This window comes from Adhaeribacter arboris (assembly GCF_003023845.1).
GTDB classification, from domain to species: Bacteria; Bacteroidota; Bacteroidia; order Cytophagales; family Hymenobacteraceae; genus Adhaeribacter; species Adhaeribacter arboris.
The window spans coordinates 1-57671 of record NZ_PYFT01000001.1; the positions used below are offsets into that span (position 1 = coordinate 1).

The window sequence follows — 57671 nt, forward strand, 5'->3', positions numbered from 1 at the left end:
ATGATCAAAGACTGTACGACAGTATGGAAGAACTGTCTGCAAGTAATTAAAGACAGCATAGGAGAGCAAAGCTACAAAACGTGGTTTGTGCCTATCGTGCCTTTATTACTGAAAGATAATGTGCTGACCATACAAGTGCCGAGCCAGTTTTTTTACGAATGGCTGGAAGAACACTATGTAGGTTTGTTAAAAAAAGTTATTTATCAGGAACTAGGGAACGAGGGCCGGCTCGAGTATTCTATTATTGTGGACCGGGGCAACGATTTTAATAAGCCGCAAACGGTTAATATTCCTACCAAAAAGATTCCAACGGCTATCACCAATTCGTATCAGCCCGAACAGCATTTCCTGAAAAACCCTTTTGATTCTAAAACCATTGACCGCAATTTTTTTAACTCGCAGCTCAATGGCTCTTATAATTTCGAAAACTACATTGAAGGTGATTGTAACCGATTGGCCCGCTCGGCCGGGTACGCGGTAGCCACCAAACCGGGCACTACTTCCTTTAATCCTTTAATGGTATACGGCGGTGTGGGTTTAGGCAAAACCCATTTGGTCCACGCCATTGGCAATCATATTAAAAGTACCTGGCCCGAAAAATTTGTATTGTACGTTTCCTCGGAAAAATTCGTTAATCAGTTTATCGAATCATTAAAAACGAATACGGTGCAGGATTTTGCCAATTTTTACCTGCTCGTAGATATTTTAATAATTGACGACGTGCAATTTTTGAGCGGCAAAGAAAAAACGCAGGAAATGTTTTTTCATATTTTTAACCACCTGCACCAATCCGGCAAACAAATCGTTATGACTTCGGATTGCGCGCCGCCCAAATTAAAAGGTTTAGAAGAGCGCTTACTTTCGCGCTTTAAATGGGGATTAACCGCAGATTTGCAAAGCCCGGATTTTGAAACCCGGATGGCCATTATCCAAAAGAAAATGCAGGCCGATGGGATTGATATTCCGAATAACGTGATCGAGTACTTGGCTTATTCCGTGGATACCAACGTGCGGGAACTGGAAGGCGTACTTATTTCCTTAATTGCCCAGTCCTCCCTTAATCGTAAAGAAATAGACTTAGAACTGGCCAAAAATGCTTTAAAACACATTATCGAAGACGTTGAAACTGAAGTAAACCTGGATTTTATTCAGAAAACGGTGGCAGAGTATTTTGATGTGACCTTGGATTCGCTGAAAGCTAAAACCCGGAAAAAAGAAATTGTAACTGCCCGCCAAGTAGCTATGTATTTCGCGAAAGAATTTACGAGCCATTCGCTAAAATCCATTGGTTACCACTTTGGCGGCCGCGACCACAGTACCGTTATTCACTCGGTGCAAACGGTTTCGGATTTAATTGATACCGATAAAAAATTTAAAGCTTCTATTCAGGAATTACAAAAGAAATTTAAAGTAAAAACCGGCTAATTGCCGGCTATAACAATAATATGCTTTCTAAAAAAGCGAAGTACGCCCTAAAAGCCCTATTATACCTCACTAAAAACGCCGACAAAGGCCTTATATTAATTTCGGATATTTCCGAACGGGAACGTATTCCCCGGAAATTCCTGGAAGCCATTCTGGTTGATTTAAAAACTCAAGGCTTGTTGCAAAGTACCCGCGGTAAAAACGGGGGCTACGCTTTGGTAAAAGATCCCACTCAAATCTCCGTAGGTAATGTTATTCGCATGATTGACGGGCCCTTAGCGCCTATTCCGTGCGTGAGTCATTTGTATTACCGCAAATGCGACGAGTGCGTGGACGAAGTAACCTGCGAAATCCGGATTGTAATGAAAAAGGTGCGCGATGCCACCGCCAATATTCTGGATACTACCTACTTAACCGACCTCGAAAAAATAAATTCTTTGCTGGCTTAAAAAAAATATTTGCCACTATCAAAACTTCTTTCTTTATTTGTCTATAATTTCTGTAGACAATATGTGTTTGCTTTTGTAGAACTCCGGCTAAAAAGTAGAAAAATATAACCGGCAAGCGGGAAACAATGGTGTAAATGCACTTTAAAAGTTCGGGTTGCGGCGAAAATACTTAAAAATTTACCTGAACTAATAAAAAATAATTAAATCTGCAACTACTAAATCTAGAAAACCAGTAACTAAAAACAAGAAAACAATTAGCTATCCTTTTAATAAAAATGAAGAAATTACTTTTACTCACTTATTCTTTGCTCCTCACGTGTCTGACTGTTTATGGTCAGGAAAATAACATTATTGAAATTTCCGGTCAGGTTACAGATCAGGAAGCAAAAGGCCCTTTACCAGGAGTAAGTGTGTACGTAAAAGGCACCGTTACGGGCACCGTAACAAACAACTCCGGTGATTTCTCCTTACGAACCAGGTTGCGTTTTCCGTTTACCTTAGTTTTCTCTTCGGTTGGTTTTCAGCAGCAAGAGTATGAAGTAAAGGGTGTTGGCTCCAAACTAAATGTAGCCATGGTTACGCAAACCGTACTCGGGAAAGAAGTGGTAATTACGGCTTCGCGCGTAGAGGAAAGCATTCTTAAATCGCCGGTCGCCATTGAGAAATTAGATATTCGGGCCATTAAAGATACGCCGGCTCCCAGCTTTTATGATGCCCTGGAAAATGTGAAAGGCGTGCAAATGACTACTTCCAGCCTTACCTTTAAAGTGCCAAATACCCGCGGTTTTAATATTCCGAATAATTTCCGGTTTATGCAATTGGTGGATGGGGTAGACATGCAGGCCGCAACCCTGGGGGTGCCCCTAGGTAATGCCATTGGACCAACGGAATTAGATATTGCCAGCGTAGAAATTACCCCTGGTGCGGCCTCGGCCTTGTACGGCATGAATGCCATAAATGGTATGGCTAACCTGATTACCAAAAGTCCTTTTTTACACCAAGGTTTAAGTGTTTACCAAAAAACGGGCGTGAACCACGTAGATGGCATTGATCATGACCCGAGTGTGTTAACCGAAACGGCTATTCGCTACGCCAAAGCTTTTAATAATAAGTGGGCCTTTAAAATTAACGGGAGCTACATGCGGGGTACCGATTGGCGTTCCAATACGGCGACCGACCAAAATCCCAATAATTTGAATACCGCCAATCCAAGCTTTCCGGAATTAGCCGGCGCTAATAATCCGGCTTACGATGCCTGGAATAAATACGGCGACGAAAATAACAATGCAGTAACCTTAAGCGGCATTCAATACCAAGGTAAAAACCAAACTTTTCTGGTAAGAAGAACCGGTTACTGGGAGCGCGATATTGTTAGTCCGATTGTAGATAATTTAAAATTTGATGCGGCCCTTCATTACCGCTTAAACGACAATGCGGAACTTTCTTACGGCTACCGGATTGGCAAAATGGACGGAGTTTTCCAGCGCGGTAATAAAATTCAGTTAGACAATGTGCGGGTTCAAAATCACCGCTTGGAGTTAAAAGGCACTAATTACTTCGTGCGGGCCTACGCCTCCATTGAAAATACCGGCGATTCGTATAACGTAAAACCAATGGTGGATAACCTGGATATTACCGGCGGCGGTACGAACCAGGTTTGGGGCGGTAAATATAAAACGGCTTTGCAAGGAGAATTAAATAAAGGAACGGATCTGGCCACTGCCATGCAAATTGCCCGGCAAGCCGCCGACCAGGGCCGAGCGGAGCCGGGAACACCAGCCTTCGAGAATTTAAAAAATACTATCAGAGGTATTAATAATTGGGATCACGGAGCGGTTATTCCGGGAGCGCCAGCAACTGGTGGGGCTTGGTTAAAGCAAATGAGCCGCCTTTATCACACCGAAGGACAATACGACTTTGGCGATAAAATTAAATTCGTGAATGTACTGGTTGGGGTAGATGCCCGCGTGTATGAAATTATTCCGGATGGCAACAACTTCGTGGATTTCTCGCGACCCATTGACGAAAGAACGCTTCCGGGTGGTAACAATGTGTACTACAAAAAAATCGGGGGCTTCGGTCAGGTTACAAAAACTTTATTCGATAATAAATTGAAACTATTCGGCTCATTGCGCCTGGATTACAACCCGGAATTCGATCCTAAGTTAAACCCTCGGGTAGCAGCGGTATATACGCTTTCGGAGCAGCATAACTTCCGGGCTTCGTTCCAGAATGGATTCCGGTTTCCTTCGTTGTTTGAGGCCTTATCTTACGTAAATAATGGAAATGTGCGTCGAGTAGGAGGATTATCGTACATTAACGAAGGTTTAGGTTACCTGGATAATTCGTATACCTTGGCCTCGGTAAACACTTTTAATGCGGCTGTAAATAAAGATGTTACTGCCGGACTAGCCATTAACGATGCCGCCTTAAAAAACCGGGCCTTACTGGAAGCGACAAATTTATCCGCTACTCGTCCGGAACGCATTAATTCTTTTGAAGTGGGTTATAAGAGCGTTTTGCTGGAAAATAAATTAATAGTAGATATAGACGCGTACACCAACGAATACAGCGGCTTTTTGGGCCAGGTAGAGGTTGCAGTACCCGCTTCGGATAAAGTAGGTACGGATGCATCGGTAACGGATATGTTAGCCGTTAACCGCAGCAAACAAACCCGTTACCGGGTATATACCAACGCTAAAAATAAGTATAACAACTACGGTTCTTCGTTGGGGATTACTTATAATTTTTACCAGAAATTTACCCTGGCTGGTAATGTAAACTACAATAATATCAAAACCAACGAAGAAAAAGATGTTTTTGTAACCGGTTTTAATACGCCCAAATTTATTACTAACTTATCCATCGGGAACCGGGAGGTAGTGAAGAATGTAGGTTTTAATATTGTTTGGAAATGGCAGGATTCTTTCTTGTGGGAAAGTCCTTTAGCTAACGGGGTTGTACCAGCATACCATACTTTCGACGCGCAGGTTACTTATCGGGTGCCAAAAATCAATACTACTATTAAAGCCGGCGGCGCCAACGTCTTTAACCAACGCTATATTCAGTACGCGGCCGGACCAACTATTGGCGGTTTATATTACGTAGCTTTAACTATTGACGGATTATTGAATAAATAATTATGTTTACCAATCAAGTTTTCCTATAACAAAAAGAAGGCTTAGTGGTTATATAAACCGTAAAACACGATGAACAAAATGAAAACGCTTTCAAAGATTTATGGCCTCTGTTGTATGCGGGGTTGTTGTAGCTAGCGGCCGGACCGAAGTAGAATGGCGGTGCTGGCAAATTCAGTTAAGAATCAATGTTCTACTTTAAAAATTTATCGCATGAAAGCTGTTACTTCTGTCTATACGAATTCTTTTGCTACTTCCTTTCACTCATTAGTTAAAAACGAAAACAACGTATTAGTTGCCCCAAATTCTTTACCGGTAGTACCGCTGGTTAATCGTAAACCAAAGATTACCATTCTTCATAAGAGCCTTGTACTCGAACTGCAGAAATTAATTAAATCGTTTCAGGCCCAAGTGCGAAATTCAGTGGCACTTTTAAAATGGTTGCACGCGAAAACCGGAAATAAAGCTTTAGCGGTTAATTCTACCGGTCAGGATTTATTAACCTGGCAAAGTTCATTTGGCGAAAGTTTAACGTTCCAATTTTCTACTAGTTCCGAAGCTTTTACTTTATTCTCGGATACTCTTTTACGCAAAAGTTATTTTCTGCACCATCACGCGCAGGTAGATCCGGAAAAACAATTGATAAAAGTGCGGGTGGCCGTAAACCGGTTGCCCGAGCTAGAACAAGAGTTAAGTATTGTTTTTGAAAACATCAAACCCATCAATTACCTCGAAACGCAGTTACTGCAAAAACAACAATTGCATTTGGAGAAGCGGCAGGCCGGCTAAATAAGAAATTAATTAAGTCCTTCTGTTTATTTAACCCAGGCTTTTCCAGGCGAAGCGAAGAGTGATTTTTTAGCGAATATTTTAAATTAAACTACTAAAATTTATAACTTTCCATAAAAATCTTTATTAATCTAAAATAAAAAAACTATGGCGTTACGATTAGGGGACATTGCCCCCGATTTTACAGCAGAAACGTCGGAAGGCGTTATTCACTTCCACGAATGGATTGGTGATGGTTGGGCCGTTTTGTTTTCGCATCCGCGTGATTATACTCCTGTTTGCACCACTGAACTAGGTGCGGTAGCTCGCATTAAAAACGAGTTTGATAAGCGTAATACTAAGGTAATTGCAATTAGTGTTGATCCGATTGATTCGCACGCGGGGTGGATTAAAGATATCAACGAAACGCAAGATACTACGGTCAATTTCCCGTTAATTGCGGATCCTAATAAGGAAGTAGCCAATTTGTATGACATGATTCACCCGAATGCCAGCGATACGGCTACGGTTCGTTCCGTTTTCGTTATTGGGCCGGATAAAAAAATAAAACTAACGTTAACCTATCCGGCATCTACCGGCCGTAATTTTGCCGAAATTTTACGGGTAATTGATTCGCTGCAGCTTACTGCTAATTACAGTGTATCTACCCCCGCTAATTGGGAAAACGGTCAGGACTGCATAATTGTACCAGCAATTGCTACCGAAGACATACCCGCCAAATTTCCGAAAGGTCATAAAATAATTAAACCTTATCTGCGTACTACGCCGCAGCCAAACTTGTAATTTTTAACTTACGGTAGATAAAGTAGCGGTTCATTAAGTGACTCGCCGCTGCTTTATTGCCGTATGTGTCTAATCTTTAGTTATAGATTATTCCCGTTTTACCGTTGAAATTACCTAATCCCGCCGTTGAGGAACATTAAGAAAATAAATTAACGTTTGTATCACCTACCTACTAGGAAAGTGTTCTGGAAAGCATCTAATATGGTAAAAAATTATAGCCGGGTATTTATAAAGCGATAGAACTTATTAGTAAAACGCGATCATCCCGCCTGAAAATTAGCCTGCCCTCTACCGGCACTAATAACTGCCTCTCCTATAAAACCTTAGATGCTATTTTATAAAATTTATTTAGAATTTAGTTAAAACCGTGAAAGGCTCCCGGATTATTGTTCAAACAAATTCTGAATATATAGGTAACCTTTTGAGATTAAAAAACATACAAGAATTAAAAAATTAAGTTTCAGGTAGGTTTCATTCATTTATTCGTACCACATCCACTAATATTTAGCGGTTAAATGAATCGAATAAGTAGTTTTGCATTAGCCTAATTAACCTATACGCCTCGATTGAAAGTTTTCTGGCTTTAAATTTCCGGTATCTACCATTGATGAAATTAGTTAAGTTGTAATTAGTAAAATTATGCTACCATCCCATTCGGCTAACGAAAGTAAACCAGAAGTAAATTCAGCTACTATACCGGTTGATTTAGAGGTTGCCAGCAAACCTGGAAAACTAAAGCGTAAATTAATGAGCGGGGCAGTCCTATTATTTCTGCTGGCGGCCATTTTAATCCTAATTGGCCAAATACCTATCCGGAATTCCGGTACTGCCTACGATTGGCTCGCCCAAAACCTTACATCCGAATTCTTTTTATACATGCTAGGTGGCTTTATTGCTCAAATGGTAGATGGGGCGCTAGGCATGGCTTACGGTTTAACTTCCACTACTTTCCTGCTTACAGTGGGTATTTCTCCGGCGGCAGCCAGCGCCAGTGTGCATGCCTCCGAAGTTTTTACCAGCGGCGCCTCTGGTTTAATGCACTTAAGGTTGAAAAATGTGAACCGCAAGTTATTCGTCTCGCTGTTGATTCCAGGAGTAATTGGGGCCGCCATGGGGGCTTATATTTTATCGGAGCTGGAAAATTACAATTATATTATTAAACCGTTAGTGGCCGGGTATACTTTGGTATTAGGAGCCTTAATTATTGTAAAAGCTTTTAAGCCCAACCGTTCCAAATTAAAAGAAAAATTAATTGCACCTCTGGCCGTATTCGGCGGATTTATGGATTCAGTTGGGGGCGGGGGCTGGGGACCAATTGTTTCCTCGACGTTAATTGCCGGCGGACATCCGCCGCGGTTTACCATTGGTTCCGTTAACTTAGCCGAGTTTTTTATTGCCCTTTCCAGTTCGCTCACTTTTTTCACCATGATTGGGATTCATCATTGGCAGATTATCGCCGGCTTAGTATTAGGAGGGGTAATAGCTGCTCCTATTGCCGCGAATCTTTCTAAAAATTTGCCGGTGAAAAGTTTAATGATTTTAGTAGGAATACTGGTGATTCTGGTAAGCAGCCGCATATTGTATTTGGCCTTAGCGGGCTAGGTTTTATTCTTCTGCATAAGGAGTATTATTGCCAATCGCTTCATGTAGCTATCATAACACAGGATACTAAACCCGGCGGGTTTTGAAAACCCGCCGGGTTAGAGCAATTTTTTAAATCAACCTGATGGAAGGTAACTCATACTATTGGGTATTACTAGTCGGGATTAAATTGCGTTTAAGTAGTTGAATATGTACTACATTTTCAATTTGCTCTAAAATAATGCAAACCCGGTAGGTTTTTAAAACCTACCGGGTTTAATCCCTGGTACTAATCACAATTACTGCTTCAAAATTTTAAGGTTGGTCGTAAACTTTTCTCCTTTTAATTCGCAAATGTACATACCCGCCGGGAACTGCTTTAAATCGTAGGGTACGGTATGTGTACCGGCTCCAAACTTTTTGTCTTTCATAACCGTCGTTCGCCGGCCCAGGACATCGTACAATATCAGACTTATGTGCTCCGCAGTTGGTAGCGTAAATTCGAGTAAAACTTTACTATCGGTGGGGTTGGGATAACTCTTGAAGGTAAAGCCATCCGGTAGATTGCCCGGCAGACCCGTAACTCTTTTTACCACGGTAGTAGCGGCTTCGGCGGTGGTTTTAGGTTGCTCGATGTTGCCGGCGTAATCTTTCGCGATGCTGTAGAAGGCGTAAGAAGAATCTATTTTACCGGCAAATTTACCTGCGGCGGCGGTTACATCGTATTGCCACAACCGGAAGGGGCCATTATTGACGGCGTAATACACATCGTAACTCCGCACCCCGGCGCCCGCATCGGTGCCGCTCCAGTTAACGGTAAAAGTAGTATCCTGCGTCTCCGGCGGCAAAGCCGTGATGTTACTGGCCGGGTTTTGCTTGTCAATGGTGTTCAGGAACTCGTTGGTAACGATAGGCGCGTTAGTATCGAAATAAATGGTAGCCTTATTTTTAATCTCCGTGCCGTGCGCTAATTCCTTTTTCGGTAAAACTGAATACGAAATAAAGCCTTCTCCTTCTGGGGATGTTTTGTTAGGTGGTAGGAAACCATCCAACGGGTCATCAATCAATTCTCGGGTTACCGGGTCGAGCGAAAGAAAACGCCATTTTAAAATACCCGTTGCGGTATCTAACTTGGCATCTACTCTTACTAGTAAATCTGGTTTGCCAGGTCGTTGCAACAAAGTGCTGGTAGAATAAGCTTGTAATCCGGCCGGAATGGATTTAACAGTTGTATCTCCAAATCCGAAAGATTGCAGTTGAAAGGTGGATAAGTCGAACTTGGAAATATCTAAGGTGTCCAGAACAACTACTTCTTGGGCAGGTGCGGTAGCTGTATCTTTGTTCTCGAAGTATATCTTGTAGCTAAATGGCGTTTGCCCTTTTACAAAATTTTCTAAAGTATTCCCTGAAGGACCAACTTTTTCATTAGGATCGAAAGAGGCTCTACTTGTAAGATTAATAATATAATAAGCAACTTCCTCACCACATCCCGTAGCTAAACCATAACCCGCTATAAGTGCTCCCACTCCAGTTATTGCCATAGCTACGGGAGCGCCAAGTTCAACCTCAGCGCAAACAAGAAGTGTTGCTCCAAGCCCCAAAACAGAACCATATAACCCTGTTGTAGAGAAATAAAAATCTGTTGCAGATACAAAGTTGAGCTGAATACTTTGCATACTCATATAGAACCCATAAAGGTTTGATAATACATCCAATACAGCAACGCCAACAGCCACAGGACAAGCTACAGCAGCTACTTCAACAGCTACTCCAGCAGCAACTAAACCAACTCCGATTCCGGCTACAAGACAAGGATTAATCTTAGACTTTTCGCCGGTTGTCCTTCCTGTAGTTAGAACAGAATCAGCCAAGTTTTCTATGAGGGGGGTATTAGCCCAAGCAGATAAAGGAAAACTTGATTCATCAGCCGCTGTCAATAGTATTTCAAATTCACCTTGACCATTAGCAGATATTAGTGGAATGATCAATGGTAAAAGTAGTGAATCCCTAATAGGTATATATAAAGAAATTGTATCTTCATTAAAATTAGGAAGCCCATTTATACCTGATATTTTCGCAGGTTTAGATTTTAATTCAACTTTTACATTCTTCGGGTACAGTAAAGTTATAGGGGTCATAATTGCATCAACATTCCCAGTATTGCCGTACTTTACTGTGAAAGTTTCAGGTCGTCCCGCTCTGAACACATTTCTACCTACAATTTCTACCCATATTTTAGGAGGCCGTCCTTGTTCTACAGCAAAAGCATTATCAAGACGAACAACATCTGATTCGTTGGTGATAAGTAAATCATATTTGCCAATCTCTTGTTCTGATAAATTAAATATTGCATTCAATTTTTTTCCATCTGGACTATTGATAATGTACCTTCCCTTTATCTCTGCGCCATCTTTTACTAGTTTTATAATTGTTTTATTAGTAAAACCACCGCCTAAGATAGTAACAGTGACACTTCCCGTATTCCCGCCTACATTTGGATACATACTTTGCAAAGACAAAACATTTACTTTTTTAACTAGTGTATCGCTATTGCAAAAGTTAGAAGCTATTAATTTAACCTCGTAATTGCCGCCTTCGCTATAAGTATGCACCGGATTAGAAACCGAATCAGCGGTACCATCGCCAAAATCCCAGTAGTATTTGGTAGCATTACGCGAGCTATCTATGAAGCTTACCTGTGTGCCCAAGGGTATGAAATCGAAGTTGGCTTTAGTGGGTTCACCGTTGCAAACTTTGATTTTCTTGGTTATTACGCCGCTACGGGCGCCTTCGCTATTAACCGCCCAAATGTGCATAACGTATTCGCGGTTGCCTTCCAAATCGCTTAATTTGGCGGGGAAATTTAAATCTACCATAGGCGCTGGAGTAGGCGCTTGGTAGGTATAAGTAGCCGAAGTTTGGCCGTTACTGGTAAAATAGTATTTGAGTGCGGTAATATTTACCGTGCCGCTGCTGGCGTTATTATAAAATACGTGCTGCTGCGTCTGCGACCAGTGGCCCAGGTTATCTTTCGTCCGCACCGCTAAGGTATGAAAGCCTTTGCTTGCCTCCGTTAAGGCTACCCCAAAACGAATATAGCCATCGGCATCGGGTGTAGCCGTTGCCGGCGTGGCTTTCCCAATCCCCGGATCGGTGTCCAGATAATATTCCGTAGCGGTGATAGCGGTAGCTTTATTGGCCACTACGTAAAAACTATGCGCTAGCGTGTGCGACCAATGTTGCTGGTTATCTTTCGTCCGAACATATAAGGTGTGATATCCTTCCGTTACTGCGGCCAACGAAACCACAAACGGCACTGAACCATCGGGACCAGAGGCGGCGGTTACCGGCGTGGCTTTACCGTGTCCCGGATCGGTATCAATAAAATACTCGGAAGCGCCCACGGTAGCCGTGGTGCCGGTAACGACGTAAAAGCTATGCGCTTGCGTATGCGACCAATGTCCTTGCGCATCTCTGGCCCGCACGTAAAGTATGTGGCTGCCTTCCGCAACATCTGTCAGCGCTAAGTTAAAATCTTTAACTCCAAGGTCGTTGGGGTTTAAGGTTAAGCTTCTTGTAGCTTTGCCAATTCCCGGATCGGTATCCACGAAATATTCTACCCGCGCCACTTGGCAAAAGGCTGATGTTACTCCCCAGAGAGTAAACCAGATTACCGCTAAATACCGCATGGCTTTATTGGTTAGCTTTGGCCTTGATTTTTACCGGTAAGCCGTTTTGCTTCGAGCCGAAGCTTTCGGCGGTTAATTCGTAAATAGACGGGATGGGCGGCAAACCCGATAATACGTAAGGCTGTCCGCCGCCAAATACACCGGGTTCGGAACCCGCTAAACCAGCAGTTTTATAAGGTGAATCGGCTTTAAGCTGGTATTTCCCGTCCGGGCTGTTACCGGCGGCACCCACAAAAAGCTGGGCTTCGTTGTAAGTCTGGTTACCGTTGGTAGCTGGCAACTGGTTGTTACTAACCAAATTATTCTGAACCGTACCGGAGTTAACCGTAACGGTCGCATTTTTACCAGCAATTATGTTGTTCCGGAAGGTAGAAGCGGTAAGATTTACATTACCTAAAAATATATTATTCTCTACCGCTGAAAACACCCTTTGGTAAGTGTTAGTAGAAGCAATATTAACACCACCACCGATAATATTATTTCTAAAAGTTATCCCAGTAAATGTATAGTTAGTTGAATTTATAGTAAATGCATTTCCTTCAAAATAGTTTTGTAAAATTTGTGCATTTACCACCTCATTATACATTTCTATAGGATAAGGTAGGTAACAGCGCATCACAATAACATTATTGGCACCAATATGTGGCGTGTAGTTAGTACTATTATAAGCGAAGGTCAATCCCATTAATATACTGCCACTGGCTTCCGATTGTATATCAATTCCTAAAACAACTGCCTGGGAGCCATTCGCCTGGGTCTGTGGATTTTGAGCCAGCAAATAACCTGGTCCGATAAGTACTAATCTTTTAGTAAGATCTACACCGTCGTAAGTAGTAGCGGTACCTTCAATCATCAGCGTGTCGCCGGCAGCTACATCGGTAGCATCGTGCGCTTCTTGAATAGTTTTAAATATCTTCTGGGCTTTATCCGTAGTTAAGGTATTATTTACCCGAAAAACGTTCGCGAGCAGAGAGTTGGTCAGTAACAAACCAGTAAGAAGAATGAAAGTAGATTTAATATTCATGGTAGTATTATTTTAACCGTTTAAACTTATTTAGCAACCAAACCTTTACCCGCGGCTTTTTCTTTATCAATCAAATCGTACATCCCCTTATAAGACAGATTATCCGGGGTCAGGACGAGTGCGGATTTAAATTGCGCTTGCGCCTCGGTATATTTTTCGCTGGCGTAAAGGCCCAAGCCGTAGTTGAAAATTGCTTTTGGCCGGAGATTTTCTTTTAAAGAAGTATCGTCGGCGTAAGCTTTTAGGATTTCTAAACCTTTATCGTGCTCGCCTATCTTTAAGTAATTAATAGCAGTTCCTAATTTTTTGAAAGGATTTTTTAAAGTGATAACCGGTGTATCAAAGGTTAACTGCACCTTTTCTTCGTAGGGAATAACTATTTTCGTGATTTCAGTAGCCAATTCCGCAATTAAGTTTTTGGCAATAGATTCCGGGTCAAACCCACTGGTAGGGGTACATGCCGGCTTGGATTCGTGTTTTGTTTTTGCCGAAACGGGTTTGGAAAACAGCATTTTACCCGTCTTTACATCCATAATTTTAAGCTGAATCGTGACGGCGCCAGTGGCTTCCCACCAATGTTCATAGTTACAGCCGTTCACTACTATGCTTTGCTTTTGCGACATGGGTTTTTGCTCAATTGTTTCGGTTTGCAATCGGCCGATTATGAGTAAAGCCGAACTAAGTTTTTTGCTCAGGGCGGCCGCTGTACCTTCGTTAATAGTTTTTATTTCCGAATTCTTTTGCGACGATAAAATTTGCGCTAAGGCGTTCCGGTCTACTATTTCGTAAGTATTAGAGTTAAATAGTTTAGAAGTTAAATCATCCGTCAGGTCCAGCGATTTTTCATTTTTCGCGCCGCTCGGGCCTACAATATCTCCGATCGCAATTTGTTTATAAGCTTTTATATCTAATTGGGCCGGACGTTTCTTCGTAATAATCAGCGTACTTTGCGCATTAACCGATAAGGAGTGAATGAAAAACAAACCAATAATAAGTAATAAAAAAGTAGATGCTGCTCTCATAAGGGTATTATTTAGGTTAGTGAATTTTTGCGGGAAAGTGTTATCAGAGAGTTAAATGTGAGTATTTAGCTATCATAGTAGTTTGATTGTAAGTCAGAAAATAAAGCCGGAAAATGCTCTGTACCCATTTGGTAATAGGCACCCAATTTCAAAATTTGCATTAATTCGTATTAAGGTTGTCTTTCGACGTAATAATAGCAACTGCAAAGGTGGAAGCTTTAAAACTCTTCTGTAACTATTGCGCGGATATTATCAGGAGGGACTGCGTTAGATGTAAGGAGGCTTGGTGTTTAAAAAAGTATTAACAAATAGTTATATTTTTTATAAGTTTTGCCGTATGATCTTATAGCAATTTAGATGACTTAAATTACAATTCCAATAGTCAGTAAAGACTATTTTTCAATAACTTACATTTATTTTTAAAATATAAGGCGTTATAAATGCGCCAGGCTCTAACCTCCTATTTCTGCAAACTATTGATAAATACGAGATGGGAGAAATGGGCGAACTGCTGAAATATCCCGGTAAAGCCTTATTCTACCTATAAGTTTTTAAACTCATTACACAGGATGGAAGAGCGCTTTTGACCCCGGTATTGCTTAAATCTGAGTATGTAGTAAAAGATGTTAAAAGTTAATTAAAATAAGGAGCTTCTAAGCAAAAAGAGAACCCACCGGTTTATACCGGTGGGTTCTCTTTTTGCTACTAGGTAGGGTAAATTTATGCTAGTTATCCCTTATTCTTTCAGCATTAAAAGCAAAAGTTCGGCAAAATTTACGGGAACGAACTTGTACTAGCATCTCCTACCGCATCTTGCACAATCAAGCATTACCCATATCAAAATAAAGTATTTCATTTAAATCAAACGGATTGCGTTAGGAGTAGATATTACTTTTCAACCATTTTACGCTGGCGGCCGGGTCGTCGATGGTTTTGGCGCCATCTTGTTCAATAAAAGTATGCGTTACGCCCGATTGTTTGGAGTTTTCGTACACCCGTTTAAAATCAAATTTACCGGCTCCTACCGGGCATGGCCGGTTCGTGGCGGGATCAATATCTTTCACGTGCCAAAGCGGGAAACGCCCTGGGTATTGTTTAAACATTTCTACCGGGTCCATGCCGGCGAGGAAAGCCCAGGCTAAATCCAGTTCCATGTACACTTCTTTCTTGTTGGTATTAGTTAAAATATAATCGTAAGCGCTAATACCTTCCACTTTCGCGAATTCCGACTGGTGATTATGGTAGGCAAACTTCATTTTATTTTTTGAGCCGCTTCCCCGGCCTTCGCAAAAATTTCGGTTGTTCTTTTTATTTCATCCATCGTCGACTCCGCGGAGCTGGAACAAACTACCCAGGAGCAACCGCCTTCGGCTGCCTCATCCACAATTTGTTGCAGGTTCTCGGCTAAATTCGTCCGGGGGCCGCCGGGCATGGTTGGGCGGCCAGGAGTAGGCGGGGTAGCAATAGCTCCAACTGCTCCACTAGCGGCGGATGGCGGAGTAGTTCTGGTTCTGGGCAGGCCGCCGTAATGGTTCGCTATCCAAGTCATGCCTAAATCTTTTACCATAGCGCCAAATTCTTTCGGTTTATGCCCGTAATACAACCCAGTAGCCGTGCCGGTAGCCGTTTCTAATTCCTTAATGCCGATAGCCGCTATTTGTTTTAAAACCGATTTAGTGTCTACATCCGGGCCATTCAGCATAAAGTTTAAAGTGTAGGTTTGTATCCCAAAAGGCGGGTATTTGGCCGCCAGACTTGGCAAGAAGGAAGTTGCTTGGCTTACCTGCGGCAGCAAACCGGATAGGGCCAAAGCACCGGAAGTTTTTAAAAAGGAACGTCTGTTAGGCATGGTAATTTCTTTTAAATTCGGTTTATGGATAATTAGATTAATAACGAGTAGGTGAAAGCTAAACTTGGATTAAAGATTATTATGGAAAAGAAATATAAGACAATCTTTTTTATTTTGATACATTTCTTTCTGTTAAAACAACCGGCCTTTTCCTAAAAACTGAAATTCCCATTCAGTAAACCCCGATTTTAGTTCTAAAGCTTTTTATAGAGTTATAAATACTTTTTGTACAAATTAAAAAGTACCCGTTTATCCGATTCGGTTAGCATGGTATCTATTTCGTTTTGAATGAAATGCAATTTAAACGCTTTAATAGCGGCTCCTAAATCGCCGGTATCGTAACCAATTATTCGTAAAGCTTCGGTGGCATTAAAACTAGCGGGTAAATTTCGGGCATTAATCAGGCTATCTACCGGCATTTGAGTGGTATCGGCCAATAATGGAAGTACATAATTAGCAGCCGTATCGATCGGAAGTACGTTTTCCAGCGCCTCAGGATCATACCATAAACCAAAGCCTTGTTGCGCCAGCAATTGCCAGGGGAAAGTAGCGTTTGGGTCGTTTTTACGAGTGGGTGCAATATCGGCGTGACCAATGAAATTAGCCGTTGGAATGTTATAGGTTTTTTTCAGAACGGCCAGCAGCTTTAGCAAACTTGTTACCTGAGCTTCGGCAAACGGTTCAGAGCCGTTGTTGTCCAGTTCAATGCCAATAGAAGAAGAATTTATATCGGTATTATTGCCCCATTTTCCGGCTCCGGCGTGCCAGGCGCGCAAATAGTCGTTTAACATGTGGTAAACCTTACCGTTGCGGTCGATAACGTAATGGGCGCTTACTTGGGTACGGGTCTGGGTGAACGTTTGCAGGGTTTGAGCCGTAGAACTTTGGGCCGTATGGTGGATAATAACATAATTAGGCTTGCGAATATTAAAATTAGTTGCTCCTACCCAAATGTCCCCATGGACAAACTATCGGCGCCAGGAGTAGTAACCGGAACTTGCCGCAAGTCGTGGGTAAAAGCTCTGACCTGTTTTTTATAGGATTTATTCGTCGCAGCATAAGGGTTGCGGGTGCAAGAGTATACGCAAAACCCAGTTAACAAAAGAATTGACAGGCGTAAGGTGATCGTTTGCATCTAAAATGTAATTACTGCCTAAATGTAAGCATTGCATTTAAGTTGCCAAATCAGAATTGCAATATAACCAGTTGTAGGTTATTTAACCCAAAAGCAAAAGCCGCAATATAACTCCTTGAGGCTTTTGTTTTAATAAGTTATTAGTCAAAATCAGGTTAAGGTAGAAAACAGGTATATATTTCCTTAAGGATAAGCTATTTCAACTTAATACTACCATTTTGTTAGCTATTTTAAATCAGTTTACGAATAAGAACTACAAATTTTTCAATGATAAAACCTAAAATTAGGCCGCCAATGGCACAAGCTATGGCCTTGGCTAACCAGGCCAGCGGAGGCACACTCGCTAACGCATGTTCCAGGCTTTCGACTAAATGATGCAAAAAAGGAATGCCGTGAGTAATAATTTCAAAGCCGACCCACAACATGGCAGCGGTACCTACATAGCCGAGAATTTTTAAAAAATGCGGCATAAATTTTACTATGCCACGCCCAATATTCCGGACATTTGAATGATGATTTTCCTTAGCCAGATGTACTCCAAAATCATCGGCTTTTACAATTAACCCAACGAATCCATAGACGGCCGCCGTGATAAAAACGGCTACGGCAAATAGTACTATTATTTGAGTTACCAAGGTTTTATCGGCCACCTGGCTGTACGCAATAGCGATGATTTCCGAAGAAAGAATGATATCCGTGCGAACCGCGCTGGTTATCCGTTCTTTTTCCAGCTCCTCCGGTGTAATTGCTTTCACTTGCTCGGCTTGTTCTTCGTGCGCTACCTCATGGTGGCTAAATAGGGAATGCACTTTTTCGTAGCCCTCAAAACATAAATAAGCTCCGCCCAGCATTAAAATAGGTTGAATGGCCCAAGGAGCAAAAAAACCGAGTAATAAGGCTGCCGGAGCTAAAAAAACAACTTTGTTAATTAATGATTTTTTGGCAATCTGAAAAATAATGGCCAGTTCGCGGGCCGGGTCCAGTCCTACCACGTACTTGGGCGTTACTGCGGTATCATCAATCACAATGCCGGACACTTTGCCCGTAGTTTTGGCCACCTGCGTGGGAACATCGTCCAGGCTGGCGGCGCTAACTTTTACCAGGGCACCAATATCATCTAATAAAGCGAGTAGTCCGGAAGGCATTTTCTATTCTCTAGGTTGAAATTTAATTGTTTATTAATTTTTACCGACTACTTTTCTTTAAAATTAAGTAGTCCGGGCACTATGGCGACAATATAGGGAGCAGCCTTTTGATTAACAAATAAGCCCTGATTTGCAACATTTAGCCCAATAAGATTAACTTATAATTGTTGCCTTAGCCGATAAAATCTGTTTTCAGATGGTATTTCCCTCTAATTTCTGTTTAAGCCCTCTACTGCTATCTCCTCTTTTTTGTTTTCTTACTTCATAATATCTGCACAAATTTGATAGCTGCCGTCACAGGTAACCAATTAAATCTTTCAAAACTAATTCAGGATGATAAACTTACCAGCTCAAATAGAAACCGATAATGATTCGAAAAACTATTGAGTTTGTTGCACTTTTATGGAATTTAATAATGAATGGCATAGGCTGACAATGGGATTGTTTACGATTAAAAAGCTTATTATTATGAATAAAAAACGCTCGGAAAATACCCGAGCGTTTTACCCTAAATTTAAAATAGAGGTGAAAAATATCAGTCTACTTTGAGTACTTCGTACCAGATTTCGTTAAGGTGGAGTACTGGCTTATACTGCACGCCATCTACCAGATAATACGTTTCGCCGTCTATTACTATTTGTTCATAGCCATCCGGAATACTTTCGACCAAGGCACCCACCGGGGGTTTAACCACTTCGTAGTAGCCGTTCTGAAGCGTGTAATAAGTGCCGTAGTAATAGTAATAAGAGCGTTGGTGGCTAAAGAACCGCAGGTATCCCGTTGGGATTACCCGGGTACGAAGACCAATCGGGGCGGGTACTACCACGTAACGGCCGTTCAGGGGGCGGTAATAAACGCCATTATCGTAATGAAAATAAAGGCCGCCAAAAGCAATGGTAATAGCCCGGGCTGGCGCCATAGCTACGGTATAGCCTCTTCTGGGTAAGTTACGGTAACGCCAATCCGGACTTCTATCCCGGCCGGACACATAATAGGTTTTGGATGACCTCGGGATTACGGGAGTGCGGTAATTCCGGCTACTTCTATAAGCGAGTTCCCGGCTTCTAGGGCCTTGCGGTTGGTAACGCTCTTGTCGGCTCGGTTCCGGACGGGAGTAGGAATTAAAATAATCTCTGTTGCGGGTGGAGGTAGATGATCGGTGTACTTGTCCGCTTGGGCTATTAGTTTCCTGATTATTCGACCGGTTGTTTTCGTGGGTTTTTGTCCGATCCGGACGTTGCGCCATTCCAATTTCCGGAAAAGCTAGTCTGCCTAGTAAAGCCAGTGCTAAGAAAACGGTTAATTTTTTAAAACAAAGTAATTGTTTAAATTGTGAACCTGAAGGAGGTGCTTCTTTCATGATGCATGTATTTATAATCCTTTAGATTATAAAACGGAACGAAGGTTTAAAAACGAAATCAGATATATTTTTAGCCGTTTTTTAGAGATTAAAGGAATAAGTTTTAATTAAAAATTGCTTCGCCCTAAGATTAAAAAAGTCGACTATCCATCACCCGGTAAGCAGCATTTATCGGCCAGGAAATAAACACGATTAATTGAATCTTCATTTCATACTTATAATAGAACCATTTTTAAAGCGGAACTACTTATTTTATCCCGTCCTCTTTCTGATTCAAGAAGAGATTTAAAATTTTACTATCTTCCCCTTTTTATTCAACTAATTGCTATGAACAAATTTAAATTTCTACTCTTATTCTTCTTTCTACAGGTTGGCCTCGCGTTTAGCAGCCAGGCGCAAAAGCAATTTAAAGTATTACTGGTAACGACCACCAAAGGCTGGCACCACGAATCGCTGCACGCGGGTGTGCTGGCCCTGCAGCAGATGGGCGTGCGCAATAATTTCGACGTGGTTTTATGGGAAGACCCGAATGGGTTCACGGATAAATACCTGGAGCAATTTAAAGCCGTCATCTTTTTAAATACTACCGGCGATATTTTCGACGAAACCCAGCAAAAAGTACTGGAACGCTTTATTCAAGGGGGCAAAGGTTTTGTGGGCATTCATAGCGCTTCGGATACCGAGTACGAGTGGCCCTGGTACACCAAGCTGGTCGGCCGCATGTTCCACATTCACCCTACCATTCAAACGGCCAAAACTAAAATCCTGGACGCTAAATTTCCGGGTTTACAAGGCTTTGCCGATGACCGGCTTTGGACCGAAGAATGGTACGAGTTTGGGCCGGAAAAAACTACCGGGCTCAATTACATTTTAAGCGTAGACGAAACTACCTATAACCCGAAAGTGGATTGGGGACGGGTAAAAGGAGAGGGCATGGGCAAAGTACATCCGGTAGCCTGGTACCACAATTACGATGGCGGTCGGGCTTTTTATACCGCTTTGGGTCATTTGCCCACAAATTTCAGTGAACCGGCTTTTTTAAATCATTTGTACGCCGGCATTTTTTGGGCCGCCACCGGGAAGAAGTAAAGCCGTTTTTCGGTCGCAATACGCGGTTGATTTACTTTAACAATTCTTGAGATTTAATATCGAGCTTTAAAAAAAGCAAAATGGAGGTTGAAAGTTGAAATTTTTTTAAATAATAAGAAAGGTGTAGCATTTAACTACACCTTTCTTATTATGCTTCTGCTTAACAAGGTTCAATCATTACAAATTTTCCGCCCAAAATACTTGAATTACAGTTACTTAAATAATAAGAGCTATTAACTAGTTTTAATTAGGCGTATGGATTCGCTCGGCCAGAGGCCTTCCAGATAATCTTCCCGAGCGAGGACGCTCGCGAAAGAAGTGTATTTTAGAACGTAACAGACTTACCTGCGAAGAAAGACTTTTTACCTAATTGGCTTAAAATAATGGCATGCCGCTCGCACAGGTTAGTAAAAACAACTTCTTTTTCCAATTAAATGAATCACATTAAAACTCAGCCTACTATTTCTTATTTACTTTTCCCGTTTTCGGGTGGGTAGGGAATGGAATTCCGGAGGCTTTGAATGCGATCATCGCTAAATTTAGGAAGCGGCAAGTCGTGGGCATTGCCCCATTCTTTTACTTTTTGTTCGGCAGCCTGCGTTTTTTCTTCTGATTTGCCGGTATCCTTGCCCAAGTAAACGGTCTGGGACGGGAAAGCAAAACCGGAACCACTGGCCTCTACCACGTCCATCATCCGGAGCAACAAATCTTCTTGGATTTCTAAAAATTGGTTAAAATCGCTGGTGAGGACATACGAGAAAACTTCCAGGTTATACGAATATTCGCCGATGCCCACCAAGCGCACCCGCGCCGAGGCCGGGTCAATTTTGGGATGAGAATACAAAATGGTTTGAAGTTCCACGAGCAAATACCGGAGCTGATTCGGGCTGGTATCGCAGCGAACCCCGAAGGTCGGATGAAACCAGATGCGATCGCGGTGGGCGTAATTTTCAATGCGTTGCGAAGAAAAATCGCCGTTGGGAATGGTAACCACAGTGCGGTCGTTGGTGCGGATGCGGGTGGAGCGCATGCCAATGGTTTCGACGGTGCCCACGGTATCGCCTACTTTACAAAAATCGCCTACCCGAATGGGCTGATCAGCAATAAGGGTAACGCTGCCCACAAAATTTTCCACGGTTTTCTGAGCGCCCAGGGCCAAAGCCAAACCACCTACTCCCAAAGCCGCTAAACCCGTAGTAACATCAAAACCCAAGGTGCTCAAGACTCCGATTACCCCCAGTACAATTACGGCAATTTTGGCTCCCCGCCGCAGGAACAGTACCGCCGATAGCCCCGCCTGGTGCTGGTGCCGGATCATGCGCCGTTCTAAAAACCGGCCAAATACATCAACCAGTCGCCACAACAATAACAGAAAAACGGCCAACCCAATAATTACGGTAAGCACGCTAAATTTTTGCCGCACAATAATAGAAATGCCCGCCCGCTGACTTAACTGGAAGAACAACCACAGAGCCAGGTATAATTGCACGGGTAAGGTAAAGGCCTTAATTACGCCGGCAATTGGTTCTTCTTTCGCTCGGCGCCAGCTTACTTGTAAAATAAACTGTACGGCCCGTACCACGCTCCAAGCCAAGGCGTAACTCAGGAGCGCAATGAGCAGCATCGCGAACCAATGCCCAATCGGGACCCCGCCCCATTTGTTTTTTACCACCACGGCGGGCATAATCTTATCGGCGAGCGGGGTGGGGGTTTGTTCCATTTCTTCGGGAATACGCTGAACGGTTTGCGCGGAAAACAGCCAAATAGGGCCCCCTGCTTTATCTTCGGTTTTTTCCAGGAACAAATCAAATGTTTCGCCGTTGGCCGTAGCCGAGCCCACGCGGTCCAGGTCCGGACCCAGGTTGTCGTCGGTGCGGCCGGTGTAGGCATCGCTGATTAAAGAGTACGGCACAATTTTGCCGCCGTGGTCAAGTAAACGTTGCAGGGTATGGGCCAGTTGCTCGCCTTGCTTGCGTTGTTTGCGGTCGAGGTGTAAGTAATAAGCAGCTTTGGAGTAATTTTCGTCGGCAATGGCCTGGATAAAGCCTTGTACCGTACCCCGGGGAGTACGCCGGCCCAGGGTATCAACGGGCCAGTCGGGTACGGCAACCGTATCGGTGCTTGCTTCTTTTTTCAGGGCGGTAAGCTGCGCCTGCCCCGACGTTGGTAAAAGCGCCAACAGGAAAAGCGACAGTATAAAAATTATTGCCAGGACAGGTATTGGTTTTAATTGGATGCTTGGTTTAAAAGATATAAACATTAGAATTTGTAGGATACATTACATTTAAAAACCCGGAAAAATACCGGCAACAAGAAGTAGTTAAATTCCGGCATTCTTCCCGTTTACGTAAGGTAGCAACGAGGTGTTAAAAAAATAGGCCATTCTAAGTTTGGCGGAAGGTAAAATCCTTGACCGATAAAATGCTCGAATGATGATCGAGTAAACTGCTTTTTACCTAGCTCTCCATTATCTGCGGCTACCAAACTAGCGGCCCAAGGTTGCACTGCCTAAATTCTTTTATTCCCGAATTTCTAACTTCTTGCTTCTGTTTTTTTAAAGGTTTAAGGTTAGTTTATTTGCAAACAGAGATTTCGCGGGAGGAATAGTTGTTATGGAACGCTGGGCTTTATTTTGTTCTTTTGCGATAAAGAGGCAGTAAAAATTTATGAAACCGGAAAAGCAACCTGTGCCCACTCTTTGCCAAATGGAAACCGCCGTGGCTAATTTATGGGACGTTAGGCGGCACATTATTGTACCCAATATCAGTTGGGGCATGAAGCTGCACGAATGCGATTTATTCATCTTAACTAAAGCCAATTATGCCCTTGAAATAGAAATAAAGCGCACAAAAGCCGATTTAAAAAAAGATGCGGAAAAACAACACGCGCACCAATCCGAACGCATCAAAGAATTGTGGTTTGCTATTCCGGAAAGACTTAAAAATTGCCTCGAATTTATTCCGGCACACGCGGGAGTTATTCTGGTGAAGAAAAGAAGAATTAAAAGCTTACAGCCGGCATATCGGGCGGTCCGCTACCGGCTGCCCGTACCGAACAAAGCGGCCAAAAAGTTATCGGAGCAAGAAGTTTCTAATGTAAAAAGGCTGGGCTGTATGCGGATTTGGTCTTTAAAGGCCACTATTATAAACCTGCAACAGGAATTACAAGAGTTAAAAGCCGAAAAAAACCGGCAGGAAGTTACGTAATTATTTACGCAAGGCAGGAGTAAACCGGGCGGGTTTTAAAAACCCGCCCGGTTTTTATTTTTCTGATCCATTTTTCAAAAGGTATTCCAAAATAAACGGTAGTAAGTTAATCCAAACAGTAGGGAATAAAGTAATTGATAAAACAGGTTCTCCCTTATTCAAGCGGTATTTTATCAATTTCAGCCATAAGGCGGGCCGTTTCGGTGAGGGCGACGATTATTTTTTGGTAATGCAGAATGTCGTCGAAGTCGAGTGGCCGGTCTTTGCGGTCTTTGAGCCATTTTTGGGCGGGTTGGTAGCCGCCAATGTAAAAGTTCCAGGCAATTTCGGGCACATCGGAAAAGTACTGGGTTTCGTTGAGGTACACGTGGCCGTTTTGGTATTTTACTTTGCCCACTACGTTGCTGCCATCTACGGGGTATTGGGTGAGGTAATTTTCGACCGCGGGGCTTTCGAGTAAGTGGATTTGCCGGAGTTCACCGCCCAGTTGCACCAGTTGCCAGAATAGCTCCGGGTTTTTGGGATAAGGCACGCGCGGAAAGTCAATTTTTAAAATTCTTTGTATTTCTCGCGGTAAGTGGGGCTGTGCAGCACGGCGTAAATATAATCCAGTAAATCAATGGGGGCGAAGACCTCGACCTCCCCCGACCCCTCCGAAGGAGGGGAGCTATGGTGCAAAGCCTCTTCTCCGGAGGGGTTGGGGAAATCTTTATGATCAAGATGTGCTGTTATTTGTGAAGCCACTGCTGCCGGATTGTAGAATACTTCGGCGTTCGTGAAACGGATAACTTCGTAACCTAATTCATGTAATCGCTGCGTTCTTAAAGCATCGTATTCTTTTTGGTGCAAATGAATTTTTCCATCAATTTCGATCACTACTTTTTTCGTAAACAAACAAAGTCCATGATAAAATCATCAATAATATGTTGTCTTCTGATTTTATAGCCGGTTTTTTTATTACGTAAATACTCCCATATTACTTTTTCCGCTTCGGTAGGGTTGTCTTTTAAAGCATCCCGCATTTCTTTAATGAGCTTATAGGTTAACGGATTTGCGGTAATATATCCGGCCTCTCCCAGCCCCACCGAAGGAGGGGAGTTCGGGTTTTTCATTTCATTGGTAATCTTGCCAAGCCTTCCCGAAAGCGATGCTTCTTCTAAAAGCCCCTCCTTTGGAGGGGTTGGGGAGGTCTTTTCGGGCGTAAAGGTTAAACTTAAATTATCGGCAATTTGCTGGACGATGGTTGGGTTTAAGTTGGGCGTTCTAGCCGCGGTTTGCTCGATGCTTTGCTGGCCGTTATTTTCGGGGTACAGGTAGAGGGGTGCTGTATAGCCAAACGAAAAAGCTGTTCCTAAAAAGTGGCATTCAACTAGACTTTTTGAAATAACTAAAATATTCGAAATAAAAATATTGGTAAAATCACTAATTGTAGCACTTCTCTCAAATTTCAAAGCAGAATTTTGTTTTAGAAGATGGCGCATAACCTCAACTTCTCAATAGAAATGAAATCCTTTATACTTACCAATATAAATCAACCTACTTAATCCAGGCCTCTATTTTGTCTACCAGCATTCTCTCTAGGTCTTCTGGAGTATTATAAATAATATGCTGCAATTGCTTTATGTCGAAATGGGAATCACTAAAATCATCTTTATGGCAGGTGTAAATTACAGACTTACCTAATCCTAAGGCATATCCACTTTCAAAGTACACCCCATTTCTATGAAGCGTAAAATCAGCAACACAAAACTTTGATTGTTTTATACCTGAAAGAATTGCATCTGGAATAGTTTTATCACTGTTTATGTGTTCTTCATCAATAATAATCACTTTGTATCCTGTTTTTGAAATTGCATTCTTGATCGCTTTTCTATATGGTTTGGTTCTATTATCAAAAGCCATAAAGCAGGTTTTTGAATTAATTTCTACTTTACTTAATTCTACAACCTGGTTTAATCCTTTATGTATTATTTGGAAATATCCAGAATAATCTGAATCATGTATTTGAGGTTGTGGCTTAAAGTTTATAAAATCGCTTTCCTCTAATCCTTTTAAATAAAACAAGAACTCACTCGGACTAGAAAAATAGTTTTTTAGAAAAATCCAAGGTTTATTGTAATCCAAAAATACTTGTTCACCATCTACCTTCTGTAATGAGAATAAAAACAGAAGAAGAGAATTCAACCGCTCAGCAGGTGTTTTAGGGTAATTTGTGCTTTCCAGATATTGATTCAGTAGTATTCTTTCGCTATTTGCAGGATCTTAATTTACCTCATTGTCAATATGATCTTCAGCAATAATAAAAGCTCTTTCCGGCCAAATACCATTGGCTATTAACCCTTTAACTATATGCATAGGAGCATCCTTTATTTTATATTGGCAATCATGGCAAATGAAAATTGTTATTTTCCTTTCTAAAATGTTCAAATCATATGAATAACAATCTCTATGGCTTGTTACCTCTATATCTTCACCCGTTAAAACACATATTTCTTTTTGCATTGTAAGTTATAATGTTAAAAGTTAAAGTCCGGCAATTTAGTTAAGGTTTTAATAGGGCAAGTACGTCAAATAAGCTTTTTAATATAGTGTAAATTAAATGAAATAATTCGTCCGGGAGCGCCGCAGGCTTGTCTTTTGGCTTCGTTGGTGGCCCGGATGTCCGGCACCAAACTTTCGACGAGTTGCTGTAAATCGCCCCGGAAAGTGTGTTCGGTGGCGTTGCCTTGTTGGTAGCGTCGGGTAATTTGGGTAAGGTATTGTTCTACGGTCCTGAAAAGAATCGGTAAGCGTATTGTTTGGTAATCTATCGGATAAATCAACTACATCCAAATAAAGCGCTGCGCAAAACTTAGCTGAACGCATCACACCGTTATAAATCCTCTCTTCGGAAGAACTACTTTTACCCCTCCGCCGGCGCCGGGGTAAACCGGAACAACGCCGGATGAAGAAAAATAAACCAAGTATCACCCTAAATTTTAAAAGGCCTTATCGCCCTTATTTAATTCTGTTTTAAGGCTTGGCAACCATTCGTCGATACAAAAATCCTATTCACCGATACCTTATTGCCATAGGAGAGGAGTTCCGGCAAATTTGCTTCAGCAATCAAAAGGAACCCCTTATTAGAATATCAAAATGGAAAGAAAAAGCTTTTTAAAAAATTTGTTGCTGGGCACCATGGCTACGCCGGTTATTATTTCGGCTTGCGATAAAGACAAAGATACGGTAACACCTTCTACGGATACTTCCGGTACGGGAACTACTACCGGCACTAATTCTGGAACCTGTACCGTGGCGCCTTCCGAAACGGAAGGTCCTTTCCCGACCAAAAGTCCGGCCTCTTACGTGCGCAGCGATATTACCGATGGCCGCCCGGGTTATAAATTAACCGCTAAAATCACCATTGGCAATACCAATAACGGTTGCGCCGGTTTAGCCAACGCCATTGTAGATATCTGGCATTGCGATGCGGAAGGCAATTACTCCGAGTACGGCGGCTCCGGTATGCAATCCACTAATTTACAGTCGGTCCATTTTCTGCGCGGCCGGCAAGTAACGGATGCCAACGGACTGGTAACTTTTACCACTATTTTCCCGGGCTGGTACAACGGACGGGCGACGCACATTCACGTACATATTTACAATGCCGGCGGCACCTCGCTTAAGGTTACGCAAATTGCTTTTCCGGAAGGGAGCGGCACGGCCTTGGCGGCGGTGAACGGGTACAACAAAGGCCTGAGCGGCTATACCTATAACGCCAAAGATAATGTATTTAGCGACGACAGCGCCGGGGTACAAATTGCTACGGTTACCGGCAACACTACCGATGGCTTTGCACTGGCTATTCAACTAAACGTTGCCGCCTAAACTTTAGATTTTTAAAAAATACCAACCTAAGACGTTAGGGGTTAAGCTTTAACGTCTTCCTTACTTTCTATTATGACCCAACGCATTATCAGTTTGTGTTACCGTAAAATTGTGGACTCCGGCGCTACTAAACCCTGGGATAAGTTAGTGTTCGAGGATAGCTACACCGAGTTTAAAATGCAGGCGCAATTCTATAACCAAGAAAAGAAATACTGCACTTTCGCCGAATTAGTGCAACAGGTGCCCGGTGCCGAAAAGTTGCATTTTCTGGTGAGCGCCGCTGTTACCGGGTATTTGCAGCAATTAAACGAAATTGTTCCGGATATTATTAATAATTTGGGCAAGCACTTCCTGAAATTTACCAAATTTCAGTTTGAAATTATAAACTCCGATTTACAGAATAAAAGCAAACACCAAATAGCTTTTAATTTCTATTCCGAACCTCTTATTTGGCACGAAACCATCGATAATTATCTTTTAGTATCCGATAAAAATTCGGGTTCTGATAAAGCATTCCCGCATTTATTTCGGATGCAACCTTATTTAAGTATTTATTCCTTACAAACAGAAAACTAAACCAATGCAGCAAACACCCGGAAAAATCTTTTTGGCCGACCAGCGAGGAACTAGTGAAACCACCTTATTCAGCAGGTTTAGTACTTTCAACTACGGCGATTTTTATCAGAAACACAAGCAGCCCATGGGTAATTTATTTTTACTGAATGAAGAGACTCTGGCCGGTTCCCAATCCATAAAAGTAGAAATAGATCAAAATTCTCATTTAGTTATTTTTCCGCTAACGGGTGCCGTTCAAGTACAAACTGCTGAGCAAAATTTAGTATTGGCGGATGTTGGAGAAGTTCCGGTAATTACCGTTCCCGCCAAAACGTTTATTTGTTTAAAGAACCCTTACGAAGCAGATAGTATTCATTTTTTACTTTTAGGAATAAAGGCCGCACAATCTGTAATTGCCCTTAACCACCCGTTTTTCCCCTTTAATTTTACAGATATAGAAAATCAGCTTGCTCCCATAATAGCAGGAAGTAAGGCGCCTTATGTTTCCTCGAAGCTTCCTTTTACTTTAAGCTTGGGCCGCTTGGCTGGTCGTCAGGAAACCACCTTTTATTTACAGGAAAAAAAGTCTATTTGCTTTATTTTTGTTTTAACCGGCGCTTTTGAAGCGCAAGGCCGTTTGCTGCACGAAAAAGATGGCTTGGCTTTATGGGATACCGATGAAGTAGAATTAGAAGCTTTAAGTAACAACGCTCTGGTACTGGTTCTGGAGTTAAAGCCCACGTAATTATCCGGTATTGTTGGTCGGATATTTGCAATCGTAAACAGTAGAAAATTTATACTTCTGTCGATTTTTTATTTTTATTCTGTTATGAAAAAAGTAATACTTTTAATAAGCGCCTGGCTGATCTGTTTTTACGGAGTAGCGCAAAATAGATTATTTGAGAATGGAACCCTGGATAAGCCATTTGTTAGTGGCTTTAATACGCAGAATATAGTGCCGGAAGCAAGTTTGTATCCTAATCCTAGTACGGGTAAAGTATTTATATCTTTATCCGGTTTTAAAGGAAAGCGCATGCAGTTACGGGTGACGAATGTTATTGGCAATGTGGTCTTTCAGGAAACCTATTACGAAACGGAGGACCAGACTATTAAAGCTTTGAACCTTAGTAACGTAAATAAAGGATTGTATTACGTAAAAATTGAAGCCGAAAAGTACAACGAGATCCGGAAAGTATACCTGATTTAATCATTTCTGCTATAAAAGCTGTTTTGTTTTATTAACCTTCTGATGCAAGGAATATTTATTTTTTATAAATTTATTTAACCAAAAACGGCGGGTGAATAATTATTTAGAACTTGCCTGAATCCAATCCTGAATAAAACTGGTATAGGAGTCGCTAATGGGTAATTCTTTACCGGAGGTTAATAGGGCTTTCCGGTTTTGAATGGCAACCACTTTGGCGATAGCCACAATAAAACTCCGGTGAATTCTTTTAAATTTATCCGCGGGTAATTTCTCTAAAACTTTTTTCATTGATAGTAAAGTAAGTATAGGTTTAGAACCCGCTATATGAATTTTTATATAATCTTCCAGGCTCTCGATGTAGTCTATCTCCCGGAGATTAATCTTTACTAACCGGTATTCCGAGTTTACATACAAACTTTCCTCTAACTCGGGTTTTGATCGGTTCTTATATTCTAAAAAATCAACTGCTTTGTTTACCGCTTTGGCAAAAAACTCAAAAGCAATAGGTTTAAGTAAGTAATCAATGGCTTCCAGCTGAAAACCTTCGTAAGCAAAATTTTTATACGCCGTGGTAAATATCACCATAGGTTTTTTCTCCAGAGCCCGCACCAAATCAATCCCGGAAATATCCGGCATATTAATATCCACAAATAAAAGATCAATAGCGGTAATTCTTAAAAACTCCGAGGCCGCAATCGCATCGTCAAAAGTCTGTACTAAAGTTAAAGTTGGTGTTTTGCCTACGTACGCCTTAATAATATCTAAGGCCAAGGGCTCATCATCTACCGCCACACATCTTAACAACATCATTTTCCTGAATTTCTAATTAACAATACTATTAAAAAACTATACCTTGTTTCAAACATTAAATGGAACTAAAATAGAAGTAAGACTGACGAATTTACTCCTTCTAATCTTATGCACTTAATTGGTAGAACCAATTAGCCAAGAATAAACAGCACCAATTTGGCTGTGAAGGGCCTTTTAGCGTTCCGGTGCCGAGGCTAGGAGGCATGGCGCAGTGCCACGAGCCCAGGTTCGCTAAACCGTCTGAAAGAGCCATACGAGGCCCGCCGGCCACGAGGCAAACAGGGTACTTCTCTACCGTATCAGCGCCAATAACTGGAGACTTTAAAAGGCTCCAGCAACAAACGGCTAAATTGTCATTCTTAATCATCTTGATTTAGTAAAACAAATTACTTAATCAGCCAATTTTAAGCAGGTAAAGTAAGCCACACAGAATAATAACCGTTCTCTGTTCTAATAGTTAAGGTATGGTTACCCGGGTATAAATGCAGCAAGCGTTCTCGGGTATTGGAAAGCCCGATGCCGGTACGTTCCAGGTTAGTTTTTTGCGAAAAAATAGGATTCTGGCAATAAAAGCGAATAGCGCGATCTTCTACCTGAACTTGAATGGTTATTTTTGATTCGCCGCGGTTGCTGATGCCAAACTTAAAAACATTTTCGATAAAGGGAATTAAAACCAGTGGCGCTATTCGTTTATTTTCCAGGTTACCTTCCACCGAAAAATTTAGTTGTACTTTTTTACTTAGCCGCAGTTGCTGCAAGGCAAGGTAATCTTGGATACTAGCTATTTCTCTTTTTAGATCTACAAAATCGGCAGTGGCTTCATCGGTGATGTACCGCAAAAGATTGGATAATGTAAGAATAGCTTCCGCCGTTTTTTCATTTTGCGTAACGGCCAAGGAGTAAATATTATTTAAAATATTAAACAAAAAATGCGGGTTTATCTGCGCTTTTAAAAACGATAATTCGGCTTTTACTTTATCGGCTTCCGCCCGCAGGGCACGTTGCTGGGTCGTACGCCATTGCCGGCCAATTTCTACCGCCATGCTTAAGGCCAGGATCATTATGAATAAGAAGATACTGGTAATATCCAGGCGCACATTAAGGTTTCGGGGCGGTAAATTTCTGCCGTTGCCAGGTGGGAAAGGGGGCGGTATTTGCCGTTCAAGAAAAGGAAAAGAACTTCTGTCCGGCGGACCCGGTCTGCGGCTGATTTCAGTACCCCGGCTCACTCCGGAAATTAACCTGTCAAAAGGCCTAAGAAAATAAAAGCCTAATAAAAGAAGTAAGAGGATAGCGGTGTAAGTAAAATACTTTTTCTTAAAAAAAAGGCGGGGTAAAAGAACTAAGGTATGGAAGTAAAAAAGAAAAATGTAGCAGCCGTAAAAAAACCAATAAGGTGTTGTTTTAATAACCGACCAAAACTGCTCGGTTTCCGAACGTTGGTTCAGAAAAAAGACCGGCAAACTGAAGAACAGAAACCAGCCTAAAATATGCGTAAAAATGGTAAATGCCCGGGATTGAAACATAAGCAAAGAAGCAACTTAAAATTACCATCCGCCCCTAAGTATCGGTAAATAGTTGAATTGTATAGATGAATGCGGGGTAAATAAAAAATTATCTTTTATTCATTAACCAGATTAATCACCCGGTCATATTGTTATTTAATTAATGGAGAATATTTCGAATGCTTTTTCGGTTAAAAATTAAGAATAATTAAAATATTTAATTAAATAAAATTTAAAAACGCAGGCAACGTTTGTGGGTAAACCTGGCGTATTATTTAAATAATCGGTATACCTAATGCATATTCTCCACTTTAACTAAAAAAAGCGATTCAGATTTTAAAATTAGTTTAAGCCGAAATATTCCGGTTGACCATGCGGGTAATCTAATATCTCATTATCCAAACATTATAGTTCCATTCAGCAATTATCCGCTTTGCTTTTATTTTATGTGTCTTTCACCAGTAATATTTCAAAGGTAATGTTCCCAAAATATTATCCGGGAATTTTCCTGTTGCGGCAGCATCAAGATATTCTAAATTATACCACTTAGTAAGAAGAACATTGCGTAGGATGAAGCTGTTGTTGGGGTATGGGGAGAGTAAAAAAGCTAGAAATCCAGGAGAGTGCCACCGAGTTGCTAAAGTGGATGCGAGCCGAAAAACGCTCCTTGGGGCAAGCCTGGTGGCAGGCCTTGTACGCTCCCCAGGTCAACACGCTCTTCTTCGAAGCCTTCTTGCAAGAGTTTGCGGTGGATAAGATTATCTTTTTAGATAAAGCGGGCTAGCACCGGGCCAAGCAGTAGCCGGGGCCGGAGAAGATCCGGTTGGTGTACCTGCCTTCTGCTAATCCGGAGCTTAAACCCGCTAGAAAGGTTCTGGCGCGATAGGAAAGATGGCTTTTCACAACTTTAAAGAGGAACCCGAACTCGAAGAGTAGCTGACTAATACCATAAACGCCTACGCTAAAGAACAAGTTGCGTCTCTTACCGCCTATAAGTACATTATTAATGCTGTCAAATATACTAAAGCTACTAGGGAAATACCTTACTACTATTCGGTATAAGTTTAAAGTATTACTTGTATTAAAGTTCTTGATTATAAAAGTTCAACAACCAACAACTACTTATTAATTATTACTTTAAAGTGCTGGGTTTTGGTGGAGGTTTGTAGTTGCAGCAAATACATGCCCGAAGCAAAATTCCTTGCTTGCCATTCCAGCGAATAGGCTTGGTTAGCCTGCGCTTTCCCCTGGTAAAGAGTAGTAAGTTCCTTTCCTTGGTTATCGTATACTTTTAAGGTAACGGTCTCCGTGGTAGGCAAGGTAAAATGAATGTTTGCTCTATCGGCGAAAGGGTTGGGAGCCACTTTTAAACGGATCGGACTGATTAAATCAGGATTTTCCAGGAAAGGTTTAACTTCTCTGGCTGCTACCTGCGGTGTTTCGGCGGCATAAGGAGCTACTTTTACTAACCAAAAATCGGTACCCCCCTGGCTGGGCTGAGACCTATCGCCGCTTACTCCCGAAGCCGATTTACCACCCAGAATAAGGTTGCCATCCGGAGCTTGAATAATGGCTCTTAATTCTTCCGTTGCCTGGCCGCCGTACCTTTTATCCCATTGGTAATTACCTTCTTTATCGGTTTTTACCAACCAATAATCGCTTTCTCCCTGGCTATTTTCCGATTTATTACCGCTTTTACCCGAGAACGAATATCCGGCCAGTACGTACCCGCCATCTTTGGTTTGGATGCTACCGCGAAGTTCATCTTCTTGATCTCCGCCGAACCGCTTATCCCAAATTAAAGCGCCATTGTTCGATACTTTGAGCAGCCAGTAATCTTTACCTCCCTGGCTATCCTGGCTTTTGTCGCCATCAGCCGGGGAATTGCTTTGACCGGCAAGAAAAATATAGCTGGTGGTGCGTCCGAGGGAATAAAGCTCATCCTGACCGCTGCCGCCAAATCTTTTATCCCATTGCTTGTTACCGTCTTTATCAATGCGAACGAGCCAGAAATCGTTGCCGCCCCGGCTTAACTCGGTTTTATCGCCGCTGCGGCCCGAGGCAGAACTGCCCGCCAGTAGGAAACCGCCTTCGGAGGTGGGTACAATGCCCATTAAATCATCGTTTAAGGTACCGCCGTAACGCTGATCCCAAATTTTAGCGCCGGTACTGGTAATTTTTATTACCCAAAAATCGGTGCCGCCCTGGCTAGCCTGGCTTTTATCGCCATTGGCGGGGGAGTTGCTGTAACCGGCCAGCAGGTATTCGCCGGTGGGGAGTAGCAGCACTTTCTTCAGCTCGTCGTAACCACTGCCCCCGAAACGTTTATCCCATTGCTTATTTCCCTGAGCATCTATTTTTACAATCCAATAATCGCGGTCGCCGCGGTTGTCTTGGGTTTTATCCCCACCAAGGCCGGAGAGGGAAGAGCCGCCTAAGAGATAGCCGCCATCGAGAGTTTGTAAAATCCGGTTCAGGTACTCATGGTCCGGTCCGCCGTAGCGTTTGTCCCATAACTTTTTACCATTGGCATCGGTCTTCACCAGCCAGTAATCATTTTTACCTTGAGTAGCTTGCGTTTTGTCGCCGCTAATACCGGATGGGGAATGTCCGCCGGTTATATACCCGCCATCGGTAGTTTGAATAAGCGTTAAAAGCCCGTCGTTGCCCGCACCGCCGAAGCGCATATTCCACTGAGTAGCATTTTGGGCTTCCGCAATGGTAATGGTATAATCTTCCGTTTCTCCGTATTCTGCCTCGGAACAAGCCTCTTCTTCGGCGAAGGAACTGTTATACTTGGTCCGGACCCGCAAGCGGTGGTAACCTTCGGAAGCATTAGCCGGAATAGTAATCATTCCGGAGAAGGTACCGGTACCAGCTTCTTTCAGGTTATACACCAGTTCTCCGTTGTCGTCAAAATCGCCGTCGTTATCAAAATCAATCCAGATACCAAAACCTTGCGGATGATCAGGGCCGGACTGCAGTTGGATAGGGTAACTTTGGCCGGTGTTAACGGTAGTAGTTAGTTTACCAATTGGGTTGAAATTAACGTAGCCATTGTTATTGCCTTCGCAGCCAGCAGTTTGGTTGCTTAACGTATTAAAGGTAAAATTAGCGATGTAAAGGTCCACATCCTGGCAAGTATAGGTTACTGAAGGCACACAATAAGGTTTATTCGGATTTCCTGGGTCCTCCATTTTTACTACCCAATAATCATAACCTCCCCGGGAAGCTTCGGTTTTATTACCCGATTTTCCCGATAAAGACCAACCTCCCATAATATACCCGCCATCGCGGGTATTCTGGATAGCGTTTAAAAGATCGTATTCGGCGCCCCCCAGCGTTTTATCCCAAACCTTACTGCCATCGTCTTTAATTCGGAGTACCCAAAAATCCAGGTCTCCCGCACCTGCCGTAGTTTTATCGCCCCCAATGCCGTACATGGCCGAGCCGCCCAAAATATACCCGCCGTCGCTCAGTTGCTGGAGAGCCGAAAAGAAATCGTCTCCTTTTCCGCCGTAACTTTTGTCCCAACTTTTAGAACCATCGGCTTTTAACTTTATCACCCAATAATCAGAACCACCCCGGGAAGCCTGGGTTTTATCGCCTCCTTTTTCCGATTCGGACTGACCGCCCAGAATATACCCCCCCTCCAGCGTTTGCTGCACAAATTGCAAATTTTCAAAATCCGACCCCCCGTACGTTTTATCCCAGATTAGTGTGCCGCCTTCGTCTATTTTAATTACCCAGTAATCCGTATCACCCCGGGAGGCTTCGGATTTATTGCCCCGGTTATCCGAATTAGAATAGCCACCCAACACGTAACCGCCCTCCTGCGTTTGCTCTAAAATCGTTAATTTATCATCGGCATTGCCGCCCATGGTTTTATCCCATTCCGGAGAGCCACTTGCATCTAGTTTTACAATCCAATAGTCATAATTTCCCCGGCTGATTTCCGATTTTTCGCCTTCGATGTTGGAATTGGAGTACCCACCTACCATATACCCGCCATCTTGGGTTTGCACCAGATACTGGCCATAATCATCGCCTTTGCCGCCTAAGGTTTTATCCCAGGCCTTGGTACCGTTGGCATTTAATTTTACTACCCAATAATCGGCGCCGCCTCTGGACTCTTCCGATTTTTCGTTATTGTTTTCCGAGTACGAAAAGCCGCTCAAAATATAGCCGCCATCGCGGGTTAGTTGGAGTGAGGTTAATAAGTCATCGCCGTTACCACCGAAGGTTTTATCCCAGGCTTTCGAACCATCGGCTTTTAACTTTACTACCCAATAATCAAAATTACCCCGCGAATCTTCCGATTTATCTTGGCCTTTTTCGGAATTGGACCAGCCGCCTAAAATATACCCGCCGTCGCTCGTTTGCCGAAGAAAAGGCATGTGGTCGTCACCGTTGCCGCCCAAGGTTTTGTCCCATTCTTTTTCCTGAGCTTGCAGTGTGGCAGTGGTATGGATAAAGATGAACAAAAACAATAAAATTCTGAACCAAATAAGACACAAGCAAGAAAGTTTATTTTCATTCCGGTAAGTCACGGTAGCTTTCATAAATAATTGAAAATAAATATAATGAATGTTAGAATTTAGGGGCGCACGTACTAATTGTATCGGGATTTATAAATTATGGTTTTAGATAAAATAGAAATAAATGAAGTTTGTAGGTAAAATTTTAAAAGCGTGCCTTTCTCTTAAAGTACCATGCAATTCTTTAATTTTTAAGGCATATATTTTTTTCGACGAACAAGCTATTCTATTCTTCTTGGCACAAAACCGATTTATTTTACCTCGCTCAAGGTGCCTTAAGATACCATTTTCATTTAAATTTTACTTAATCGAAATGAATACCAGTCGCTAATTTTTAATTATTTCCCTAAAGTCAGGATTTAGCTGGAAAGAGGGTGCCAGGTGAATGAAAAAGGTAAAAGTTTTACTTGATTATCGGAAGGCTAAAATTTAAACCGGTCATTACTTAGGTGTAAGGCAATAAATTTTTAATGCCCAAGAATCTTTGCTTGTTTGCGGAAATTAATTCTTAGTCTTCCTCATTCGAAGGAAATTCTAAAGTATCTAAAGCTTGTAAGGTTTCTTTTACAATCTGGCCCATTTCGCGACGGGAGTCGGCTTCCAGGGTGCGGGCAAACAAATCCAGAATTAACTCGCCTTCCACGTTGGTATACAAATTCTGGAAAAGCTTATCGAAAGCTTTATTTTCTTTTTGAATAATACCATCAATTTGAGCGATACTGGTAGCTTTAGCCGCTTTTTTTAGTACGGTTAAAACATTAGTACTTACTTCCTCGCCGCCCAAATCAGTAAATATTTGCATTAAAGCAATAGCCACTCCTAAACGAATTTTTTCAAAAGTAAAATGTAATTCATTGCCTGCCGGACCGCCTTGGCGGGAATGGCTTTCCGCGCGGTCGAAACTTCTAAATACGGTAGCTACTGGCTGGTCAAAAATAGTAGGTTGAGCGGTGTGCAACGCGCGTTGCAGTAATAATTCAAATTCAGAGCCTGACATAGTAAAGGGAAAGTGTAGAAAAGAAATAAAAGTAATAAATAAGAAACACAATCTAAATACTAGAATTATTTAGCTACAAAGCTTTAAACTTCCTCCAAGTACGAAGTGCCCTATTAAAGTGTCAATTTGGAAAGAATACGGGTTCAGATTAATTGGTTAGGCTGGGCAATTTCCTGATTTATTTACATTAACCCGTAGGAGATAATAATCGGTGGTTATTAGTAAAGCCAGGTACTTGTTGGCCGCTCGCCGGAAAGTTACTCCTCTCGCTTAAGCAATCTGATTTTACTGCATCCGCCATAAAGCACAGTAAAAATGAGGAGTTGCCGCTCATTATCCTTCCCACATTTAAAAATAATATATAAAATTTTTAGAGCAATTTCTTGCATTCTTTGAACACCATTAAGCCACCATGCCCGGGTATAAGTTAGTGGTGGAGGCTTTTTATTGAAATTTTTTAAAATAATAAGGAAAGACACCGGACAGAGCAGGATAGTAAGAGCTTTTAAGGCCTGTAAATTCAAAATTATCTAAATCTAAAAAGCACGCCTTAATCACCCACAAAAATGAATGAATAACATGGTATAAACTCAAATTCTCCCACTTGTTCCACCCTTAAACGCTTACATGATGCAATACAAAATACTTAGAAAGTTGAAATTTATTTTTATTCTTCCCCTCTTTTTTCTTTCGCTTACCAATTTGTTTGGGCAAGCGCTTACTGTTACCGGCAAAGTAGCAGATGAAAAAGGAGAAGGCTTACCTGGTGTTACCATCCTGGTAAAAGGAACTACTACCGGTACCACTACCGATGCAACGGGAGGTTTTTCCCTGAATGTGCCTAACGGTACCGGTACAATAATCGCTTCTTTCGTGGGTTATTTAGCCCAGGAAGTTCCTATTAACAACCGTTCTTCCTTTAACATAACTCTCGCGGCCGATACCAAGGCGCTGGACGAAGTGGTAGTAATCGGGTATGGTACGCAAAAAAAATCGGATGTAACGGGAGCAGTGGCCTCGGTAAAAGCGGAGGCTCTGGAAGAACGTCCTTCGGCCAATCTTACCCAGGCGCTGGCGGGCCGGGTAACGGGCGCGAACGTATCGGTAAACTCCGGCCGACCCGGCGGAGCCGCCAATATCCGGATTAGGGGAAACACTTCCGTGAGTGTTACGAACAACCCACTTTATGTGGTGGATGGCGTTATTCTGAACGTTACCAATTTAGGGAATGGTACCTCGCCGATTGATTACATGAACCCCAATGATATTGCTTCGATTGAAGTATTAAAAGATGCGTCGGCCACGGCTATCTATGGTGCCCGGGGTGCTAACGGGGTTATTCTGGTAACTACCAAGCGGGGCAGCAAAGACGGGGGAAGAGTAAATTACGACACGTACTTTAGCGTTGGTACCCTGACCCGTAAAATTGATTTATTAAATTCCCAAGAATTTTTACAGGTCGAAGATGTAGCCTACCAGAACGCCCAAAAGTATGACCCCGAAGGTTGGGCAGCCGGCAAATACGTAGACCCGAAAACGAAAAGAACCAACCCTTTGCTTTTCGATGCGAATGGCAATCCGTTGTACGATACCGACTGGCAAAAAGAAGCTTCGCAAAAAGCTTTTACGCAAAACCACCAATTATCTTTTACCGGCGGCAGCGATAAATCCAGCTTTGGGGCTTACCTGGGTTACCGCGACGAAGATGGTTTAATGCGAGGATCGTGGCTGAAGCGATACTCTGGTCGTTTTGTGTTCGATAGTCAGATTAAAGATTGGCTCAAAGTAGGCGGCTCGTTGGGTTATAATGATCAGCAGGAAAAACAACTGGATTTGCAAGGCGAAGGCGGTATAACTTTCATGCGCCAGGTACTGGAAGCATTGCCCATTATTCCGATAAAATATGCCGATGGCACCTGGGCCGGCAATGCCGATTATCCGGGTATGGAAGGGGGCGACCATCCTTTACAAGTAGGAGCAGAACGGAGATATATCTTAAAAACTCAAAACACACTGGGTAATTTATATACTAGTATTCAGATAACCAAAGACCTGGAGCTAAGAACCGTACTGGGTACCAACATTATCAACCAAGCCATTAATTACTACGGTGGCCGGGAACTGAATTATATTTCGAAAGACCAGGGTGGGGTAGCGTACGTGCAAAACCAGCGGCATAATTCCTGGCAGTTCGAAAACTACCTCACTTACAATAAAAAAATATCGGCTAATCATTCCCTAACCGGTTTACTGGGTTTGTCGTGGCAGCACGTAGATGTTTTTACGGCCCGGGCGCAGTCGCAGAATTTTCAGGATGATTATTTCGGATACAATAACTTAGGCGCCGGAGCTACCGCCGTGCCGCCCACTTCCGGTACTACTGCTTATGGCCTGAACTCTTATTTTGGGAGAGTAAATTATAGCTTAAAAGAAAAGTATTTAGTAACGCTAACGGGTCGGGCCGATGGTTCTTCTAAATTTGGTTCGGAGAACCGGTATGCCTTTTTCCCATCCGCCGCTTTAGCTTGGCGAGTATCCGAAGAAAGTTTCTTAAAAGGCACTCCGGCTTTGTCAGATTTAAAATTACGCACCAGTTATGGCGTTACGGGTAACTCCGAAATAAATGCCTACCAGGCCGAAGCCGGCATGGGCAACTACGAAGTAATTTTTAATGGCACCCGCACCATTGGGGTAGGGGTAAGCCGGTTAGGTAATCAGAATTTAAAATGGGAAAAAACGCAACAGATTGATGCCGGCTTGGAATTGGGCTTGTTCAGCAACCGGATAGCCCTGGAAGTGGATGTTTACCGCAAGAAAACTACTAATATGCTGTTAAGTGCTCCCGTACCTTCCAGCAGCGGGTACACTACCGTTACCCGCAATGTGGGCAGTATGGAAAACCGGGGCATTGAATTTGGACTGAATACGGTAAATATTTCGGCCGGTGATTTTTCCTGGAATACCAACTTTAATATTTCCATCAACAAAAATAAAGTTTTAGCCTTAACGGGGGGCGACGATATTTTTTCCGGCCGCGGTATTATCCGGGAAGGAGAACCAGTAGGTTCGTTCTTCGGGTATGTGCGCCAAGGCACCTGGAGCACCGCCGAAGCCGACCAAGCCGCCAAATATTTACGGTTACCCGGCGACGTAAAATACCAGGATGTGAACAACGACGGCCAAATCAACGACCGCGACCGGGTGATAATTGGTAAAGGTATTCCCGATGGATTTGGCGCCCTGATTAACACGTTTAAGTATAAAAACTTCGACTTAACGCTTGATTTACAGTTTATGTATGGCAACGATGTCTCCTTGGCCAGTCAGCACTCCGCCGAAGACCGCCAGGGAATTGCCAACAGTTTTGCCACCGTATTAAATGCCTGGACTCCCGAAAATCAGAACACCGATATTGCCCAGTGGCGCCCAATCCCCGCTGGTTACGACACCTTTGATGATAGCCACCGGGTACAAGATGCCGATTTTATTAGAGGCAGAAACTTACTGTTCGGGTATAATTTTAATGCCGGAGTAACCGAAAAATTACGCATTAGCCGCTTACAGGTGTATGCCTCCCTGCAGAATTTCTTTTTAATTACCAAGTACGAAGGGTACGATCCGGAAGTCGCTACCTCGGGCGGTACTTTCGACCAGGGCTTAGCCTTATACGATTATCCCAAGCCCCGGGTGTTTATGGTAGGTCTAAATCTTGGTTTTTAATTTTTCAGTCTAAAAACATTTATTATGAGAATCACAATAAAAAAATATATTAGTCATTTGGTTTTAGGGATAGGATTACTGCTTTTTAGTACGAGTTGTAATGATTTTCTGGAGGAAACGGACAAGTCTAATTTCACCCAGAATACTTATTTTACGCAACCGAAACACGCCGAAAGTATCGTGAACTCCATTTATGCCGATTTACGGTCAACTACCGGCGGCGGGTTTAACGGGGCTCCCTGGATGATGCTGGAATTTGCTACCGGACTCGCCAATACGGATTTAGGCCAAGCCCAGAACAGTATTAATATCCGGAACCTGGCTAATAATTCCGACAATTCGTACGGGGGTACTTACTGGACCAGCAGTTACCGGGGGATTGCCAATGCCAACCTGGCTATTCAAAATATACCCGGCATAACCATGGACGAAAACCAGAAAGCGCGTTTACTAGGCGAGGCCAGATTTTTACGGGCGTATTACTATTTTAACCTGGTCCGGATTTTTGGGCAAGTTCCTTTGATAACGGAGCCGGTAGATTTAAATTCCGAGGCTTTATACCCCCCCAAAGCTACCGAAGAAGAAATTTACAACTTAATTGTATCTGATCTGGTGGCGGCCGAAGCTGCCGGGCTACCTATCACGGATAAAACCGGAAAAGTAACAACTGGGGCTATTAAATCTTTACTATCCAGCGTGTATTTAACTATGGCCGGGTATCCATTACAGAAAGGTGCCGAATATTTTAAAAAAGCGGCCGATAAAGCCCAGGAAGTTATCTCGTCCGGAGCGTACGATTTGTTTGCTTCTTACAACGATTTGCACAACGAAGCTACCGAAAATACCGGGGAGCATATTTTTATGGTGCAGTTTGCGCCTTTTATTATGGCTTCGGGCTGGCAAACTTCCATTATTCCGTATAACAAAGGTATTTCGGCTTACTCCGACGAAACCGGCGCCATTTACGCCAACACCGATTTTGTGCAGACGTACGAACCCGGCGACAAACGGACCAAGGAAAAAGAATTTTACTTTACCGAATACTCTTTGAGCAGCGACCGCAACACCAATGTTAACCTGGGTGGTTACTTTATCTACAAACATTTTGACCCGAAAGCCCAACTGGAAACTACCAGTAGCGGTTTAAACTGGATGTTGATGCGTTACGCCGAGGTTTTGTTAATTTATGCCGAAGCTGCCAATGAAGTATCCGGCGGGCCAACAGCGGAAGCGTACGAAGCCATTAATAAAATAAGAAGAAGAGCCGAACTGCCGGAACTAGCCGGGTTAAGCCAGCCACAGTTCCGGGAAGCTACCTGGCGGGAAAAGTGGCACGAACTGAGTTACGAAAATAAAACCTGGTTCGATATGGTCCGCTTGCGCAAAGCCTTTAATGTAAAAACCAAAAATTTCGACGACTACATAGGGCACCAGTTCTCCTACGGACCGGTATTAAAGGAAAGAGAGCTTTTATTCCCGGTACCAACCGCCGAAATACGGAACAATAAAAATCTGGCTCAAAACTTAGGTTATTGAAATAATAGCTTTAAAAAAGATTGCATTACAGGTTAATCCGGTAAGAAGTTGTACCAACTTTTTCTTACCGGATTTATCAATAATTACTGACAGCAGTTATTACTCTTATTAATTTTCCTAATTTAAAGGATAGAAAAAAAAGAAACAGGATAGTGCCGGGTAGATTATTTGCCTCCGTTTACCAGAATTAAAGATGGTTTGCGGTAAAATTCAGAAAAGAATGTATATTTTTAGATAAACAAGACAGTAAATGAAAATTATTAAAAAAGGAAGTTTTCAAGTAATGCTTACCAGTTTGGGGCTGGTAGTAATAGCGCTCTTAACGCTGCAGTTTACCCAATCAAACTCCATCCCCTTAAAAATTAGCAAAGGTTCGCATATTATCTTAGTGGGCAATAATCTGGGTTCCCGGATGATGAACTACGGGCATTTTGAAACGGAGTTGCAACTACGCTACCCGGACCAACAGCTTTATATCCGCAACATGTGCGATGGGGGCAACACGCCCGGTTTCCGGCCGCATTCCGGACGGGTTTCGCCCTGGGCCTTTCCGGGCGCCGAAAAATTCCAGACCGAACTGGCGCATAACTCCGATAGCCAGGGCCACTACGAAACGCCCGATGAATGGATTACCCGGCATAAAGCCGATATCATTATTGCTTTTTTTGGTTACAACGAGTCGTTTGAAGGCAAGAAAGGTCTCGAAAATTACAAAGCCGAGTTGGATGCCTTTGTAAAACACACCTTAAAGCAAAAATACAACGGCAAAACAACTCCTCAACTCGCGCTGGTTTCGCCCATTGCTTTCGAAGATCTTTCCGCAAAATACGACCTGCCCAACGGCAAACAGGAAAACGCAAACCTGGCTTTGTACACCGAGGCCATGAAAGAAGTAGCCGCCAAAAACAAAGTACTTTTCGTGAATGCGTTTACGCCCACCAAAAGCTGGTACGATACTACCGATGAATTTCTCACCATCGACGGTTCGCAACTAAGCGACAAAGGATACGCCCGCTTTGATAAATTATTAGCCGACCAGGTTTTCGGTAAAGTGGCCGTAAAAAATGAGAAAAACCGGGCCATGGTGCACGCGGCCGTTCAGGAAAAAAACTGGATGTGGCACAATGACCTTAAAATTCCGAACGGCGTGCACGTGTACGGCCGCCGCTACGATCCTTTTGGGCCGGATAATTATCCGGCGGAGTTAAAAAAGATTCGCCAGATGACGGATATTCGCGATCAGGCCATTTGGCAAGCGGCCAAAGGCCAGAAAATGGACGTAGCCGCCGCCGATAAAAATACGGCTGAATTGCCCCCGGTAACTACTAACTATAATCCGGAGAAAAACGGCAGCATGGAATACATGTACGGCCAAAATGCTTTAAATAAACTAAAGGTAGCGCCCGGTTATAAAATTGAAATGTTCGCCTCGGAACAAGAATTTGCCGATTTAGCCAAACCTTGCCAGATGACTTTCGACAACAAAGGCCGCCTTTGGGTCGCTACTATGCCCAGCTATCCGCATTATAAACCCGGCGATACCAAGCCCAATGATAAAATTATTATTCTGGAAGATACAAATAACGATGGTAAAGCCGATAAGCAGACCGTTTTTGCCGATGGCCTGCATTTACCGGTTGGTTTTGAGCTGGCGCCAGAAGGGGTTTATGTTTCGCAGGGCACTAATTTCATGCTTTTTAAAGATACCAACGGCGACGATAAAGCCGATACCCGGGAAATTCTGTTAAGCGGTTTCGATGACCACGATACCCACCACGCGCACCACGCCTACACTTTAGACCCCTCCGGCGCTATTTACATGGGCGAGGGAGTTTTCTTACATACCAATGTCGAAACTTCCTATGGTCCGGTCCGGGCTACTAACGGGGGTTTTTACCGCTACAATCCGCAGCGCCGCCAACTGGAACGCACGGCTCAACTTTCTATTCCTAACCCTTGGGGTATTGCTTTTGATGAGTGGGGTCAAAATTTTTTCGCGGAAACCTCCAGTCCGGATGTGCGCTGGATGATGCCGGGCACGGTTAAGCCCCGTTACGGCGTGGCCACGCACAAATCGGTACAGTTAATTGAAGACAAGCACCGGGTACGACCTACTTCGGGCCTGGAGTTTATCTCGAGCCGGCATTTTCCGGACGAAGTGCAAGGCGACTTAATTATTAACAATACCATTGGTTTTTTAGGCACGAAGCAACACATTTTAAAAGACGATGGAACCGGCTATATCAGTAAACACCGGCAAGATCTTTTAATCTCTGAAGACCGCAACTTCCGGCCCGTAGACATGGAAATTGCCCCGGATGGTTCTTTGTACGTAGCCGATTGGCATAACATTTTAATCGGGCACATGCAGCACAACGCCCGCGACCCGCTGCGCGACCACGTGCACGGCCGTATTTACCGCATTACTTATCCGGGTCGGCCATTGGTGCAGCCGGCCAAAGTAGCGGGCGCCAGCATCGACGAACTCCTGGAAAATTTAAAATTACCGGAATACCGGACCCGTTACCGGACCCGTCGGGAATTGCGAGGCCGACCAGTAGAAGAAGTACTCGCTCACCTGAAAACCTGGACAGCTAAACTGGATAAGAATGATCCGAAATACGAACACCACTTACTCGAAGGCTTGTGGGTAAGCTGGGGCATGAATAAAGTAGACCAGGATTTATTGCGGCAATTGTTGCAAGCCAAAGATTATCATGCCCGGGCCGCGGCTGTTCGGGTGGTGCGTTATACTGGCCACCAGGTACCCGACCAGGCCGATTTATTGATGCAAGCCGCCCGCGATGAACATGGCCGGGTACGGCTGGAAGCCATAGTAGCCGCTTCCTGGCTCGATAAAGAAAAAGGATTACCGATTTTAGCCGAAGCAGCCAAGAAACCGCTGGATGAATGGATGATACACGCCCATGAAACGGCGGTAGCTCACCTCAATGGCCGGGAAGTGGTACAGGAAAAAGAAGAAATGGTTAAAACCGATCTGAAAGGTGCCGAACGGGATTTATTGATTAAAGGCAAAGAAATCTATGCCCGCGAGGGGTTCTGTGCTACCTGCCACCAACCCGATGGCAAAGGATTGGCTTCTTCTGGTTTTCCGCCGCTTACGGGCACCAACTGGGTATTGGGTAATGAGGAACGCATGATTAAAATTGTTTTAAAGGGATTGCAGGGCCCTATTGAAGTACAAGGGAAAAAATTCCCCGGCCAGGTTCCCATGACGCCTTTTGGCGGCATGTTGAAAGACGACGAAGTAGCTGCCGTAATTACTTATGTGCGTAATTCTTTTGGCAACAAAGCGCCAGCTGTAACACCCGATAAAGTAAAAATGGTACGGGCTTCCATTAAAGATAAAACCGGATTTTATTCCCCGGATGAACTTCTCAAGCAACATCCGCTCGAGAATGGGGTGCAGTAGTTATTTTTAGTTGTTGGTTATTAGTTGTTCGTTGTTCGACAAATATTCTGGTTCAATATTTATTATAAACTATCCTAAAAACTAGAGCACAACAAAATAGATTTTAAAATTCGATTAATTAAAAAAGTAAATTAAAATAGTATTAGGCCCTAATTTCTAATTCATAATTTTCAATTTCTAATTTTACGAAGCACTAGTTTCGTCGAAGTACTTAGCACAAAATATATTTAGCCACTTACTAGCGGTTTATGAAAAATTTAAAAAGTTTTAAATACTTATTTTTAATTCTTGGTTTATTGTTTCAGGGTACGTTTTACGCTTGTGCCCAAACTAAAAGCAATACTAAAAAGCCTTTAATTGTCTTTGTAACCGGCGACCACGAGTATAGCGGCGAACTAACCATGCCGGCCATTGCCGCTGAGCTGGAAAAAAATTACGGGTTCCGGACCAAAGTTCTAAAAGCATTCCCCGATCAAAATTCCGAAGAAAACATTCCGGGCTTAGAAGCTTTACAAGACGCCGATGTAGCCGTATTTTTTTTACGCTGGCGCCGGTTGCCCGCTGATCAGCTCCGGCACATTGAGGATTATTTAAAAACCGGCAAACCGGTAATTGGCTTCCGGACGACTACCCATGCCTTTAACTACCCGGCCGGGCACGAGCTCGAAAAATGGAATGCATTTGGCGAAATGGCTTTTAACGCGCCGCCTGGTTGGGGCGGGGCAGCCAAGCATACCCATTATGGCCACGAATCCAGTACCGATGTCAGCATTATTTCTAAAGAAGCTAAAAACCCTATTTTAACCGGGGTACAAGCTAATTTTCATGCTCGTTCCTGGTTGTACCGGGTATTGCCCGATTACCCCAAAAAAGGCTCTACTTGGCTGTTAATGGGGCACGCCGTCAACCCGGATAAAGAAGCCATTGATAATCCGGTAGCCTGGACCGGCACCAACTCCTTCGGAGGTAAATTTTTTATGACCACCTTAGGCCACCCCGAAGATTTCGATTTAGAACCAGTTCAGCGATTGGTAATTAACGGCATCCACTGGGCGGCCGGAAAACCGGTGCCTAAAAAATGGGCGGGTAAAATAGAAATAAATGCGCCTTATCATGGTATACAAGCTAGTAAGTAAATACTTTAGAGCAACAAACACGAACAAAGGACAGGCTATAAGGTCTGTCCTTTGTTTTAAATGTATACAAGACATAATATGAACTGTATTTCTTTGGAGCCGGTTTCCGTCTCCATGCTACTGTGCTGATGCGTTTTGAAAAGTAACCAGTTTGCCTCGTTGCCCCGACTGCTGTCTGTTCTACTAACTACCGTTTTCCGGACTTCCTCCTTATATTTAATCCTCTTTGCATGTTCTAAGTCGACCTCCGTAGATAAAGAGCTTTTTCGTTTTATTGATAAATGCGAGTATAACTGTGAATTTATATAAAATAACGCGAGCGTCCTCGCTCGTGTTGCTCATCTTCCGGCCTCTGGCCGGCAGGAATTTGGCTTCCTTGGTTTTAGAAATGTATTATGGTTTGCCCGGCCGGAGGCCTACCCAATAGTAGACACGAGCGTAGACATTCGCGCCAACAATAATTTTTTAAAACTTAACGGTCCGACCTCCAAAGAGGAAAGTCAAAGGTTGTTAGCCCGAATTTGGCCAAGAAACGAATAAAATAATCAGGTTAAACTCTATCTGTGGCAAGGCAGTAGCAATTAACAACTGACACCAGTTTGGCGGTGGAGGGCCTTCTAAGGTTCTGGTGCCGAGGAATGAGGCATTGTGAGGAACGTACAAAAGAAACTTAGACCAGCCCGGAAAATCCAAACGAGGCCCGCCGGCTACGAGGCAAACTTGTAATTGGAAGTTGCATCAGCACCCGTAAATGTAGACGGAAACTGTCTCCACGGACAAGCCGGCAATTGCAGTAATTAAACAAATTCTTAAGGACAATTAAGTATGAATTTGGTATTTACTTTTTATAATTGAAATATCTTATCCATTAACGTCCATTTTTCACCTTCTTTTGCCCCAGGTACCGGTTTTTGGAACTGCCCTACAAATTTTTCCCAGTCTTGCACCAACTCATTAGCAGCATCTAGGGCGGCTTTGCGTTCGAAGCTGAAACTAGCATCAGTATCCATAATCATAAACAGGCGGGTTCCGAGGCGATAAATTTCCATATTGGTAATACCGGCATCCCGGATGCTTTGCTTTATGCCGGGTCGGTCGTTGCCAGGTTTGTGCCAATGTTCGTACTCGGCAATCATGGCCGGGTCATCGTGCAGGTCCAGGGCTAAGCAGTATCTTTTCAATTTTATTCGTTGTTTAGGTCTATTTAAGATAAAATCAAAACTATTTTAACTTCCCAGGTAACCGTTTAACTTTTTAGATTGTCCGGGTTTTAAATGTAAATCAATTACTTTATCACCGTACCGTACTTTAGTAGCTGTGCCGTTGATGCTGCGAATGGTGGTATTTATCAGTTTATTATCTTTCCATTCCATATCTACCTCAAAACCACCGCGGGCCCGTAGACCGGTTACTTTGCCGTCTTTCCAAACATCCGGAATAGCGGGTAGTAGATGAATAAAGCCGGCGTGGCTCTGCAGCATCATTTCACCCATGCCCGAAATACCCCCGAAATTACCATCTATCTGAAAAGGAGGGTGAGCACAAAATAAATTAGAATACGAGCCGCCGCCTTTGGCATAATCAGTACCTTCTACCCCAGTCAGACGCAGCAAATTGCGGATGACTTTATAGGCGTGATTGCCATCGTGGAGGCGGGCCCAGAAGTTTATTTTCCAGGCAATGCTCCAGCCGGTGCCTTCGTCGCCGCGCAGTTCCAGGGTTTTGCGGGCGGCTTCGGCTAATTTAGGGGTAGTAACCGGCGAAATCTGCCGACCGGGGTGTAAGCCAAATAAATGCGATACGTGGCGGTGACGCGGGTCTTCGTCTTCCCAATCTTTGTACCATTCCTGTAAATTGCCTTTTTTACCAATCTGCAATGGAAATAATTTTGCCCGCTTATCTGTTAACAACTTTCTAAATTCGGCATCGGTACCGAGTTTTTCCGAAGCTTCGATTACGTTGGTAAATAAATCCCAGATTATTTCCATGTCCATGGTAGTAGCCACCGAGATACTGCCTTTCTGGCCGCTATCGTCGATAAAGATATTTTCCGGCGAAGAGGCGGGGGCCGTTACTAAATGGCCGTTTTTATCCGCCACGAGCCAATCCAGGCAAAATAGGGCGGCTTCTTTCATGAGCGGGTAAGCCGTATTTTTTAAATAATTTTGGTCGTTGGTGTAGCTGTAGTGTTCCCATAAATGCTGGCTCAGCCAAGGGCTGCCCAAAGCCCAGTTCGCCCACGACGGACTGCCTTTGCCTAAATCGCCCACGGGGTTAGAAGTAGCCCAGATATCGGAATTATGATGCAAAGCCCAGCCTTTCGCATTGTAAAAGTTTTTGGCGGTTTGCTTACCCGTAACGGCAGTATTTTTTATAAAATCTACTAAGGGCGTATGCAGCTCAGAAAGGTTTACCATTTCGGCGGGCCAGTAATTCATTTGCACGTTAATGTTGGTAGTAAAGTTACTGCTCCAGGGGGCCCGCAATATAGGGTTCCAGATACCCTGCAAGTTAGCCGGAATGCCGCCCGGCCGCGAACTGGAAATAAGTAAATACCGACCGTATTGGAAATACAATGCTTCCAGGCCCGGGTCGTTGCCGCCATCGGTGTAGCGCATCAGCCGTTTCAGGGTAGGCGAATTTACCGGTGGGTTGTGGTTGAGCGATAAACTTACCCGGTTGAAATAATTCTGATAATCTTTCAGGTGGGCTTTTCGGATGGTTTCAAAATCTTTCGTGTAAGCTTTGTTTAAGTAGGCCTGGGCTAAGGCCGATTCGTCTTTTCCGTCTTTGTCGGGACATTTATCGAAACCGTTAAAGCTGGTAGCGGCTGAAATATACAAAACTACTTCGGTGGCGTTGCTTACGTGGATACCGGTGGCATCAGTAGTAACTTTACCGTCTTGGTTTTTCGCTTTTATCCTTAATTCGTAGCGCATACCCCGGCAGTTATCGGCTTCGTTGTAAATAACCGGCTCGGGGTTATAGTTTACGTAATTGGGGTCTACGTGGCTCGGTGCCTTGCCTTTCATGACTACCTCATTCGGGCCGCTAGCTGCGTTCTGAAAGCGGATTAAGCTTTTGGTAGTAGCATCAAAATTTAGCTGTCCTTTTTTATCGGAGCGCAGGCGGATAAGAATAACCTGGTCGGGGGCAGAAGCTAAAACTTCGCGGGTATATTGGGTACCGTTTATTTTAAAGCGGGTTAATGCTGTAGCGTTCGAGATATCTAAATCGCGGTAATAATCGGTGGGTTCAGTGGTAAAATTGTGCTTAATAATTAAATCGCCTAAAGGCAGGTACGACTCGGTGTACAAACCCTGCATTTTTTTGCACAGTTCTTCGGCTGTTTTATAATCTTCTTTAAAAAGTGCTTCTCTAATTTGCGGCAGGTATTTGGGCGCTTCCGGGTTGGGGTTTAAATTAGCCGGGCCTCCCGACCAAAGAGTTTCTTCGTTTAGATGAATGAGTTCTTCGGCCGCCCGGCCGTATACCATGGCGCCTAAGCGGCCATTACCCACCGGCAAGGCATCGGTCCAGATTTTGGCGGGTTGCTGGTACCATAATTTTAAATCTTGCTGGGCAAACCCATTAGTTACAGCCAGTAAAACTCCTAAGAAAAAGAGAATGCACGTTTTAATTAGGTTCATCCGTTAAATTTTATTTATATAGTCAAAATTTTAGTTTAGCCAGTTTTGGTTTTGGGTAGTTTACTCCATTTGGATGACCGCTTTCACCACGCCAGTAGCCGGGTCGAGCCAGCTTTCGAACGCGTCTTTCACCTGGTTAAATAATACGCGGTGGGTAATGTAGGAAGTGGGGGCTACTAAGCCGCTTTTCACGGCGGCCACCACCGCTTCAAAATCTTGACGGGTAGCATTGCGGCTGCTCATTAATGTGGCTTCGCGTTTATGAAACTCCGGGTGGCTGAAACTGATATCGCCTTTTTGCAGGCCAATCAGCACGTATCGGCCACCATGGGCTAAGTACTGAAAAGCATTGTTTATGGCTTTCTGATTGCCGGTAGCATCTATTACCACGGTGGGCATATCGCCGTTGGTTATCTGGGCGAGTTGTTCGGTTACGTTGGGGGTTAAAGCATTTACCGTATAAGGTATTTGCAGCTTCTCGCGGCAAAATTGCAGGCGTTCTTCGTTTATATCCAGGGCAATTACTTTTCCGCCGGCCAGGCGGGCAAACTCCATGGTGCCTAAACCAATCGGGCCGGCGCCAATAACCAATACAAATTCGTCGGGTTGTATGACCGCCCGTCTTACCCCGTGAGCGCCTATCGCTAAAGGTTCTATTAAAGTTAGTTCATCAAAACTTAAGCCTTCGCCGTGAATGAGCGAGGAAGAAGGCACCGATAAATACTCGACCATGCCGCCGTGCGCGTGTACGCCGCACACTTTTATGGAGGTGCAACAATTGGGTTTGCCGTTTCGGCAGGCAATACAGGTGCCGCAATTAAAATACGGAATAAAAGTAACTGCTTCTCCGGCTTCGAAGCCTTCTGCTTCATCTGCTTCCACCAGTTCCCCGGCCAGTTCGTGCCCTAAAATCCGGGGATACTCAAAATAAGGTTGGGTTCCCTCGAAAGCGTGCAAATCGGTGCCACAGATGCCAATGCGTTTAATTTTTATTATAGCATTTCCGGGAGTTAATACGGGTATTTCTCCTTGGTTATACTCCAACAGACCGGGAGAAATACAGACGAGTGTTTTCATTGCTAGATGGCGGTAAAAAATTAAGATAATGGATGGTTAAAGTTATCTATTCTGACTTAAGCTTTAATTAATTTTAAATTTTTGCTTACCTGCTTTAGCCATTCGCGCGCCATTAACTCGTGACCGGCTGGCATGGGGTGAATGCCATCCCAAATCCAATAATCGGCCGGAGCTTTTGCCAAAGCTTTATTGAATGCATCCTGAAATCCAACTAAAATAGCCTGGTATTCGGTACTTAGTTTTTTTACAATTTCCCGCCTTTTTTGTACTTCGCGGCTGTATTCGGCCCATTTTTCCTTTACTTTCCCCACGGGCAGAATAAATGGCTCGCCAAGTACTAGTTGCACGTTAGGTAGCTCTTGTTTGGTTTGCTGCAATAAAGCCTGGTAGCTTTTCTCGTATTGTTCGGCCGAAAAATCCTGATTGCCGCTTAGAAAGGTGGAAACATCGTTAATGCCGATGAGAATGCTTAAAACATCCGGCTTTATATCCAGCGTATCGGTTTGCCAGCGAGCAGCTAAATCAGTAACCTTATTACCGCTGATACCCCGGTTAAAAAAGCGAAATTTTTTGGCCGGATACTCGTACCATAATTTACTGGCAATAATATAGGCATAACCATGACCCATAACGTGGTTCCAATCATTATTGCGGGTACGGTTACCATCCGTAATGGAATCGCCCTGAAACAAAAAAGTAAAACCATCGCCTTCTTTAACTGGATTATTTTCCCACAAAGGCATTGCCTGCACGAAGCCAGGAGTACCCGCTACCAGAGCGCTCAGGGTACTTATTTGTTTTAAGAAATGACGCCGGTTAGTTTGGTTTTCTTTCATGTATGATTTAAAAAAAATGCAAGGCTTTAAGCAAGAGTTAAAAGCCATTAAGGTTTATTTCTAAAGTATTTAATAAAGTGACCCATTTCTTTCGGACACTACAAGAACGCTTGATTTAATGTCTTCCCATTTTTAGTTGTGGACTACAAAGTATGATGTTTGGCTTTATGTCTATTGCGATAGTCAAACATCAGGTTTAGACTTGCTAAATGGTTTTCCTTCTTTTTGGAGAAGCAGGTTGTTTTTCTGACGAACCGTCTGTTTCTGGCTCTGATGCAAGTATTCACGCCTTCTATGTTTTTAGTGTAAGCTTTTCCTATCGTGTGCTTTGTCGGGGGGATTACCTGAGCAAACGCTTTCCAATGATCAGTACAATATTGTTCTATTTCCACTCCTTTTAGCTTTTTGAGTAGCTGGCGTACTGTTTTAGCGCTTCGGCCGCCACAACTATAAGCCAGTACTTCATCTGTTTGGGGACAGTAAGCATACAACAACCAGTATTTTCCTTTCTTGCGCTTTCCGACAAAGCTCCAGACTTCATCGATCTGTACGGATCTATAATGCTTTTGGGTTGGTTGAATCTTAAGGGCATTCCCCTGTCGGCACAAGTTGCTTAGCACACACTTTCTACTCACTTCCAGCAACTTTTCAATGTCACGAACACCATTATTTCTTTCCAGAAGACGCCGTATCAACCGCTTGGTAGTCGGATCCGCTCCTCTATAGCGATATATTGGCTGAAATTGCTTCTGGCAATTACGACATAGAAGGTTCTGAGAACCATTCTTTTTCTTGCCATTTTTTACTACCTTGCTGCTCTGGCAGTGGGGACAGTTTATTTTGATCTGAACTTCGAACATTCCATCATCTTAAACACTTCACTGCCTCTTTTTATCCCATCATACTTTCTTTACCACTACCCCATTTTTTAACTTTCCACTTAACATTATTTCTATTGACGAGAATAAATTTACTGCAATGGCGCGGATTTCAGTCCGTGCCTTTCCAAATAAAACAAGAAAAAGATTTCGTTGGTAGAAATAACCTAGGTAAGTCATAGCGGTAAATCTGGCCATAATTGATTAAGCAGTAGTTATTAGCAACTGACACCAGTTTGGTTCTAGAGGACCTTTTAGCGTTCCGGTGCTGCAAGCAGCATGGCGCAACGGAGTGAGCCAAGGTTCGCTAAACCGTCCGAGAGAGCCAAACGAGGCCCGCCGGCCAGGAGGCAAACTGGTTACCGTTCCACCGCAATAGCACCTTAGAATGGAGACGGGAACCGGCTCCACTAAATAATAGCAACGTATTTTAAAATCAGCTAAAAAATTATTTACCTTCTTTTAACCCATAGAATAACTATTCCAAATAAAATAAAAAATTTTTGCACCTTACATTAATTGCCGAACTTAGCCCAAAATCCTGATTTTTTATGAGGCTAGGCGTACCCCGGTTTTTATTTTTTTCATTCTTGGTTTTAACAGGTTCCGTGTCGCTGCAGGCACAAAATATTCAAACGCCGGCGCAATTTTTAGGCTATAATTTAGGAGAACGGTTTACGCCGCATGCCCAAATTGTACGCTACGTGGAGTATCTGGCGAGTCAGGCACCGAAACGCATGCAGGTGCAAACCTACGGTCACACCTACGAAGGCCGACCACTTCTACTCGCTACTTTATCATCAGAAGAAAACTTTAATCGCCGGGAAGTTATTCGGACGGATAATTTAAAACGCATTGGTTTACTGCCGGGACAAGCTACCGGTAAGCAGCCGGTAATTGTGTGGTTAAGCTACAACGTACACGGCAACGAGGCCGTGTCGTCGGAGGCGGTGATGCAGGTATTATACAACCTGGTAACAAGCTCCACCCCGGAAATTACCAAGTGGCTGCAGAATACCTTAGTGCTGGTAGACCCCTGCGTGAACCCCGACGGGCGCGATCGTTACGCCATGTGGTACAACCAGGTAGCCAACCAGTTACCCAACGTTTCGCCGCTGGCCCGCGAACACCAGGAACCCTGGCCCGGCGGCCGGACTAATCATTATTTATTCGATTTAAACCGCGACTGGGCTTGGCAAACGCAGCAGGAAACCCAGCAACGCATTGTCATGTACAACCAATGGATGCCGCAGGTACACGCCGATTTTCACGAGATGGGCGTAGAAGCGCCTTACTATTTTTCGCCGGCCGCTAAACCTTTTCACGAAGCCATCACTCCCTGGCAGCGGCAATTTCAGCAGATTATCGGGGAAAACAACCGCAAGTATTTCGATAAAAACAACTGGCTGTACTTTACCCGCGAAACCTACGATTTATTTTACCCCAGCTACGGCGATACCTGGCCCACCTTTAACGGCGCCATTGCCATGACCTACGAACAAGGCGGCGGCGGCCGGGGTGGTCGGGCGATAGTTAAAGCTGACGGCGATACCCTGACTTTAGCCCAACGCATTGCGCACCATTACGCCGCGAGTCTGGCCACCATCGAAGCGGCTTCCGACCACCAGGAACAAGTACTACAGGAATATCAGAAGTATTACCAACAAGCCCGTACCAACCCAACTGGCGCATACAAAACCTACGTTCTAAAAGCCGGGAACCAGCCCGGGAAAGTACGGCAATTAACCACTTACCTCGATCGGCAACAAATTAAATACGGGTACGCCAGCCAAAATAGTTCGGGTTTTGGCTTTAATTATACCACCGGCAAATCCGAAGCGGTAAAAATTGAATTAAATGATTTAGTGGTTAGTATGTATCAGCCCAAATCTACTTTATTAAAAGTTTTATTTGACCCAAACACCAAATTAGAAGATTCTTTAACCTACGATATTACTTCCTGGGCCATTCCGTACGCCTACGGTTTGCCCGCTTATGGTTTAAAAAGCCGGGTAACGAATACATCCGAAAACCCTATTCCCGCGGGGGTAAAAGCTTCTTCGGCAACAGTAACAACCGGAGCGCCTTACGCTTATTTGGCTCGTTATAACAGCCTGACCGATTTAAAGTTTCTAGCCGCTTTGCTGAATAAAAACGTAAAAGTACGCTTCTCCGAAAAAGCTTTTGAAGCCGGCGGACAACAATACGCGCCGGGCACTTTAATAATCACCCGTACGGGTAACGAACGCTTAAATACTAAGTTTGATGCTTTAATTAAAGCCCATGCCGATTCGTTTGGGGTACAACTAACGCCATCGCCCACCGGTTTTGTGAGCAGCGGCGTAGATTTTGGCTCCACGAGTGTGCGTTCCGTCCGGAGAGCGAAGATTGGTCTTTTGGCCGGTGAGGGAATTTCGTCCACGGCTTTCGGGGAGGTTTGGCATTTTTTTGAGCAGCAGATTCATTATCCGGTTACCGTTATTTCCACCGAAACTTTTAACCGCGTTCCCTGGCAGCAACTCGATGTATTAATATTACCCGATGGCCGCTACAACGATATATTCGATGAAAAAGGCTTAACGCAGCTAAAAGACTGGGTGCGCGCCGGCGGCAAAGTAATTGCCCTGGAAGGCGCCGCCGCGCACTTGGCCGGGAAACGCGATTTTACCTTAACCAAAAGAAAAATTTCGGATAGTATCGATTTAAAAAAAGACCCTTACCGCGCTTTAAAACGGTACGGCGACGCCGAGCGGACTGCCCTTTCGGAATTGGTACAAGGGGGTATTTACCGGCTTACCCTGGATAATTCGCATCCGCTGGCTTTTGGGTACGGACCTACTTATTTTGCTTTAATTCAGGAAGTAAACGATTATCCTTTTATGCAGCAGGGCTGGAATGTGGGCGTTTTAAAGAAAGATATTTACGCCACTGGTTTTGCCGGGAGCAAAGTTAAAAAGCGCCTGCAAGACTCGCTTGTATTCGGTACCCAGGAAATGGGTCGCGGCCAAATTGTTTACTTAGCTAATAATCCTTTGTTCCGGGCTTTCTGGCACAGCGGCAAACTCATGTTCGGTAATGCCATTTTTATGGTAGGGCAGTAGATAGTTAATACCCAATAGTATGAGTTGCCATCCATCAGGTTGATTTAAAAAATTGCTTAAACCCGGCGGGTTTTCAAAACCCGCCGGGTTTCATTTCCTTCGGTATGGCAGCTACTTGAAGCAATTGGGTATAATCTATGATTGATTCCGTTTAGTTTTCTTACTAAAACTTTGATTTAAGTTACTAGCTATAAGTTGATCCGGGAAAGTACAATTTTTATATAAATTATAAATTCTTTAAGGTATGGGTCGTTGATTTCTTCTTACTCCGTAATGTGCAATAGGGTTTCTGCATCTATTAACTAAAAAGGCTTTATAAAGTGGTGTTAGAAATGTATTTTTGCCCCTTAATAAGTGGATAGTTCCATTTTGTTCTGTTTCATGGAAAATTTATTCGGGAGAATATACAAGGATTAAATATAGGTAATTTTATATTTTATAACCATCCGGAAAGAAAAGAGTATACGTATTTAACTAATTCATTTTAAGTTTTAAGCATTAAAAATATAGAATACGGCAAAATCTTTAAACTGTACTTTCAAAATAAATGGATTGTTCCGGTAAAATAATTCCGGAAGCGGCCCAACAAAATAGAGCTAAACGCAAGAGAATAATTGCCGGAATTTAAAAGTCGGAAGCTATTTAAGTAAGAATATTAAAGATAAGTGGAGACAACTCAAGTATTAAAAACTACCAATCCGGTACGCAATTCCTACCCAGCCGAAGAGCAGGAATGGACCGAAATTATAGAGCCGCGTTCCCGCTTGCTGAATTTAGGTTTAATGTACATGCATCTTTCGGTTGTTATTTTCAACCTAGTACGTTTTCTTTTTCAATTTAGCCTCTTCTTTAATGATATAAGGTTTTATCAAAGTTTTTAGACATGAGTAAGTTTACTAAAGATGATATTATTTATACCTCTGACAGTGAAGTAAAGCGGTTTTCGCATCTAATTAAAAATATGGTGATTGATCTAATTTCGGCCAAACAACTTGCTTATACTTTAATGACCAGAGATATAAAGGCGCAATATCGCCAGTCAGCACTCGGGATTATTTGGGCCTTTATTCCAGCTATTGCGACTGCTCTAACGTTTACGTTGGCTAGTCAGTCACGACTAATAAATTTAGGCACAACTAATA

General features: G+C 43.2%; 41 protein-coding genes and 2 pseudogenes (1 of these 43 running past the window's edge). 20 read left to right on the forward strand and 23 right to left on the reverse strand.

Annotation, left to right across the window (positions count from 1 at the left end; translation table 11 throughout):
- The 6 genes from dnaA to AHMF7605_RS00030 form a co-directional block, all read left to right on the forward strand.
- Nucleotides 1-1425, forward strand: a 1425-nt coding sequence (gene dnaA / locus AHMF7605_RS00005) for a chromosomal replication initiator protein DnaA (RefSeq protein WP_106925229.1), incomplete at its 5' end; no start/stop codon positions are given.
- A 20-nt stretch (nt 1426-1445) separates the two neighbouring features.
- Nucleotides 1446-1874, forward strand: a complete 429-nt coding sequence (locus AHMF7605_RS00010; protein ID WP_106925231.1) for an RrF2 family transcriptional regulator — start codon at nt 1446-1448, stop codon at nt 1872-1874.
- A 275-nt stretch (nt 1875-2149) separates the two neighbouring features.
- Entirely contained in the window at nt 2150-5014 is a 2865-nt protein-coding gene (locus AHMF7605_RS00015) for a TonB-dependent receptor (RefSeq protein WP_106925233.1), read from the forward strand.
- Between the two features lie 210 nt (nt 5015-5224).
- Nucleotides 5225-5800: a hypothetical protein gene (locus AHMF7605_RS00020; protein ID WP_106925235.1), complete on the forward strand. Its 576-nt coding sequence runs from the start codon at nt 5225-5227 to the stop codon at nt 5798-5800.
- Between the two features lie 147 nt (nt 5801-5947).
- A complete protein-coding gene (locus AHMF7605_RS00025) occupies nt 5948-6583 on the forward strand; it encodes a peroxiredoxin (protein ID WP_106925237.1) in 636 nt (211 codons plus the stop codon).
- A gap of 639 nt (nt 6584-7222) precedes the next feature.
- On the forward strand, nt 7223-8185 hold the full coding sequence (locus tag AHMF7605_RS00030; RefSeq protein WP_106925239.1) for a sulfite exporter TauE/SafE family protein: 963 nt from the start codon (nt 7223-7225) through the stop codon (nt 8183-8185).
- A gap of 278 nt (nt 8186-8463) precedes the next feature.
- On the opposite strand, the gene AHMF7605_RS31260 is transcribed toward AHMF7605_RS00030, so the two are convergent.
- From AHMF7605_RS31260 to AHMF7605_RS00055, 7 genes and pseudogenes are all read right to left on the reverse strand, one after another.
- Nucleotides 8464-9231 (reverse strand): T9SS type A sorting domain-containing protein, encoded by a 768-nt coding sequence (locus AHMF7605_RS31260; RefSeq protein WP_449369328.1) that lies wholly within the window; start codon nt 9229-9231, stop codon nt 8464-8466.
- 192 nt (nt 9232-9423) lie between these two features.
- Nucleotides 9424-11853: pseudogene (locus tag AHMF7605_RS31265) on the reverse strand (PKD domain-containing protein); the annotation flags it as partial.
- 4 nt (nt 11854-11857) lie between these two features.
- On the reverse strand, nt 11858-12877 hold the full coding sequence (locus AHMF7605_RS00040) for a hypothetical protein (RefSeq protein ID WP_106925243.1): 1020 nt from the start codon (nt 12875-12877) through the stop codon (nt 11858-11860).
- Between the two features lie 26 nt (nt 12878-12903).
- Nucleotides 12904-13899 carry a CsgG/HfaB family protein gene (locus AHMF7605_RS00045; RefSeq protein ID WP_106925245.1) on the reverse strand — a complete coding sequence of 332 codons (996 nt, stop codon included), beginning with the start codon at nt 13897-13899 and terminating at the stop codon, nt 12904-12906.
- An 875-nt stretch (nt 13900-14774) separates the two neighbouring features.
- The gene (locus tag AHMF7605_RS30345; RefSeq protein ID WP_233218673.1) at nt 14775-15155 is read right to left on the reverse strand and encodes a sugar phosphate isomerase/epimerase family protein; all 381 of its coding nucleotides are present in this window, start codon (nt 15153-15155) and stop codon (nt 14775-14777) included.
- A complete protein-coding gene (locus tag AHMF7605_RS30350; RefSeq protein ID WP_233218694.1) occupies nt 15152-15748 on the reverse strand; it encodes a twin-arginine translocation signal domain-containing protein in 597 nt (198 codons plus the stop codon). Before AHMF7605_RS30350 ends, AHMF7605_RS30345 begins: the two co-directional genes overlap by 4 nt.
- Before the next feature lie 212 nt (nt 15749-15960).
- Complete coding sequence (locus tag AHMF7605_RS00055; protein WP_317046573.1) at nt 15961-16653, reverse strand: N-acetylmuramoyl-L-alanine amidase; 693 nt, start codon at nt 16651-16653, stop codon at nt 15961-15963.
- Here AHMF7605_RS00055 and AHMF7605_RS30355 point away from each other — a divergent pair.
- Nucleotides 16540-16788, forward strand: a complete 249-nt coding sequence (locus AHMF7605_RS30355; protein ID WP_233218704.1) for a hypothetical protein — start codon at nt 16540-16542, stop codon at nt 16786-16788. The two genes, AHMF7605_RS00055 and AHMF7605_RS30355, sit on opposite strands and share 114 nt — an antisense overlap.
- A gap of 325 nt (nt 16789-17113) precedes the next feature.
- On the opposite strand, the gene AHMF7605_RS00060 is transcribed toward AHMF7605_RS30355, so the two are convergent.
- Both AHMF7605_RS00060 and AHMF7605_RS00065 read right to left on the reverse strand, forming a co-directional pair.
- Nucleotides 17114-18028: a DUF808 domain-containing protein gene (locus AHMF7605_RS00060; RefSeq protein ID WP_106925247.1), complete on the reverse strand. Its 915-nt coding sequence runs from the start codon at nt 18026-18028 to the stop codon at nt 17114-17116.
- A 535-nt stretch (nt 18029-18563) separates the two neighbouring features.
- The gene (locus AHMF7605_RS00065; RefSeq protein WP_106925249.1) at nt 18564-19388 is read right to left on the reverse strand and encodes a DUF6515 family protein; all 825 of its coding nucleotides are present in this window, start codon (nt 19386-19388) and stop codon (nt 18564-18566) included.
- A 327-nt stretch (nt 19389-19715) separates the two neighbouring features.
- Between AHMF7605_RS00065 and AHMF7605_RS00070 the strand changes: the two genes are divergently transcribed.
- Complete coding sequence (locus tag AHMF7605_RS00070) at nt 19716-20477, forward strand: ThuA domain-containing protein (protein WP_106925251.1); 762 nt, start codon at nt 19716-19718, stop codon at nt 20475-20477.
- 466 nt (nt 20478-20943) lie between these two features.
- Here the strand turns inward: AHMF7605_RS00070 and AHMF7605_RS00075 are convergent, their stop codons facing one another.
- Nucleotides 20944-22656 carry a mechanosensitive ion channel family protein gene (locus AHMF7605_RS00075; RefSeq protein WP_233218714.1) on the reverse strand — a complete coding sequence of 571 codons (1713 nt, stop codon included), beginning with the start codon at nt 22654-22656 and terminating at the stop codon, nt 20944-20946.
- Between the two features lie 487 nt (nt 22657-23143).
- Here AHMF7605_RS00075 and AHMF7605_RS00080 point away from each other — a divergent pair, with 487 nt between their 5' ends.
- Nucleotides 23144-23683 carry a hypothetical protein gene (locus AHMF7605_RS00080; RefSeq protein WP_106925255.1) on the forward strand — a complete coding sequence of 180 codons (540 nt, stop codon included), beginning with the start codon at nt 23144-23146 and terminating at the stop codon, nt 23681-23683.
- A 154-nt stretch (nt 23684-23837) separates the two neighbouring features.
- Here AHMF7605_RS00080 and AHMF7605_RS31045 read toward each other — a convergent pair.
- From AHMF7605_RS31045 to AHMF7605_RS00105, 4 genes and pseudogenes are all read right to left on the reverse strand, one after another.
- A pseudogene (locus AHMF7605_RS31045) lies at nt 23838-25164 on the reverse strand (type ISP restriction/modification enzyme).
- Between the two features lie 55 nt (nt 25165-25219).
- The gene (locus tag AHMF7605_RS00095; RefSeq protein ID WP_106925257.1) at nt 25220-25867 is read right to left on the reverse strand and encodes a hypothetical protein; all 648 of its coding nucleotides are present in this window, start codon (nt 25865-25867) and stop codon (nt 25220-25222) included.
- Nucleotides 25868-25945: 78 nt separating this feature from the next.
- Nucleotides 25946-26185, reverse strand: a complete 240-nt coding sequence (locus AHMF7605_RS00100) for a hypothetical protein (protein WP_106925259.1) — start codon at nt 26183-26185, stop codon at nt 25946-25948.
- A gap of 65 nt (nt 26186-26250) precedes the next feature.
- Nucleotides 26251-26505: a hypothetical protein gene (locus tag AHMF7605_RS00105; RefSeq protein ID WP_199200166.1), complete on the reverse strand. Its 255-nt coding sequence runs from the start codon at nt 26503-26505 to the stop codon at nt 26251-26253.
- 313 nt (nt 26506-26818) lie between these two features.
- On the opposite strand from AHMF7605_RS00105, the gene AHMF7605_RS00110 reads away from it, so the two are divergent.
- The 4 genes from AHMF7605_RS00110 to AHMF7605_RS00125 all read left to right on the forward strand — a co-directional run bounded on the left by AHMF7605_RS00110 (nt 26819) and on the right by AHMF7605_RS00125 (nt 29312).
- On the forward strand, nt 26819-27550 hold the full coding sequence (locus tag AHMF7605_RS00110; RefSeq protein WP_106925261.1) for a dioxygenase family protein: 732 nt from the start codon (nt 26819-26821) through the stop codon (nt 27548-27550).
- A 72-nt stretch (nt 27551-27622) separates the two neighbouring features.
- Nucleotides 27623-28126, forward strand: coding sequence for a hypothetical protein (locus AHMF7605_RS00115; protein ID WP_106925263.1), 504 nt, complete (start codon nt 27623-27625; stop codon nt 28124-28126).
- Between the two features lie 4 nt (nt 28127-28130).
- On the forward strand, nt 28131-28850 hold the full coding sequence (locus tag AHMF7605_RS00120; protein WP_106925265.1) for a pirin family protein: 720 nt from the start codon (nt 28131-28133) through the stop codon (nt 28848-28850).
- Between the two features lie 84 nt (nt 28851-28934).
- Nucleotides 28935-29312, forward strand: coding sequence for a T9SS type A sorting domain-containing protein (locus AHMF7605_RS00125; protein ID WP_106925267.1), 378 nt, complete (start codon nt 28935-28937; stop codon nt 29310-29312).
- Nucleotides 29313-29411: 99 nt separating this feature from the next.
- On the opposite strand, the gene AHMF7605_RS00130 is transcribed toward AHMF7605_RS00125, so the two are convergent.
- Complete coding sequence (locus tag AHMF7605_RS00130) at nt 29412-30122, reverse strand: LytR/AlgR family response regulator transcription factor (protein ID WP_233218733.1); 711 nt, start codon at nt 30120-30122, stop codon at nt 29412-29414.
- A 404-nt stretch (nt 30123-30526) separates the two neighbouring features.
- On the reverse strand, nt 30527-31648 hold the full coding sequence (locus AHMF7605_RS00135) for a sensor histidine kinase (RefSeq protein WP_106925271.1): 1122 nt from the start codon (nt 31646-31648) through the stop codon (nt 30527-30529).
- A gap of 568 nt (nt 31649-32216) precedes the next feature.
- Between AHMF7605_RS00135 and AHMF7605_RS29400 the strand changes: the two genes are divergently transcribed.
- On the forward strand, nt 32217-32411 hold the full coding sequence (locus tag AHMF7605_RS29400) for a hypothetical protein (protein ID WP_146153473.1): 195 nt from the start codon (nt 32217-32219) through the stop codon (nt 32409-32411).
- A gap of 334 nt (nt 32412-32745) precedes the next feature.
- Here the strand turns inward: AHMF7605_RS29400 and AHMF7605_RS00140 are convergent, their stop codons facing one another.
- Together AHMF7605_RS00140 and AHMF7605_RS00145 are read right to left on the reverse strand one after the other, a co-directional pair.
- Entirely contained in the window at nt 32746-36189 is a 3444-nt protein-coding gene (locus AHMF7605_RS00140; protein WP_106925273.1) for a T9SS type A sorting domain-containing protein, read from the reverse strand.
- Between the two features lie 484 nt (nt 36190-36673).
- The gene (locus AHMF7605_RS00145) at nt 36674-37162 is read right to left on the reverse strand and encodes a hypothetical protein (RefSeq protein WP_146153474.1); all 489 of its coding nucleotides are present in this window, start codon (nt 37160-37162) and stop codon (nt 36674-36676) included.
- 627 nt (nt 37163-37789) lie between these two features.
- Between AHMF7605_RS00145 and AHMF7605_RS00155 the strand changes: the two genes are divergently transcribed.
- The 4 genes from AHMF7605_RS00155 (at nt 37790) to AHMF7605_RS00170 (ending at nt 46987) form a co-directional block, all read left to right on the forward strand.
- Nucleotides 37790-40882 carry a SusC/RagA family TonB-linked outer membrane protein gene (locus AHMF7605_RS00155; RefSeq protein WP_394336177.1) on the forward strand — a complete coding sequence of 1031 codons (3093 nt, stop codon included), beginning with the start codon at nt 37790-37792 and terminating at the stop codon, nt 40880-40882.
- A gap of 24 nt (nt 40883-40906) precedes the next feature.
- Nucleotides 40907-42418, forward strand: coding sequence for a RagB/SusD family nutrient uptake outer membrane protein (locus tag AHMF7605_RS00160; RefSeq protein ID WP_106925279.1), 1512 nt, complete (start codon nt 40907-40909; stop codon nt 42416-42418).
- Nucleotides 42419-42668: 250 nt separating this feature from the next.
- Nucleotides 42669-45851, forward strand: coding sequence for a PVC-type heme-binding CxxCH protein (locus tag AHMF7605_RS00165; protein ID WP_199200167.1), 3183 nt, complete (start codon nt 42669-42671; stop codon nt 45849-45851).
- Between the two features lie 248 nt (nt 45852-46099).
- Nucleotides 46100-46987 (forward strand): ThuA domain-containing protein, encoded by an 888-nt coding sequence (locus AHMF7605_RS00170; protein WP_106925281.1) that lies wholly within the window; start codon nt 46100-46102, stop codon nt 46985-46987.
- Nucleotides 46988-47832: 845 nt separating this feature from the next.
- On the opposite strand, the gene AHMF7605_RS00175 is transcribed toward AHMF7605_RS00170, so the two are convergent.
- The 5 genes from AHMF7605_RS00175 to AHMF7605_RS00195 form a co-directional block, all read right to left on the reverse strand.
- Entirely contained in the window at nt 47833-48168 is a 336-nt protein-coding gene (locus AHMF7605_RS00175) for an L-rhamnose mutarotase (RefSeq protein WP_106925283.1), read from the reverse strand.
- 45 nt (nt 48169-48213) lie between these two features.
- Nucleotides 48214-50637: a glycoside hydrolase family 95 protein gene (locus AHMF7605_RS00180; RefSeq protein WP_106925285.1), complete on the reverse strand. Its 2424-nt coding sequence runs from the start codon at nt 50635-50637 to the stop codon at nt 48214-48216.
- 60 nt (nt 50638-50697) lie between these two features.
- Nucleotides 50698-51714 (reverse strand): zinc-binding alcohol dehydrogenase family protein, encoded by a 1017-nt coding sequence (locus AHMF7605_RS00185; protein WP_106925287.1) that lies wholly within the window; start codon nt 51712-51714, stop codon nt 50698-50700.
- 56 nt (nt 51715-51770) lie between these two features.
- On the reverse strand, nt 51771-52550 hold the full coding sequence (locus AHMF7605_RS00190; protein WP_106925289.1) for an SGNH/GDSL hydrolase family protein: 780 nt from the start codon (nt 52548-52550) through the stop codon (nt 51771-51773).
- A gap of 143 nt (nt 52551-52693) precedes the next feature.
- On the reverse strand, nt 52694-53410 hold the full coding sequence (locus tag AHMF7605_RS00195; protein WP_106925291.1) for an IS1 family transposase: 717 nt from the start codon (nt 53408-53410) through the stop codon (nt 52694-52696).
- 569 nt (nt 53411-53979) lie between these two features.
- Here AHMF7605_RS00195 and AHMF7605_RS00200 point away from each other — a divergent pair.
- Nucleotides 53980-56529 (forward strand): M14 metallopeptidase family protein, encoded by a 2550-nt coding sequence (locus AHMF7605_RS00200; RefSeq protein WP_106925293.1) that lies wholly within the window; start codon nt 53980-53982, stop codon nt 56527-56529.
- A gap of 883 nt (nt 56530-57412) precedes the next feature.
- Nucleotides 57413-57671, forward strand: partial view of an ABC transporter permease gene (locus AHMF7605_RS00210; RefSeq protein WP_106925297.1) — the 5' portion only. Its footprint extends 599 nt past the window's final position; the window shows 259 of its 858 coding nt (coding positions 1-259); it begins with the start codon at nt 57413-57415; its stop codon lies beyond the right edge, outside the window.

Coding starts and splice junctions, on each gene's coding strand:
- AHMF7605_RS00010 (WP_106925231.1), top strand. CDS start 1,446: ATGCTTTCTAAAAAAGCGAAGTACGCCCTAAAAGCCCTATTATACCTC.
- AHMF7605_RS00015 (WP_106925233.1), top strand. CDS start 2,150: ATGAAGAAATTACTTTTACTCACTTATTCTTTGCTCCTCACGTGTCTG.
- AHMF7605_RS00020 (WP_106925235.1), top strand. CDS start 5,225: ATGAAAGCTGTTACTTCTGTCTATACGAATTCTTTTGCTACTTCCTTT.
- AHMF7605_RS00025 (WP_106925237.1), top strand. CDS start 5,948: ATGGCGTTACGATTAGGGGACATTGCCCCCGATTTTACAGCAGAAACG.
- AHMF7605_RS00030 (WP_106925239.1), top strand. CDS start 7,223: ATGCTACCATCCCATTCGGCTAACGAAAGTAAACCAGAAGTAAATTCA.
- AHMF7605_RS00040 (WP_106925243.1), bottom strand. CDS start 12,877: ATGAATATTAAATCTACTTTCATTCTTCTTACTGGTTTGTTACTGACC.
- AHMF7605_RS00045 (WP_106925245.1), bottom strand. CDS start 13,899: ATGAGAGCAGCATCTACTTTTTTATTACTTATTATTGGTTTGTTTTTC.
- AHMF7605_RS30345 (WP_233218673.1), bottom strand. CDS start 15,155: ATGAAGTTTGCCTACCATAATCACCAGTCGGAATTCGCGAAAGTGGAA.
- AHMF7605_RS30350 (WP_233218694.1), bottom strand. CDS start 15,748: ATGCCTAACAGACGTTCCTTTTTAAAAACTTCCGGTGCTTTGGCCCTA.
- AHMF7605_RS00060 (WP_106925247.1), bottom strand. CDS start 18,028: ATGCCTTCCGGACTACTCGCTTTATTAGATGATATTGGTGCCCTGGTA.
- AHMF7605_RS00065 (WP_106925249.1), bottom strand. CDS start 19,388: ATGAAAGAAGCACCTCCTTCAGGTTCACAATTTAAACAATTACTTTGT.
- AHMF7605_RS00070 (WP_106925251.1), top strand. CDS start 19,716: ATGAACAAATTTAAATTTCTACTCTTATTCTTCTTTCTACAGGTTGGC.
- AHMF7605_RS00080 (WP_106925255.1), top strand. CDS start 23,144: ATGAAACCGGAAAAGCAACCTGTGCCCACTCTTTGCCAAATGGAAACC.
- AHMF7605_RS00100 (WP_106925259.1), bottom strand. CDS start 26,185: ATGCAAAAAGAAATATGTGTTTTAACGGGTGAAGATATAGAGGTAACA.
- AHMF7605_RS00110 (WP_106925261.1), top strand. CDS start 26,819: ATGGAAAGAAAAAGCTTTTTAAAAAATTTGTTGCTGGGCACCATGGCT.
- AHMF7605_RS00115 (WP_106925263.1), top strand. CDS start 27,623: ATGACCCAACGCATTATCAGTTTGTGTTACCGTAAAATTGTGGACTCC.
- AHMF7605_RS00120 (WP_106925265.1), top strand. CDS start 28,131: ATGCAGCAAACACCCGGAAAAATCTTTTTGGCCGACCAGCGAGGAACT.
- AHMF7605_RS00125 (WP_106925267.1), top strand. CDS start 28,935: ATGAAAAAAGTAATACTTTTAATAAGCGCCTGGCTGATCTGTTTTTAC.
- AHMF7605_RS00130 (WP_233218733.1), bottom strand. CDS start 30,122: ATGATGTTGTTAAGATGTGTGGCGGTAGATGATGAGCCCTTGGCCTTA.
- AHMF7605_RS00135 (WP_106925271.1), bottom strand. CDS start 31,648: ATGTTTCAATCCCGGGCATTTACCATTTTTACGCATATTTTAGGCTGG.
- AHMF7605_RS29400 (WP_146153473.1), top strand. CDS start 32,217: ATGGGGAGAGTAAAAAAGCTAGAAATCCAGGAGAGTGCCACCGAGTTG.
- AHMF7605_RS00140 (WP_106925273.1), bottom strand. CDS start 36,189: ATGAAAGCTACCGTGACTTACCGGAATGAAAATAAACTTTCTTGCTTG.
- AHMF7605_RS00145 (WP_146153474.1), bottom strand. CDS start 37,162: ATGTCAGGCTCTGAATTTGAATTATTACTGCAACGCGCGTTGCACACC.
- AHMF7605_RS00155 (WP_394336177.1), top strand. CDS start 37,790: ATGATGCAATACAAAATACTTAGAAAGTTGAAATTTATTTTTATTCTT.
- AHMF7605_RS00160 (WP_106925279.1), top strand. CDS start 40,907: ATGAGAATCACAATAAAAAAATATATTAGTCATTTGGTTTTAGGGATA.
- AHMF7605_RS00165 (WP_199200167.1), top strand. CDS start 42,669: ATGAAAATTATTAAAAAAGGAAGTTTTCAAGTAATGCTTACCAGTTTG.
- AHMF7605_RS00170 (WP_106925281.1), top strand. CDS start 46,100: ATGAAAAATTTAAAAAGTTTTAAATACTTATTTTTAATTCTTGGTTTA.
- AHMF7605_RS00180 (WP_106925285.1), bottom strand. CDS start 50,637: ATGAACCTAATTAAAACGTGCATTCTCTTTTTCTTAGGAGTTTTACTG.
- AHMF7605_RS00185 (WP_106925287.1), bottom strand. CDS start 51,714: ATGAAAACACTCGTCTGTATTTCTCCCGGTCTGTTGGAGTATAACCAA.
- AHMF7605_RS00190 (WP_106925289.1), bottom strand. CDS start 52,550: ATGAAAGAAAACCAAACTAACCGGCGTCATTTCTTAAAACAAATAAGT.
- AHMF7605_RS00195 (WP_106925291.1), bottom strand. CDS start 53,410: ATGTTCGAAGTTCAGATCAAAATAAACTGTCCCCACTGCCAGAGCAGC.
- AHMF7605_RS00200 (WP_106925293.1), top strand. CDS start 53,980: ATGAGGCTAGGCGTACCCCGGTTTTTATTTTTTTCATTCTTGGTTTTA.